The sequence below is a fragment of the Pseudomonas sp. DWP3-1-3b3 genome, from assembly GCF_049896305.1.
In the GTDB taxonomy this organism is placed as follows: Bacteria; Pseudomonadota; Gammaproteobacteria; order Pseudomonadales; family Pseudomonadaceae; genus Aquipseudomonas; species Aquipseudomonas azotoformans_A.
Genome location: NZ_JAFCUA010000014.1, coordinates 56537 through 111481, shown reverse-complemented (window position 1 = coordinate 111481; position 54945 = coordinate 56537). Strand labels below are relative to the sequence as shown.

The 54945-nt window shown below is 60.3% G+C and carries 57 protein-coding genes and 1 pseudogene (2 of these 58 only partly in view); 29 read left to right on the top strand and 29 right to left on the bottom strand.

Annotation, left to right across the window (positions count from 1 at the left end; genetic code table 11):
* Together ACP7BX_RS28550 and ACP7BX_RS28545 are read right to left on the bottom strand one after the other, a co-directional pair.
* Positions 1-376: the 5' portion of an SIR2 family NAD-dependent protein deacylase gene (locus ACP7BX_RS28550; protein WP_426130994.1), read on the bottom strand. The gene continues 335 nt to the left of window position 1, outside the view; the window shows 376 of its 711 coding nt (coding positions 1-376); it begins with the start codon at positions 374-376; its stop codon lies beyond the left edge, outside the window.
* 123 nt (positions 377-499) lie between these two features.
* On the bottom strand, positions 500-844 hold the full coding sequence (locus ACP7BX_RS28545; protein WP_010206533.1) for a cupin domain-containing protein: 345 nt from the start codon (positions 842-844) through the stop codon (positions 500-502).
* Positions 845-1084: 240 nt separating this feature from the next.
* Between ACP7BX_RS28545 and kynB the strand changes: the two genes are divergently transcribed.
* Both kynB and kynA read left to right on the top strand, forming a co-directional pair.
* Positions 1085-1735 (top strand): arylformamidase, encoded by a 651-nt coding sequence (gene kynB, locus ACP7BX_RS28540; RefSeq protein ID WP_426130996.1) that lies wholly within the window; start codon positions 1085-1087, stop codon positions 1733-1735.
* The gene (gene kynA, locus ACP7BX_RS28535) at positions 1732-2589 is read left to right on the top strand and encodes a tryptophan 2,3-dioxygenase (RefSeq protein WP_016974893.1); all 858 of its coding nucleotides are present in this window, start codon (positions 1732-1734) and stop codon (positions 2587-2589) included. Before kynB ends, kynA begins: the two co-directional genes overlap by 4 nt.
* 141 nt (positions 2590-2730) lie before the next feature.
* Here kynA and ACP7BX_RS28530 read toward each other — a convergent pair whose 3' ends face one another.
* The 4 genes from ACP7BX_RS28530 to antA form a co-directional block, all read right to left on the bottom strand.
* Positions 2731-4134, bottom strand: coding sequence for an amino acid permease (locus ACP7BX_RS28530; protein ID WP_426130999.1), 1404 nt, complete (start codon positions 4132-4134; stop codon positions 2731-2733).
* Between the two features lie 71 nt (positions 4135-4205).
* Positions 4206-5213, bottom strand: a complete 1008-nt coding sequence (gene antC, locus ACP7BX_RS28525) for an anthranilate 1,2-dioxygenase electron transfer component AntC (protein WP_426131001.1) — start codon at positions 5211-5213, stop codon at positions 4206-4208.
* Positions 5214-5350: 137 nt separating this feature from the next.
* On the bottom strand, positions 5351-5842 hold the full coding sequence (gene antB, locus ACP7BX_RS28520) for an anthranilate 1,2-dioxygenase small subunit (RefSeq protein WP_426131003.1): 492 nt from the start codon (positions 5840-5842) through the stop codon (positions 5351-5353).
* Complete coding sequence (gene antA / locus ACP7BX_RS28515; RefSeq protein ID WP_126571425.1) at positions 5842-7233, bottom strand: anthranilate 1,2-dioxygenase large subunit; 1392 nt, start codon at positions 7231-7233, stop codon at positions 5842-5844. The genes antB and antA overlap by 1 nt, the downstream gene beginning before the upstream one ends.
* Before the next feature lie 312 nt (positions 7234-7545).
* On the opposite strand from antA, the gene ACP7BX_RS28510 reads away from it, so the two are divergent.
* Positions 7546-8532, top strand: a complete 987-nt coding sequence (locus ACP7BX_RS28510) for an AraC family transcriptional regulator (protein ID WP_314533941.1) — start codon at positions 7546-7548, stop codon at positions 8530-8532.
* On the opposite strand, the gene ACP7BX_RS28505 is transcribed toward ACP7BX_RS28510, so the two are convergent.
* On the bottom strand, positions 8529-9404 hold the full coding sequence (locus tag ACP7BX_RS28505; protein WP_177075116.1) for a LysR family transcriptional regulator: 876 nt from the start codon (positions 9402-9404) through the stop codon (positions 8529-8531). The genes ACP7BX_RS28510 and ACP7BX_RS28505 overlap by 4 nt on opposite strands.
* A 114-nt stretch (positions 9405-9518) precedes the next feature.
* On the opposite strand from ACP7BX_RS28505, the gene ACP7BX_RS28500 reads away from it, so the two are divergent.
* Genes ACP7BX_RS28500 through catA form a run of 3 tightly spaced genes read left to right on the top strand, consistent with a single transcriptional unit; the run spans position 9519 to position 11920 of the window.
* The gene (locus tag ACP7BX_RS28500) at positions 9519-10646 is read left to right on the top strand and encodes a muconate cycloisomerase family protein (protein ID WP_426131006.1); all 1128 of its coding nucleotides are present in this window, start codon (positions 9519-9521) and stop codon (positions 10644-10646) included.
* Positions 10647-10658: 12 nt separating this feature from the next.
* The gene (catC, locus tag ACP7BX_RS28495) at positions 10659-10949 is read left to right on the top strand and encodes a muconolactone Delta-isomerase (protein WP_038845065.1); all 291 of its coding nucleotides are present in this window, start codon (positions 10659-10661) and stop codon (positions 10947-10949) included.
* 41 nt (positions 10950-10990) lie between these two features.
* Entirely contained in the window at positions 10991-11920 is a 930-nt protein-coding gene (gene catA, locus ACP7BX_RS28490) for a catechol 1,2-dioxygenase (RefSeq protein WP_426131008.1), read from the top strand.
* Positions 11921-12024: 104 nt separating this feature from the next.
* Here catA and ACP7BX_RS28485 read toward each other — a convergent pair whose 3' ends face one another.
* Positions 12025-12498: an Lrp/AsnC family transcriptional regulator gene (locus ACP7BX_RS28485; protein WP_016974903.1), complete on the bottom strand. Its 474-nt coding sequence runs from the start codon at positions 12496-12498 to the stop codon at positions 12025-12027.
* 144 nt (positions 12499-12642) lie between these two features.
* Between ACP7BX_RS28485 and kynU the strand changes: the two genes are divergently transcribed.
* Together kynU and ACP7BX_RS28475 are read left to right on the top strand one after the other, a co-directional pair.
* Positions 12643-13893 (top strand): kynureninase, encoded by a 1251-nt coding sequence (gene kynU / locus ACP7BX_RS28480; RefSeq protein WP_177075119.1) that lies wholly within the window; start codon positions 12643-12645, stop codon positions 13891-13893.
* Between the two features lie 49 nt (positions 13894-13942).
* Positions 13943-15349 (top strand): amino acid permease, encoded by a 1407-nt coding sequence (locus tag ACP7BX_RS28475; RefSeq protein WP_016974905.1) that lies wholly within the window; start codon positions 13943-13945, stop codon positions 15347-15349.
* On the opposite strand, the gene ACP7BX_RS28470 is transcribed toward ACP7BX_RS28475, so the two are convergent.
* The gene (locus ACP7BX_RS28470; RefSeq protein ID WP_426131011.1) at positions 15295-16185 is read right to left on the bottom strand and encodes a LysR substrate-binding domain-containing protein; all 891 of its coding nucleotides are present in this window, start codon (positions 16183-16185) and stop codon (positions 15295-15297) included. The genes ACP7BX_RS28475 and ACP7BX_RS28470 overlap by 55 nt on opposite strands.
* An 82-nt stretch (positions 16186-16267) precedes the next feature.
* On the opposite strand from ACP7BX_RS28470, the gene ACP7BX_RS28465 reads away from it, so the two are divergent.
* From ACP7BX_RS28465 to ACP7BX_RS28440, 6 genes are all read left to right on the top strand, one after another.
* Entirely contained in the window at positions 16268-17032 is a 765-nt protein-coding gene (locus tag ACP7BX_RS28465) for a sulfite exporter TauE/SafE family protein (protein ID WP_426131013.1), read from the top strand.
* Positions 17033-17152: 120 nt separating this feature from the next.
* The gene (locus tag ACP7BX_RS28460; RefSeq protein ID WP_406598429.1) at positions 17153-17743 is read left to right on the top strand and encodes an NAD(P)H-dependent oxidoreductase; all 591 of its coding nucleotides are present in this window, start codon (positions 17153-17155) and stop codon (positions 17741-17743) included.
* A 30-nt stretch (positions 17744-17773) separates the two neighbouring features.
* Positions 17774-18670 carry a LysR substrate-binding domain-containing protein gene (locus ACP7BX_RS28455; RefSeq protein ID WP_426131015.1) on the top strand — a complete coding sequence of 299 codons (897 nt, stop codon included), beginning with the start codon at positions 17774-17776 and terminating at the stop codon, positions 18668-18670.
* Between the two features lie 103 nt (positions 18671-18773).
* On the top strand, positions 18774-19667 hold the full coding sequence (locus ACP7BX_RS28450; RefSeq protein WP_426131017.1) for an NAD-dependent epimerase/dehydratase family protein: 894 nt from the start codon (positions 18774-18776) through the stop codon (positions 19665-19667).
* A gap of 146 nt (positions 19668-19813) precedes the next feature.
* Positions 19814-21259, top strand: a complete 1446-nt coding sequence (locus tag ACP7BX_RS28445) for a SulP family inorganic anion transporter (RefSeq protein ID WP_426131019.1) — start codon at positions 19814-19816, stop codon at positions 21257-21259.
* An 85-nt stretch (positions 21260-21344) separates the two neighbouring features.
* A complete protein-coding gene (locus ACP7BX_RS28440) occupies positions 21345-21902 on the top strand; it encodes a TetR/AcrR family transcriptional regulator (protein WP_426131021.1) in 558 nt (185 codons plus the stop codon).
* Positions 21903-21937: 35 nt separating this feature from the next.
* Here the strand turns inward: ACP7BX_RS28440 and ACP7BX_RS28435 are convergent, their stop codons facing one another.
* Positions 21938-23347 (bottom strand): aldehyde dehydrogenase family protein, encoded by a 1410-nt coding sequence (locus ACP7BX_RS28435; protein ID WP_426131023.1) that lies wholly within the window; start codon positions 23345-23347, stop codon positions 21938-21940.
* A 109-nt stretch (positions 23348-23456) separates the two neighbouring features.
* Positions 23457-23837, bottom strand: a complete 381-nt coding sequence (locus ACP7BX_RS28430) for a lysozyme inhibitor LprI family protein (RefSeq protein ID WP_426131025.1) — start codon at positions 23835-23837, stop codon at positions 23457-23459.
* A gap of 248 nt (positions 23838-24085) precedes the next feature.
* Here ACP7BX_RS28430 and ACP7BX_RS28425 point away from each other — a divergent pair, with 248 nt between their 5' ends.
* Genes ACP7BX_RS28425 through ACP7BX_RS28410 form a run of 4 tightly spaced genes read left to right on the top strand, consistent with a single transcriptional unit; the run spans position 24086 to position 28171 of the window.
* Positions 24086-25435 (top strand): gluconate:H+ symporter, encoded by a 1350-nt coding sequence (locus ACP7BX_RS28425; protein ID WP_156717459.1) that lies wholly within the window; start codon positions 24086-24088, stop codon positions 25433-25435.
* Between the two features lie 12 nt (positions 25436-25447).
* Positions 25448-26308: a MurR/RpiR family transcriptional regulator gene (locus ACP7BX_RS28420; RefSeq protein WP_426131027.1), complete on the top strand. Its 861-nt coding sequence runs from the start codon at positions 25448-25450 to the stop codon at positions 26306-26308.
* A gap of 1 nt (position 26309) precedes the next feature.
* Positions 26310-27773, top strand: coding sequence for an N-acyl-D-amino-acid deacylase family protein (locus tag ACP7BX_RS28415; RefSeq protein WP_426131029.1), 1464 nt, complete (start codon positions 26310-26312; stop codon positions 27771-27773).
* Positions 27774-27802: 29 nt separating this feature from the next.
* Positions 27803-28171, top strand: coding sequence for a glyoxalase superfamily protein (locus tag ACP7BX_RS28410; protein WP_426131031.1), 369 nt, complete (start codon positions 27803-27805; stop codon positions 28169-28171).
* A gap of 628 nt (positions 28172-28799) precedes the next feature.
* Here ACP7BX_RS28410 and ACP7BX_RS28405 read toward each other — a convergent pair.
* The 3 genes and pseudogenes from ACP7BX_RS28405 to ACP7BX_RS28395 all read right to left on the bottom strand — a co-directional run bounded on the left by ACP7BX_RS28405 (position 28800) and on the right by ACP7BX_RS28395 (position 36567).
* Positions 28800-29663 (bottom strand): methyl-accepting chemotaxis protein, encoded by an 864-nt coding sequence (locus ACP7BX_RS28405; protein ID WP_370636473.1) that lies wholly within the window; start codon positions 29661-29663, stop codon positions 28800-28802.
* Positions 29655-30584: pseudogene (locus ACP7BX_RS28400) on the bottom strand (methyl-accepting chemotaxis protein); the annotation flags it as partial. The pseudogene ACP7BX_RS28400 and the gene ACP7BX_RS28405, both read right to left, overlap by 9 nt.
* Before the next feature lie 304 nt (positions 30585-30888).
* The gene (locus ACP7BX_RS28395) at positions 30889-36567 is read right to left on the bottom strand and encodes a membrane-targeted effector domain-containing toxin (RefSeq protein WP_426131032.1); all 5679 of its coding nucleotides are present in this window, start codon (positions 36565-36567) and stop codon (positions 30889-30891) included.
* A 178-nt stretch (positions 36568-36745) separates the two neighbouring features.
* On the opposite strand from ACP7BX_RS28395, the gene ACP7BX_RS28390 reads away from it, so the two are divergent.
* Positions 36746-37363 carry an FKBP-type peptidyl-prolyl cis-trans isomerase gene (locus ACP7BX_RS28390; protein WP_016976188.1) on the top strand — a complete coding sequence of 206 codons (618 nt, stop codon included), beginning with the start codon at positions 36746-36748 and terminating at the stop codon, positions 37361-37363.
* A 132-nt stretch (positions 37364-37495) separates the two neighbouring features.
* On the opposite strand, the gene ACP7BX_RS28385 is transcribed toward ACP7BX_RS28390, so the two are convergent.
* From ACP7BX_RS28385 to ACP7BX_RS28375, 3 genes are all read right to left on the bottom strand, one after another.
* A complete protein-coding gene (locus ACP7BX_RS28385) occupies positions 37496-37753 on the bottom strand; it encodes a hypothetical protein (RefSeq protein ID WP_003194088.1) in 258 nt (85 codons plus the stop codon).
* A 161-nt stretch (positions 37754-37914) separates the two neighbouring features.
* Positions 37915-38256 (bottom strand): zinc ribbon domain-containing protein YjdM, encoded by a 342-nt coding sequence (locus ACP7BX_RS28380; RefSeq protein WP_008022504.1) that lies wholly within the window; start codon positions 38254-38256, stop codon positions 37915-37917.
* A 116-nt stretch (positions 38257-38372) separates the two neighbouring features.
* Entirely contained in the window at positions 38373-39341 is a 969-nt protein-coding gene (locus tag ACP7BX_RS28375) for a polyprenyl synthetase family protein (RefSeq protein ID WP_426131035.1), read from the bottom strand.
* A 377-nt stretch (positions 39342-39718) separates the two neighbouring features.
* Between ACP7BX_RS28375 and rplU the strand changes: the two genes are divergently transcribed.
* The 7 genes from rplU (at position 39719) to ACP7BX_RS28340 (ending at position 45272) form a co-directional block, all read left to right on the top strand.
* Positions 39719-40033, top strand: coding sequence for a 50S ribosomal protein L21 (gene rplU / locus ACP7BX_RS28370; RefSeq protein ID WP_007950961.1), 315 nt, complete (start codon positions 39719-39721; stop codon positions 40031-40033).
* A gap of 34 nt (positions 40034-40067) precedes the next feature.
* Complete coding sequence (gene rpmA / locus ACP7BX_RS28365) at positions 40068-40325, top strand: 50S ribosomal protein L27 (RefSeq protein WP_003176049.1); 258 nt, start codon at positions 40068-40070, stop codon at positions 40323-40325.
* Between the two features lie 193 nt (positions 40326-40518).
* Positions 40519-41742 carry an Obg family GTPase CgtA gene (gene cgtA / locus ACP7BX_RS28360; RefSeq protein ID WP_016976186.1) on the top strand — a complete coding sequence of 408 codons (1224 nt, stop codon included), beginning with the start codon at positions 40519-40521 and terminating at the stop codon, positions 41740-41742.
* A 111-nt stretch (positions 41743-41853) separates the two neighbouring features.
* Positions 41854-42972 (top strand): glutamate 5-kinase, encoded by a 1119-nt coding sequence (gene proB / locus ACP7BX_RS28355; protein ID WP_038842176.1) that lies wholly within the window; start codon positions 41854-41856, stop codon positions 42970-42972.
* A gap of 15 nt (positions 42973-42987) precedes the next feature.
* A complete protein-coding gene (locus ACP7BX_RS28350) occupies positions 42988-43452 on the top strand; it encodes a CreA family protein (protein ID WP_015885841.1) in 465 nt (154 codons plus the stop codon).
* A 101-nt stretch (positions 43453-43553) separates the two neighbouring features.
* The gene (locus ACP7BX_RS28345) at positions 43554-44036 is read left to right on the top strand and encodes a glutathione peroxidase (RefSeq protein WP_071489177.1); all 483 of its coding nucleotides are present in this window, start codon (positions 43554-43556) and stop codon (positions 44034-44036) included.
* 132 nt (positions 44037-44168) lie between these two features.
* Positions 44169-45272, top strand: coding sequence for an NADH:flavin oxidoreductase (locus ACP7BX_RS28340; protein ID WP_426131037.1), 1104 nt, complete (start codon positions 44169-44171; stop codon positions 45270-45272).
* Positions 45273-45320: 48 nt separating this feature from the next.
* On the opposite strand, the gene ACP7BX_RS28335 is transcribed toward ACP7BX_RS28340, so the two are convergent.
* The 3 genes from ACP7BX_RS28335 to cysZ form a co-directional block, all read right to left on the bottom strand.
* The gene (locus tag ACP7BX_RS28335; protein WP_207041576.1) at positions 45321-45500 is read right to left on the bottom strand and encodes a hypothetical protein; all 180 of its coding nucleotides are present in this window, start codon (positions 45498-45500) and stop codon (positions 45321-45323) included.
* Between the two features lie 106 nt (positions 45501-45606).
* Positions 45607-46785, bottom strand: coding sequence for a glycosyltransferase family 4 protein (locus ACP7BX_RS28330; RefSeq protein ID WP_426131040.1), 1179 nt, complete (start codon positions 46783-46785; stop codon positions 45607-45609).
* 54 nt (positions 46786-46839) lie between these two features.
* Complete coding sequence (gene cysZ, locus ACP7BX_RS28325) at positions 46840-47607, bottom strand: sulfate transporter CysZ (RefSeq protein ID WP_033896192.1); 768 nt, start codon at positions 47605-47607, stop codon at positions 46840-46842.
* A gap of 283 nt (positions 47608-47890) precedes the next feature.
* On the opposite strand from cysZ, the gene trxB reads away from it, so the two are divergent.
* Positions 47891-48853 carry a thioredoxin-disulfide reductase gene (gene trxB, locus ACP7BX_RS28320; protein ID WP_010206474.1) on the top strand — a complete coding sequence of 321 codons (963 nt, stop codon included), beginning with the start codon at positions 47891-47893 and terminating at the stop codon, positions 48851-48853.
* A gap of 55 nt (positions 48854-48908) precedes the next feature.
* On the opposite strand, the gene ACP7BX_RS28315 is transcribed toward trxB, so the two are convergent.
* Genes ACP7BX_RS28315 through ACP7BX_RS28290 form a run of 6 tightly spaced genes read right to left on the bottom strand, consistent with a single transcriptional unit; the run spans position 48909 to position 51837 of the window.
* Positions 48909-49247, bottom strand: coding sequence for a HopJ type III effector protein (locus ACP7BX_RS28315; protein WP_269131998.1), 339 nt, complete (start codon positions 49245-49247; stop codon positions 48909-48911).
* The gene (locus ACP7BX_RS28310) at positions 49240-49536 is read right to left on the bottom strand and encodes a DUF1244 domain-containing protein (protein WP_010206472.1); all 297 of its coding nucleotides are present in this window, start codon (positions 49534-49536) and stop codon (positions 49240-49242) included. Before ACP7BX_RS28310 ends, ACP7BX_RS28315 begins: the two co-directional genes overlap by 8 nt.
* A gap of 23 nt (positions 49537-49559) precedes the next feature.
* Positions 49560-49931, bottom strand: a complete 372-nt coding sequence (gene folX, locus ACP7BX_RS28305) for a dihydroneopterin triphosphate 2'-epimerase (protein ID WP_003176029.1) — start codon at positions 49929-49931, stop codon at positions 49560-49562.
* A 2-nt stretch (positions 49932-49933) separates the two neighbouring features.
* A complete protein-coding gene (gene folE, locus ACP7BX_RS28300; RefSeq protein ID WP_033896195.1) occupies positions 49934-50488 on the bottom strand; it encodes a GTP cyclohydrolase I FolE in 555 nt (184 codons plus the stop codon).
* 20 nt (positions 50489-50508) lie between these two features.
* Positions 50509-51219: a dihydromonapterin reductase gene (gene folM / locus ACP7BX_RS28295; protein WP_314534018.1), complete on the bottom strand. Its 711-nt coding sequence runs from the start codon at positions 51217-51219 to the stop codon at positions 50509-50511.
* A 57-nt stretch (positions 51220-51276) separates the two neighbouring features.
* Positions 51277-51837, bottom strand: coding sequence for an antibiotic biosynthesis monooxygenase (locus ACP7BX_RS28290; protein ID WP_426131044.1), 561 nt, complete (start codon positions 51835-51837; stop codon positions 51277-51279).
* Positions 51838-52052: 215 nt separating this feature from the next.
* On the opposite strand from ACP7BX_RS28290, the gene ACP7BX_RS28285 reads away from it, so the two are divergent.
* Positions 52053-53003, top strand: coding sequence for a MerR family transcriptional regulator (locus ACP7BX_RS28285; RefSeq protein WP_426131046.1), 951 nt, complete (start codon positions 52053-52055; stop codon positions 53001-53003).
* A gap of 2 nt (positions 53004-53005) precedes the next feature.
* Here the strand turns inward: ACP7BX_RS28285 and ACP7BX_RS28280 are convergent, their stop codons facing one another.
* Both ACP7BX_RS28280 and ACP7BX_RS28275 read right to left on the bottom strand, forming a co-directional pair.
* Positions 53006-53611, bottom strand: a complete 606-nt coding sequence (locus tag ACP7BX_RS28280) for a hypothetical protein (protein ID WP_314534024.1) — start codon at positions 53609-53611, stop codon at positions 53006-53008.
* A 58-nt stretch (positions 53612-53669) separates the two neighbouring features.
* Positions 53670-54137 carry a PAS domain-containing protein gene (locus ACP7BX_RS28275; protein ID WP_426131048.1) on the bottom strand — a complete coding sequence of 156 codons (468 nt, stop codon included), beginning with the start codon at positions 54135-54137 and terminating at the stop codon, positions 53670-53672.
* 128 nt (positions 54138-54265) lie between these two features.
* On the opposite strand from ACP7BX_RS28275, the gene ACP7BX_RS28270 reads away from it, so the two are divergent.
* Positions 54266-54721, top strand: a complete 456-nt coding sequence (locus ACP7BX_RS28270) for a flavodoxin (protein ID WP_033896201.1) — start codon at positions 54266-54268, stop codon at positions 54719-54721.
* Here the strand turns inward: ACP7BX_RS28270 and ACP7BX_RS28265 are convergent.
* On the bottom strand, positions 54702-54945 hold the final stretch of the coding sequence (locus ACP7BX_RS28265; protein ID WP_426131050.1) for a LysR family transcriptional regulator. The gene runs 653 nt beyond the window's last position; only the last 244 of its 897 coding nucleotides appear in the window; its start codon lies off the right edge, out of view — the gene reads right to left on this strand; it ends in the stop codon at positions 54702-54704. The two genes, ACP7BX_RS28270 and ACP7BX_RS28265, sit on opposite strands and share 20 nt — an antisense overlap.

Below are 54945 nucleotides of genomic sequence, written 5' to 3'. Positions count from 1 at the left end.
AAATCAGTTGCTCGTCGACCGTGCTTTGCGCCAGGTTGATTTGGCCATGCAGATGCACAACGCATGTGGACCCAGCGCGCTCGTGCAGGTCGTCGACGTTTTGCGTGATCACCACGACATCAAACTGCTGTTCTAACTCCGCTATGGCGCGGTGCGCCGCATTGGGCTGTGCAGTCCACGCCTTGTACCGTAACGCGTTATAGAACGCCAGCACGTCTGTGGGGTGCCTACGCCATGCCTCTGGCGTAGCGACGTCTTCGACGCGATGGTCCATCCACAGTCCGGTTTCGTCGTTGAACGTGTCCAGGCCACTTTCGGCACTGATGCCGGAGCCGGTGAAGATGACGATTTTTCGTTTGCATTTGTCAGTGGTCATGGACGTTGCCTCGCGCATTCCGCTCGAACTTCTGTGAGCGCAGGGCATAAATACTGACCCAAAAAAACCGTCGCTAGCGACGGTTTTTTTGTAGGAGTGTTCCTCGTTTCGGGCTCTACTTAATCACGCAAACACAAAATACTTACGCACCGTCTCGACCACTTCCCACGTCCCCTTCATCCCCGGCTCCACCACAAAGATATCCCCAGCCCGCAAATGAATCGGCTCCAGGCCTTCTGGGGTGATGATGCAGTAGCCTTCCTGGAAGTGGCAGTATTCCCACTTCACGTAGTCCACGTACCACTTGCCCGGGGTGCAGATCCAGGTGCCCATGATCTTGCTGCCGTCTTCGCTGGTGTAGGCGTTGAGGTTGACGGTGTGCGGGTCACCTTCGAGTTTTTCCCATTTGCAGGCGTCCAGGACCGGCAGGGGATGGGTGTCGCGCAGTACGGTGATGGGCTTGGACATGATGTCTCCAGGGCAGGGAATGGAAAGGTCCACCCTAAGGCCTTGGGCGTTGGGTCAGTGGTCTGAACTCGACATCGGGATGCCCAGAAGCGCAGCGGTGTTTATTTGATATAACCCATCACCAATCCGCCATTTCCTCGCAGTAAGTGCGAAAGATTTCCTGCTTCACGCCAGAATTCGCAAGAAAATTCGCAGCAGGCCCTCGTATCATTCACCCCAGTAACCGCCGAGAGCCTTGAAATGAACCCAATAAAAACGTGGTGGGATATCAGCCCGCCCTTGAGTACGGCGACCCCGACCTGGCCGGGGGATACGCCGTTCCAGGAAGAGCGTGTGTGGCAGTTTGGCCCGGAGTGTCCGGTGAATGTCGGGCGTATCACGCTATCCCCACATACCGGCGCCCACGTGGATGCGCCGCTGCATTACAGCGCGGACGGCGCGCCGATTGGCGAGGTGTCGTTGGATGTGTACCTGGGGCCATGCCGTGTGCTGCATTGCCTGGACAGCGGCGCGCTGGTGCAGCCGCATCAGTTGGAAGGCCGTGTGGATAACTTGCCCGAGCGCGTACTGCTGCGCACTTATCCACAAGCGCCGCTGACTGAATGGGATTCGAATTTCACCGCCATCGCTCCGCAAACCATCGAGCTGCTCGCCAGCCTGGGTGTGCGCTTGATCGGCATCGATACGCCATCCCTGGACCCGCAGCAGTCCAAGACCATGGATTCCCACAACGCTGTGGCGCGCCATGGCATGGCGATTCTCGAAGGCATCGTGCTCGATGACGTACCCGAGGGCGACTATGAGTTGATCGCACTGCCGCTGCGGTTTGCCAACCTGGACGCGAGCCCGGTCCGCGCCATTCTCCGTCCGCTCAAGGAGCTTACGCGATGAGCCAATGTCCCTTCTCTGCCGATTACCAACCTCCGGAAGAATGGCATAACGCCGAACTGAATTTTTCCGAGTCCATGAGCTACGGCGATTACCTGGACCTGGGCAAAGTCCTCAGCGCCCAGCACCCGCTGTCGCCGGACCACAACGAAATGCTCTTCATCATCCAGCACCAGACGTCCGAGCTGTGGATGAAACTCATGCTCCACGAACTCAAGGCCGCCCGTGAACACGTGCGCCTGGGCGAGCTGCCGCCGGCGTTCAAGATGCTGGCGCGGGTGTCGCGGATCTTCGATCAACTGGTGCATGCCTGGGCGGTGCTGGCGACGATGACGCCGTCGGAGTACAAATCGATCCGCCCGTTCCTGGGGCAGTCGTCGGGGTTTCAGTCGTTCCAGTACCGTGAGATCGAATTTATCCTCGGCAATAAAAGCGCGGCGCTGTTGCGGCCCCACGCCCATCGGCCGGAGTTGTTGAACGAGTTGAAAGTGGCGATTGCCACGCCGTCGCTGTATGACGAGGCGATCAACCTGATGGTCAAGGCGGGCCTGGCGATTGATCCGAAACGCGCCGAGCGCGACCCTACGGCCGCGACGGTCCACGATGAATCGGTAGAGGCGGCGTGGCGTGAGGTGTATCGCGATCCGAGCCGGTATTGGGATTTGTATCAGTTGGCCGAAAAGTTTATCGACCTGGAGGACTCGTTCCGTCAGTGGCGCTTCCGCCATGTGACCACGGTCGAGCGGATTATCGGCTTTCAGCCGGGAACCGGTGGCACGGAAGGGGTGGGGTATTTGCGCAAGATGCTAGATACCGTGCTGTTCCCAGAGCTGTGGCGAGTACGCTCAACGCTCTAAACAAAAAGCCCCGGATCACCGGGGCTTTTCATTTGGAACACATTCAAAACTGTGGGAGCTGGCTTGCCTGCGATGGCATCACCTCGGTCTCACGGTAAACCGAGTCGCCTGCATCGCGGGCAAGCCCGGCTCCCACAGGGATCACTGTGCGTTCACTACCGCGTTACTCCTGCGAACCCGCAACCGGTAGGCAATGTAGATAATCCCCACCCACACCGGCATCGCATACACCGACTCGCTGATGCCCGGAATCGCCAGCATCACGCTGATGATCATCACCATGAACGCCAGGCACAGGTAGTTGCTGAACGGGAACCAGAAGGTCTTGAACGATGGCGTCAGGCCTTGTTCGCCCATGGCTTTGCGGAACTTGATGTGGGTGATGCTGATCAGTGCCCAGTTGATCATCAGCGAGGCAACCACCAGCGCGAACAGCAGTTCCAGCGCGCTCTGCGGTGCCACGTAGTTGACCACCACGCACAGCATCGTCACCAGCGCCGAAATCGCCAGGGCGCGGATCGGCACGCCTTGCTTGTTCAGCTTCATCAGCGATTTCGGTGCATCGCCTTGCTCGGCCAGGCCGAACAGCATGCGGCTGTTGCAGTACACGCCGCTGTTGTACACCGACAACGCCGCGGTCAGCACCACGAAGTTGAGGATGTGCGCGGCGGTGTCGTTGCCGATCAGCGAGAAGATCTGCACGAACGGGCTACCACTGTAGGCATCGCCCGAGGCGCCGAGGGTTTGCAGCAACTGGTCCCACGGGTACAGCGACAGCAGTACGGTCAGGGCGCCGACGTAGAAAATCAGGATCCGGTAGACCACCTGGTTGATCGCTTTCGGGATCACCTTGCGCGGCTCGCTGGCTTCGGCGGCAGTGATGCCCACCAGCTCCAGGCCACCGAACGAGAACATGATGAACGCCATGGACATCAACAGCCCCATGCCGCCATTCGGGAAGAACCCGCCGTGGCTCCACAGGTTGCTGACCGAGGCTTGTGGGCCGCCGGTGCCGCTGAACAGCAGGTAGCAGCCGAGTACGATCATGCCGACAATCGCCACCACCTTGATGATCGCGAACCAGAACTCGGCCTCACCGAAGAACTTCACGTTCAGGGTATTGATCAGGTTCACCGCGACAAAGAACACCAGTGCACTGACCCAGGTCGGGATCTCCGGCCACCAGAACTGGATGTACTTGCCCACCGCCGTCAGTTCGGCCATGCCCACCAGCACGTAGAGTACCCAGTAGTTCCAGCCCGCCAGGAAGCCCGCGTAGCCGCCCCAGTATTTGTGCGCGAAGTGGCTGAAGGAACCGGCCACCGGCTCTTCAACGATCATCTCGCCGAGCTGGCGCATGATCAGGAACGCGATGAAACCGGCAATCGCGTAGCCCAGGATCATCGACGGCCCCGCCGACTTGAGCACCCCGGCCGAGCCGAGGAACAACCCCGTGCCGATCGCCCCTCCCAAGGCGATCAGCTGAATGTGCCGGTTCTTCAAGCCACGCTTGAGGCCTACCGGGTTAACCATGTCATCCGCCATTAACATTCCCTTCTACTTGTTGTTCTCAGGGTTGAGTGCACGCCGCATCTGCCCCTCAGAAGTACTGAGGGTCAGATATTACTCTGCGTAAACTTTTCGTAATACAGCTGAACGCCATCAAGTGCCTGATCCGCCAGCCATTGCTGTATGGATTCGACCATTGGAGGGGGGCCGCACAGGTACATATCTGCCGAACTGTCCCGCAATTCGGCCAGGTCAAAATGCTCGGTGAGGTAGCCGCGCTTGCCGGGCCAATCCTCTGACGGTGCGCTGAGGACTTCGGTGTAGCGAAAGTTCGGGATTTTTGCAGCATAACCCTGGATGCGCGCCGCTTCGCACAAGTCTTCGGCACCGCGCACGCCGTAATACAGGTGCACCGGTTGGTCGCAACCGTTGGCCGCCAGTTCATCGAGCATGCCCAGCAAGGCCGACAGCCCGGTGCCACCCGCCACCAGTACCAATGGTTGGGTGACGTGGCGCAGGTAGAAGGCGCCGAGGGGCGCTTCCATCAACAGCTCATCGCCCACTTGGCAGCGCTCGCGCAGGTAGTTGCTCATCACCCCATCGGGCAACAGGCGCACCAAAAATTGCAGGCGGTTGCCCGGCAGGTTGGCGAAAGAATATGAGCGCCAACTGTGCGTGCCAGGCACCGCTAGGCGGGCATATTGGCCCGGCAGAAAATCCAGCGACTGATCCAACTGCACCCGCAGGATCGCTGTGCTGGCCGACACCTGCTCCACCGCGTTCACGCTGCCCTTGACCTGAACCGGCCCCGGCGCGTTGCACAGGCTCGAATCAAAGTCGAAATAGAACGTCGCGTCAGACTTCACCCGCGTCTGGCAACTGAGCACCTTGCGCTGTTGCAGGTCGAGGCTGGACAGCGCCTCTTCGTCGACATAGTCCTGGCTGTAATCGCCGGATTCGCAACGGCCCTGGCAGGTGCCGCAGACACCCTCACGGCAATCCAGTGGGATCTTGATGCCGTTGCGCAGCGCCGCATCCAGCAGGATTTCATGGGCGCCCACCGGGAAAAACAGGGTTTTGCCGTCGGCAAAACTGAAGGCTACTTTGTGATTCATCCACCGTTCTCCATGGATTGGATAACTGTAGTGAGCGGGCTTGCCCCGCGCTGGAGTGCGCAGCGCTCCCAAGCTTTTGGGGCCGCTGCGCAGCCCAGCGCGGGGCAAGCCCGCTCACTACAAGTCACAGTCGGCTGTCAAAGGTGATAGAAATCCAGCACCGAGTTGATGGTGTCGTTGAGCAGCAACGCGTGCTTGCGTGTGATCAACCAACTGTCGCCATTCGGCTTGAGGTTGTACGTCGCATGCCCGTAAAACTGCTCCGACATGGCCAATCGATAGAACAACGTGTGCCAGTTCAATTTCACCTCCAGCGTTCCATCCGCCTGCTCCGCCACGCGCACGTTATTGATCAGGTGCAAGGTGCGCGGCATCGGTGTCGCCGACGCGGCTTTGCCGGTGCGCAAACGGAACACACGGTCTTCCAGGCCCGAGCGGTTGGCGTAGTAGATCAACGACATCTCGCGCTTGGGATCACGGGTGTAGACGTGTTCCGAGTCCCATTGCGGCAGGTGGAACTCGCTCTGCGGGTCGAACAACTGCACATAGGCGTCCCAGTCCTGGGCGTCGCACAGCTCGGATTTGCGGTAGAAGAACTGCTCGATCTGATACTGCAGTTGCGCATTCATCACTTCACCTCCCGCAATGTCAGCGCTTGGTTGTCGAGGCCCTTGAGCAGGAACTGCTGCCAGTTGCGATGCTGGTTCACATAGAGGCCTTCATGGGTGAATTCGGTGCCGGTCATGGCCGGTTGGATGCCGATGGCTTCGCTGTTCGGCGTGGGGCCGGTTTCCCAGCGATGGCTGCCGCGTGAGATGTCGCTCCAGCGCTCAAGCCGGCCCTGGAAACCGCGCTGGGCCTCGCGGAATTCCACCAGGTCGTCCGGCGTGCCCATGCCGGACACGTTGAAGAAGTCCTCGAACTGGCGAATACGGTTTTCGCGGTCCGCGTCGGACTCGCCCTTCACCCCCAGGCACTGGCTGATGATCTCGGTCTTGTTCCACGCCACCGGGCGGATGATGCGCAGCTGCGAGCTGATCTGGTCGAGGAAGAACAGGCTCGGGTAGATATTCAGGTTGCGCAGGCGGTGCATCATCCACTCGGCCTTTGGCTGGCCGTGTTCTTCCACCAGGCGCGGCATGATGGTGGCGTAGCCGGAGCGCACGCTGGGGTTGGGCATGTCGCTGAACAACACACTGTGACCATTGTTGAAGGCGAACCAGCCGTCATCGGTGTTGGCGTCACCCGCGCCGAGCTTGCTGTAATCGAGGGTGCTCCCTGCGCCGGTGCCGTTCTCGGTGTTCACTTGCTGGCGATGCTGCACCGTGGCCACGTAGTTGTAGTGCACGGTGCTGACGTGATAACCGTCCAGGCCGTTCTCGTTTTGCAGCTTCCAGTTGCCGTCGTAGGTGTAGGCGGATTTGCCCGGCAATACCTCCAACTCACCGGTAGCGGACTGGGCGACCATCATGTCGAAGAACACTTTGGCGTCGCCCAGGAAGTCTTCCAGGCTGTCGGTGCCCGCCACATCCAGGCTGATGAACACGAAGCCTTTGTAGCTTTCGATGCGGGCCTTTTTCAGCCCGCGCGTCGCCTTGTCGAAACCCTCCGGGTATTCCCCCGGCGCCTTGACCTTCACCAGCCGGCCATCGCTCTTGTAGCACCAGGCGTGGAACGGGCAGGTGAAAGTGGACTGGTTGCCCTTGCCGACCCGCGTCAAAGTGGTGCCGCGATGCTGGCAGGCGTTGATCAGCGCGTTGAGTTGGCCTTCGCCGTCGCGGGTGATGATCATTGGCTGGCGCCCGGCGCGCATCGTCACGAAGTCGTGGTTATTGGCTAGTTCGCTTTCGTGGCAGGCGTAGATCCAGTTCTTTTCGAAGATCAGTTCCATCTCCAGATCGAACAGTTCCGGCTCGGTGAACATGTCACGGGCGATGCGGAACACCTCATCCGCCGGGCGAAAATCCAGACAACCTTCGATAAATGTTTTCCACTGCTCGACGCTTCTTGCACCACTCATGGGAGGCACCTTTTGATAGGGCTAATCGGTGGTTTATTAGAGGCAGCGGGGCAGGGCGCGGGCTATCCGCTTAGTGGGGGAACCTGCGCCGGATAATTGGGCAGCAAATACCCAACCCGGTGCGCAGCGGTGACGGGATGCGCTACTGTCTGGCAAGGCAATGGCCGCAAAAGTCGGCGGCTTATCCACTTAGTCGACCTTTGCTATCCACCCGCTGGCCATTGCGCCGGCGTGGCGCATTATTTGCTGTCAAACAACAAAACGACGCGCCGCCAGAGCGCGCAACAGCCTAACCGCCGTGGGTGCACCCTGATGAGCAGCCAAACGATTCAACGCTTCGACCTGGAAGGCGCACGCAGCTGGATGTCCGGCATCTGCGGGCCCCATCGCCTGGCCACCGCCACGCCCGAGCGCCTGCGTTTCCACCACAGTGCCAACATGTTCAAGTCCCGCGCCACCACCTTGGGCGTCATCGAATACGGCACCGACGTGACCATCGACATCGAAGACGCCGAGCACTTCAGCAGCTACAGCCTGAGCCTGCCGTTGGTGGGCGAGCAGGAGTTGAGCAAGAACGGTGAGCGCCTGAGCTCCAACCGCGACCAGGGCGTGATCATCTCGCCCAACGAGCATCAGGTGCTGGCGATTTCCGGCGACTGCCGCAAGTTGCAGGTGGTGATCACGCGGGCGGCGATGAGTGAGTCGCTGGAAGGTTTGCTGCAACGGCCGATTGAGGCGCCGCTGCGCTTTGAGTCGGTGATGGACGCGGTGGACGGCGCTTCGGCGGCGTGGTGGCGCATGGCACGCTACTTCATCGCGGAGTTGGAACACGGCAGTGAATTGTATGAGCAACCAGCGTTTACCCGTGACCTGGAAAGCTCGCTGATCAAGGGCCTGATCCTGGCCCAGCCGAACAATTACTCCGAAGAGCTGCGCGATGTCCTCGGTGTGAAACTGCCGCATTACCTGATCCGTGCGCGCCAGTACATCCACGACAATGCTCGGGACGCCGTGCATCTGGAAGACTTGGAGGCCGCGGCTGGCGTATCGCGGTTCAAGTTGTTTGATGCCTTTCGCAAATACTTTGCGCTGTCACCGATGGCCTATTTGAAAAAGCATCGGCTGTCTGCGGTGCGCCAGGCCATCCTTGAACAGGGCTCCACCAGCACCATCTCCGAGATTGCCCTGGGCTGGGGCTTTACCCACCTTGGGCGGTTTTCGGCGGAGTATCGCAAGCTGTTCGATGAGTCGCCGAGCCAGACGCTGCAGCGCAATGATGCCCGGCGCCTGCGTGGCTAGATCAACTCTTCCACCAGTTGCAGGCAATGACTGAGCCCCGGCGACTGGTCATTCACCCGTCGGCTGAGGATGATCGGCGAGGTCGCCGTGGCCTCCACCACCGGCGTGTAGCCGATGTCCGCGCGGTGCAGCACCTGCACGGAGGCGGGCACCAGCGTCACGCCCATGCCGGCGCCGACCAGACCAATGGCGGTCTGCAATTCGTTGGTCCACTGCGCCACCTTGAGGCTCAGGCCATGGGCGTCGAACAGCGCGATCACATGGTCGGCGTAGCTGGGGCGCGGGTTGCCGGGGTAGAGCACAAAGGGTTCGGCGGCCAGTTGGGCGAGGGTGGCGGGCGCATCGAGCAACGGGTGGCCGGCAGGCAGCACGGCGACCAGCCGATCCTCCACCAGCACGCGCTGGACAATGGCCGGGTCGTCGATGCGAATCCGCCCGAACCCCACATCGATGCGCCCGGCCTTGAGCGCTTCGACCTGCTGCAAGGTGGTCATTTCCGACAGCCCCAACTCCAGCTCCAGCGCCTCATGGGTGCGCAGCCGGCGGATCAGTTCCGGCAGCACGCCATACAAGGTCGAGGGCGCAAAGCCGATGCCCAGCCAAGTCTTCTCGCCTTGGCCGATGCGTCGGGTGTTGTCGCAGACCTTGCTCAGCTGTTCCAGCAGCACGTTGGCATGCTCATAGAAAAACCGCCCGGCTTCGGTCAGCCGCAACGGTCGGCCACGCTCCAGCAGGATCACCCCCAACTCATCTTCCAGTTGCTGGATCTGCCGGCTCAACGGCGGCTGGGCGATGTGCAAACGTTCGGCGGCGCGGGTGAAGTTCAGGGTTTCCCCCAGCACCTGGAAATAGCGCAGATGACGCAATTCCATAACCACTCCTTTCATACCTTGAGGGTATTGCTTCAGACCCATTCTATATTGGAAGCCTTTAAAAATACGGCACAGAATCGGCTCAAACCTAAAAAGAACCCAACGGGTATAGCCATGCCGATTTGCGCCATCGAGTCGATCGACACGATCATCGTCGACCTCCCCACCATTCGCCCGCACAAGCTGGCGATGCACACCATGCAAAACCAGACCTTGGTGATCATCCGCCTGCGCTGCGCCGACGGCATCGAGGGCATCGGCGAAGCCACTACCATTGGCGGCCTGAGCTACGGCAACGAAAGCCCCGACAGCATCAAGATCAACATCGACCGCCACTTCGCGCCGCTGCTGATCGGCCAGGACGCGAGCAATATCAACGCGGCCATGTTGCGCCTGGAACGCAGCATTCGCGGCAACACCTTTGCCAAGTCCGGGATCGAAAGCGCCTTGCTCGATGCACTGGGCAAACGCTTGAACCTGCCGGTCAGCGAACTGCTCGGCGGCCGTGTGCGCGATGCCTTGCCGGTGGCCTGGACCCTGGCCAGCGGCAACACGGAAAAGGACATTGCCGAAGCGGAAAAGATGCTCGACCTGCGCCGCCACCGCATTTTCAAATTGAAGATCGGCGCCGGTGAAGTCAGCCAAGACCTGGCCCATGTGATTGCCATCAAAAAAGCCCTGGGCGACCGCGCCAGTGTGCGCGTCGACGTCAACCAGGCTTGGGATGAAGCGGTGGCACTGCGTGCCTGCAAGGTGCTCGGCGACAACGGAATCGACCTGATCGAACAACCCATCTCCCGCAACAACCGGGGCGGCATGGCGCGGCTCAACCTGTCGAGCCCGGCGCCGATCATGGCCGATGAATCCATCGAGTGCGTCGAGGATGCCTTCAATCTGGCCCGCGAAGGTGCGGCCTCGGTCTTTGCGTTGAAGATCGCCAAGAACGGCGGCCCGCGCGCCGTATTGCGTACGGCCGCCATTGCCGAAGCGGCGGGCATCGGCCTGTACGGCGGCACCATGCTCGAAGGCGGCATCGGCACCCTGGCCTCGGCCCATGCCTTTCTCACGCTGAACAAACTGGCGTGGGACACCGAGTTGTTCGGCCCGTTGTTGCTCACCGAAGACATCCTCACCGAACCGCCGGTGTACCGCGATTTCCAACTGCATGTTTCCACCGCACCGGGCCTGGGCCTGGCCATCGATGAAGAGCGCCTGGCGTTCTTCCGTCGTGACAAACACTAAGAGGCGCCTGCCATGTTGTTCCACGTAAAAATGACCGTGAACCTGCCCCTCGATATGAATCCCGAGCGCGCCGCTGCGCTCAAGGCCGAAGAAAAAGCCTTGGCGCAGCGCCTGCAACAGCAAGGTAAATGGCGCCACCTGTGGCGCATCGCCGGGCATTACGCCAACTACAGCGTGTTCGATGTCGACAGCGTGCAGGACCTGCACGACCTGCTGATGCAACTGCCGCTTTTCCCCTACATGGCCATCGAAGTGAATGCCCTGTGCCGTCACCCGTCGTCGATCCATGAGGATGACCGCTAAGCCGGTTTTCACCCTAATAACTACAAGATGAGGAATGCACCATGTCCATCCGACTGTCCCAGACTGCCCATGCCCAACAGTTTCTCGAAGAAGCCAGCGGCAACCTCAATGACGGCGGTAACCCGCGTACCAAGGCGTTGATCTACCGGATCCTGCGCGACACCGTGAACATCATCGAAGACCTGGAAGTGACCCCGGAAGAGTTCTGGAAGGCGGTCAACTATCTGAACGACTTGGGCAAGCACCAGGAAACCGGCTTGCTCGCCGCCGGGCTGGGCCTGGAGCATTACCTCGACCTGTTGATGGACGCCGCCGACGAGGAAGCCGGCAAATCCGGTGGTACGCCGCGCACCATCGAAGGCCCCTTGTATGTGGCCGGTGCGCCGCTGTCGAAGTATGAGGCGCGACTGGATGATGGCAAGGACGACGCGGTGCCGCTGTTCATGCGCGGGCAAGTGCGTGACACCGAGGGCAAGCCGCTGGCGGGGGCGATTGTGGACGTGTGGCAGGCCAATACCGGTGGCACCTATTCATGGTTTGACCCGACGCAATCGGAGTTCAACCTGCGCCGACGCATCGAGACCGATGCCCAGGGCAACTACCGGTTTCGCAGTATCGTGCCGTCGGGCTACGGCTGCCCGCCGACCGGGCCGACCCAGCAACTGCTCGATCAACTGGGGCGCCACGGGCAGCGGCCGGCGCATATTCACTTCTTCATTTCGGCGCCGGGGCATCGACACCTGACCACGCAGATCAACCTGTCGGATGACCCGTACCTGCATGATGATTTTGCCTATGCGACGCGGGATGAGTTGATCGCCGAGATTCGCTTCAGTGAAGATCCGCAGCTGGCCCGCGAGTTTGGTGTGGAAGGGCGGTTTGCGCAGATTGATTTTGACTTTGAATTGCAGGTCGCTGATGCGCCGGTAGAGCAAAAGCGCATGCAGCGCGTGCGCGCCCTCGAAGACTAAACGCGGTTAAAAATGTGGGAGCTGGCTTGCCTGCGATAGCAATGGTGCATTCACCACCGTCATCGCAGGCAAGCCAGCTCCCACAGAGTGCGGTGGTGTTGGGGCTATTTGCGGATAACCAGGTCCAACACCTCATCCCGATCCTTGATCTTCTGCAACACAATCTCCGAGCGTATATCCATCACCCCCGCCGTGCGGTTCAGGTGGTTCACGATAAAGTCCGAGAAGTGCTTGAGATTGCGCGCCTGCACCCGCAGCACATAGTTGCTGGCGCCGGTGATCACGTAGGCGCTGGCCACCTCCGGCCAGCCCTGCACTTTCTTGATGAACGTCTCATGCCAATCCTCCACATCCTGGCGCAAGGACAGGTGGACGATGGCCTCCAGCTCGATCCCCAATTGCTCCGCATTCAGCACTGCGCGGTAGCCGCTGATGATTCCCTCGCTCTCCAGCAAGCGCAAACGGCGCAGGCAGGCGGACGGCGACAGCGCGACTTTTTCCGCCAGTTCCTGGTTGCTGATGCGGCCATCCTGTTGCAGGAAATGCAGGAGGCGCAGGTCGGTGGCGTCGAGAATCATGGTTAGAATAAATCCGCGTGTTTGGGGGTTAAATTCGAATTTCCTACAGCTTAATTAGCCTGTTGCTACTCACTTTGCACGAAAATTCTCTAAAACTTCGTTCATTATTTGGTCCATTCTTACTTATAAAAACCAGGACCGCCCATGACCCCTCGAAGCCATTGCCAAGCCCTCGACGCCCAGGACCCGCTGGCACCGTTGCGCAGCCAGTTCGCCTTGCCGGAGGGCGTGATCTACCTCGACGGCAACTCCCTCGGCGCCCGCCCGGTGGCGGCGTTGGCGCGGGCGCAGGCGGTGATTGCCGAAGAGTGGGGCAACGGGCTCATCCGCAGCTGGAACGCCGCCGGCTGGGCGGATTTATCCCAGCGCCTGGGCAATCGCCTGGCGCCGTTGATTGGCGCGCGTGACAACGAAGTGGTGATCACCGATACCACCTCGATCAACCTGTTCAAGGTGCTGAGCGCCGCATTGACCGTGCAGCGTCAACGCCAGCCGCATCGCAAGGTGATCGTCAGCGAGGCGAGCAACTTCCCAACCGACCTGTACATCGCAGAAGGCTTGGCTGAACTGCTGCAACAGGGCTATTCCCTGCGCCTGGTGAACAGCCCGGACGAACTGCCCCAGGCGATCGATCAGGACGTGGCGGTGGTGATGCTCACCCACGTCAATTACAAGACCGGCTACATGTACGACATGCAGGCGCTGACCGCCTTGAGCCATGAGTGTGGCGCGTTGAGTATCTGGGACCTGGCGCATTCGGCCGGCGCGGTGCCTATCGACCTGCATCAGGCCGGCGCCGATTATGCGATCGGCTGCACCTACAAGTACCTCAACGGCGGCCCGGGTTCCCAGGCGTTTGTGTGGGTCAACCCGGCGTTGGTGGATGTGGTACGTCAGCCGTTGTCAGGCTGGTTCGGGCATACCCGGCAGTTCGCCATGGAATCGACTTATGCACCGAGTGCCGGTATCGCTCGCTACCTGTGTGGCACGCAGCCGATCACTTCGCTGGCGATGGTTGAATGTGGCCTGGAGATTTTTGCCCAAACCGATATGGCGAGTTTACGCAGCAAGTCCCTGGCGTTGACCGACCTGTTTATCGCGTTGGTCGAAGCCCGTTGCGCTGCCCATGACTTGAAGTTGATCACCCCACGCGAGCACGCCAGGCGTGGTAGCCATGTGAGCTTCGAACACCCTGAAGGCTACGCGGTGATCCAGGCCTTGATCGCCCGTGGGGTGATCGGTGATTACCGTGAGCCGCGCATCATGCGGTTTGGTTTTACGCCGTTGTACACGAGCTTTACCGAGGTGTTTGACGCTGTGGAAATCCTTGGCGACATCCTCGACAACCACACCTGGGACCAGCCGCAATTCAAAGTCCGCAACAGCGTCACCTGACACACCTACCGACCACCTGTGCAATCACAATAATAAAGGGGCACACCACGTGACCACGCCAGACAACGGCTTTGCAGAGATCACCCACCGCGAACTGGGCCTGCGGCGCCAGCTCACTTCCGGCCAGATGAGCATGATCGCCATCGGCGGCGCCATTGGCACCGGGCTGTTCATGGGCAGCGCCTACGCCATCGGCTATGCCGGGCCCAGCGTCTTGGTGAGCTACGCCATCGGCGCATTGATCACCTTGCTGTTGATGGGCTGCCTGGCGGAGATGACGGTGGCCCATTCCACCTCGGGCTCCTTCGGTGCCTATGCCGAGTTCTACATCAGTCCGCTCGCCGGGTTCCTGGTGCGTTATGCCTACTGGGCGGCGATTGTGTTGGCGGTGGGCGCCGAGGTCACGGCGGTGGCGATGTACATGAAGTACTGGTTCGCCAACGTGCCGGAATGGGTGTGGATCGTGTCGTTTTCCAGCGTGTTGATCCTGCTCAATGCGATCAGCGTGAAGACGTTTGGCAACTTCGAATACTGGTTTTCCACGATCAAGATCAGTGCGATTGTCGGCTTCATCATCCTTGCCGTGTACGTGGTGTTCGGCTCCGGCAATCCGGAGTACGGCGTGCAGAACTACACGGCCCACGACGGCTTTTTTCCCCATGGCCTGAGCGGCATGTGGATGGCGGTGATCGTGTCGATCTTCAGCTATTTGAGTGTGGAGATGATCGCCGTGGCCGCCGGTGAAGCCGCCGACCCGGAACAGGCGGTGAAGAAAGCCTTCCGCGCGACCATCGTGCGGCTGGTGGTGTTTTACCTGCTGACCCTGGCGCTGATGCTGGCCATCGTGCCGTGGAACCAGGCCGGGCAGACCCAGAGCCCGTTCGTCACGGTGATGCAGACCATCGGCATTCCCGGTGCGACCGGCGTGATGAACTTCGTGATCCTGATCGCCGCGCTCTCGGCGATGAACAGCCAGCTCTACATCACCACCCGCATGATGTTCAGCCTGTCCCGCGCCGGCTTTGCGCCCAAGTCCATGGGCGCGTTGAGCAAGAGCGGCATCCCGTTGAACGCGTTGCTGCTGTCCAGTTCGGGCATTGCGCTGGCGACGTTGCTCAACGTGGTGTACCCGGAAAGCTCGTTCACGCTGATGATGGCGATCTCGATGTTTGGCGCGATCTTCACCTGGTTCATGATCTTCCTCACCCACCTGTTCTTCCGGCGCTACCGCAAGCGTCACGGTGGGCCGAAATTGTCGTTCCAACTGCGGCTGTTTCCCTACAGCACGTTGCTGGGGCTGGTGCTGATGGGCGCGGTGATGATCACGACCTATTTCACCGACGCGTTCAAGATGACCCTGGTGTTTGGCGTGCCGTTCCTGCTGATTCTGTCGGCGGTGTATTACGGGTTCTTCCGCAAGGGCAGGGCCAAGGCGTCGAACAAGGCCTTGGCATAACCGGGCAGCTGTTCGAACGAACGCGCACATAACAGCAGTTTCCGACAGGCCCACGCTTCTTGCAGAGGGTGGGCCTTGACGCTGGGTTCCAGCGGCCAACGTTCCAGCGCGGCCTGGGGCACGATACCCAGGCCAGCGCCGCGGGCGACCATGCGAATAACCCCATCAAACCCTTCGGCACGGATGCGCGTCTGCATACGAAAGCCGGCGTGCAGTGCCTGTTCTTCAAGATAAACCGTCAACGCGCTGTGAGTGGCGAGGCCGACAAAGTCGTGTTGCAGGCTATCGACAAAACTCCCAGCGGTGAACGGATGATCCAGCGGCGCGATCAGCACCAGCGGGTCGTCGCGAAAGGGCAGGGTTTGCAGGCCGTGGGTGTCCACCGCGTCGGAAATGATCCCAATATCCGCCGTGCCCTGGCGCAAGGCCTGGGTGATGCGCAGGCTCGGCAGCTCCTGCAGGTCGATATCGAGGTTGGGGTGCTCGCACAGAAAGTCCGCCAGCAATTCCGGCAGGTATTCGCTGAGGGCGGTGGTGTTGCACAGCAAGCGCACCTGGCCTTTGATGCCGTTGGCGTATTCCGCGAGGTCTTGCTGCAGGTGTTCGGCTTGTTGCAGCAACAAGCGTGCGTGGCGGGCCAGGGCCTTGCCGGCGGGCGTTGGTGTGACGCCTCGACGGTTACGCGCCAGGAACTCGATACCCAACGAAGCCTCCATCGCCCGGATACGCGCACTCGCGGCGGCCAGGGACAAATGGCTGCGCCCGGCACCGGCGGTGATGTTGCCGGTGTCGAGGATGTGCAGATAGAGGCGCAGGTCGATCAAGTCAAAGTGCATGGCACCAGCCTAAGGGAAAACAAGAGTCTGCCTCAGTATATGGCGTATTTTCGGCGTCACCGAAAAACCGCACAATCCCCCCATGAATACCTTCCTCGCGTTCTACCAAGAAATTGGCCCCGCCCTGACGCTGCTGGTGATCGGCACGTTCGTGCTGGCCGGCACCGTCAAGGGTGTGATCGGCCTGGGCCTGCCGACAGTCTCCATGGGCTTGCTCGGCCTGGCTATGTTACCGGCGCAGGCTGCGGCCTTGCTGATTATCCCGTCGACGATCACCAACCTGTGGCAACTGGCGTTCGGCGGGCATTTGAGCGCATTGGTCAAACGCCTGTGGCCGATGTTGCTGCTGATCTTCCTCGGTACCGGGTTGGGCACCTTGTGGCTGGGCATGAGCGGGGGAAGCTGGGTGGGCCATGCGTTGGGCGGTGCGTTGCTGGTGTATGCACTCAGCGGATTGTTCCTGCCGACGTTCAAGGTAAAACCTGAGACTGAACGTTGGCTGGGTCCTATGTGCGGCATCGTCACGGGAGTCATCACTTCAGCGACCGGCGTGTTCGTGATTCCCGCCGTGCCCTATCTGCAGGCCTTGGGCTTGAACCGTGATCAGTTGGTGCAGGCGCTGGGCCTGTCGTTCACGGTTTCCACCCTGGCGTTGGCCGCCGGGCTGGCCTGGCGTGGCACCCTCGGTGGTGGTGAAATCAACGCCTCGCTGCTGGCGCTGGTGCCGGCACTGCTGGGCATGTGGCTCGGCCAGGCGGTGCGGCAGCGAATCAGCGCCGTGTTGTTCAAGCGTGTGTTTTTCGTGGGTATGGCCTTGCTGGGGGCGCATCTGCTGATCAGCGGTTAACAATGGGTGGTGCATTTGTGCTTTCTGGTCAAATGTATTTTGCCGTGCCGCCGCTTATTCCGAGGGGCCAATGTCGATAGCCTGCCGGCAGACATTTTTAACCCTTCTGGATGCCCTCCCATGAAAAAAATCCTCCTGCTCAACGGCGGCAAAAAATTCGCTCATTCCGATGGCCGCTACAACACCACCCTGCATGACGCCGCCGTGGCCGTGCTGGACCGCGCCGGCCTCGACGTCAAAGTCACCCACATCGACGAAGGCTACGACGTGGCCGAAGAAGTCGCAAAATTCCTCTGGGCCGACGTGATCATCTACCAGATGCCCGGTTGGTGGATGGGCGCGCCGTGGATCGTCAAGAAATACATCGATGAAGTCTTCACCGAAGGCCACGGCAGCCTGTACGCCAGCGACGGTCGCACGCGCTCCGACTCGTCGCAGAAGTACGGCAGCGGCGGCCTGATCCAGGGCAAGCAGTACATGCTCTCGCTGACCTGGAACGCGCCGCAGCAAGCCTTCGACGACCCGACCGACTTCTTCGAAGCCAAAGGCGTGGACGCGGTGTACTTCCCGTTCCACAAGGCCAACGAGTTTCTTGGCATGACCGGCCTGCCGACCTTCTTGTGCGTGGACGTGATGAAGCGCCCGGCGATCGAGGCTGACGTGGCGCGCTACGAGCAGCATCTGGCGCAGGTGTTCAATTTCTCGGTGTAAGCTGCTGTGAACCGATAACGAGGAGCGCCTGTGAAAGCCCGATCCGATGAGCTACAGATCTTCGTCAGCGTGATTGAATGCGGTTCGATTTCCGCTGCCGCAGAACAGGTTGGACAGACGCCTTCGGCGGTGAGCCGCACCTTGTCGCGCCTGGAAGCCAAGCTCGACACCACGCTGATCAACCGCACCACGCGGCGCATGGACCTGACCGAGGAGGGCAAGTACTTCTTCGAACAGGCCAAGGTGATCCTGGCGCAGATGGATGAGCTGGAAGAACGCCTGTCCTCACGCCAGAAGAAACCAGCGGGGCGCCTGCGCATCAATGCGGCGGTGCCCTTTATGCTGCATGGGATCGTGCCGTACATCGCGGAGTTTCGCAGTCTTTACCCGGATATCCAGCTGGAGCTGAACAGCGATGACCTGATCATCGACCTGTTGGAGCAGAGTACCGATATCGCCATCCGCATCGGTGTGTTGGCCGACTCCACTCTGCATGCGCGCGCGCTCGGTTGTACGCCGCTGCATATCCTCGCCAGTCCTGATTACCTCAAACAACACGGTACGCCGACCACGGTCGCGGAACTGGCAGACCACACCTTGCTGGGGTTCACCCAGACCGAAACCCTCAACCACTGGCCGCTGCGCCATGTGGAGGGCGACCGTTGGCTGATCCAGCCCGGCGTGGCCGCGTCCAGTGGTGAAACCGTGCGTCATTTGGCGCTGGAAGGGCAGGGCATTTGCTGCCTGTCGAACTTCATGACCATCGACGACATCGAAGCCGGACGCCTGGTGCCGGTGCTGGAGGCGTTCAACAGTGGTTATCGCCAGCCGATCCACGCGGTGTTCTACCGTAACTCGCAGCTGGCCTTGCGCATCCAGTGTTTCCTCGACTTCATGCAAGCCAAGCTGGCGCGGTATGCCTGCTGATTCGTGACCTTCGCGCAAGAGTGAATTGGGCAATAGGGGCTTATTCGTCAGGGATCGGCCCTTGATACTGGTCCCATCACTTACCCACTCAGGAGCACTCTCCATGAACGTATTCGTTACCGGCGCAGCAGGTTTTATCGGGGGTTCCATCGCAACCGGCCTGGTCAAGGCTGGCTATAGCGTGACCGGCCTGGTGCGCAGCGCCGAGCAAGCCGCCGAGATGACCGCATTGGGTATCACCCCAGTGATCGGCACCCTGGATGACGCCGCTGTATTGACCGAGCAAGCGCAAAAGGCCGATGCGGTGATCAATGCCGCGAGCAGCGACCATCGCGCTGCCGTGGAAACCCTGCTGGCAGCCTTGAAGGGCTCGAACAAGCCATTCCTGCACACCAGCGGTTCAAGCATTGTCGGTGATGCGTCGGGCGGCAAGTCCAGTGATGTCATCTACTTCGAAGACAACTTGCCGGAGCCGACCGTCGACAAGGCGGCACGCGTTGCCATCGACAACCTGATCCTGGCGGCTGCCAACAACGGCGTGAACTCGGCGGTGATCTGCAACACGCTGATCTACGGCCACAGCCTGGGCGTGAAGCGCGACAGCGTGCAATTGCCGCGCCTGCTCAAGCAGGCGCGCAAGAGTGGGGTGGTGCGCCATGTGGGCAGTGGGCAGAACATCTGGTCCAACGTGCATATTGAAGACGTGGTGGCGCTGTACCTGCTGGCACTGACCCAGAACGTACCGGGCACCTTCTACTTCGTGGAAAGCAGCGAAGCGGCGTTTAACGACATGACCACCGCCATTGCCGAAGCACTGAACCTGGGCAAACCGCAGGATTGGCCATTGGCCGACGCCGAAGCCGAGTGGGGCTATGAAATGGCCAACTATGGCCTGGGTTCCAACAGCCGGGTGCGGGGCAAGCATGCCCGTGAACTGCTGGGCTGGGCGCCTAAGCGGACTTCGGTGGTGGAGTGGATTCGCAACGAGATGGTGTAAGTCTCCCTGTGGCGAGCGGGCTTGTTGTGGCAAGCCCGCTCGCCACAACCACAACCACAGGGTGTAGCTCGCCTTAAAAATCTGGTTCTGCCCCGCTCAATTCCGTACCATTCCCCGCCTTATCCCCCGCATTACCCTGGTACTTCATGAACCTCACCCGTCTGCGCGCCGATGCCCTGGCCGGCCTCACCACGTCTTTTGCGTTGCTGCCCGAATGCATCGCCTTTGCCCTGGTGGCCCACCTCAACCCGCTGATGGGGCTCTATGGCGCCTTTATCATCTGCACACTGACCGCATTGTTTGGCGGCCGCCCCGGCATGGTGTCCGGTGCGGCGGGCTCGATGGCGGTGGTGATCGTGGCGTTGGTGGTGCAACACGGCGTGGAATACCTGCTGGCGACGGTGTTGCTGGGCGGGTTAATCATGGTCGCCTTCGGCCTGCTGCGCCTGGGCAAGCTGGTGCGCATGGTGCCGCATCCGGTAATGCTGGGGTTCGTCAACGGCCTGGCGATCATCATTGCCCTGGCGCAGTTGGAGCATTTCAAGAGCGGTGAACACTGGCTCAGCGGCACGCCGCTGTACGTGATGATCGGCCTGGTGCTGGTGACCATGGCCATCGTCTACCTGTTGCCACGCATCACCCGCGCGGTGCCGCCCGCGTTGGTGGCGATCCTCGGCGTGGGCTTGGCGGTGTACCTGCTGGGCCTGCCGACCCGCACCCTGGGCGACATGGCCCACATTGCTGGTGGCCTACCCAGCTTTGCCCTGCCGCAGATCCCCTGGACCTTGGACACCCTCGGCATCATCGCGCCGTACGCCTTTCTGATGGCCATGGTCGGCCTGCTGGAAACTCTGCTCACCCTCAACCTCACCGACGAAATCACCGAAACCCGTGGCTACCCGGACCGCGAAAGCGTGGCCCTGGGCGCGGCGAATATGGTCTCGGGCCTGTTTGGTGGCATGGGCGGCTGCGCGATGATCGGGCAAACCGTGATCAACCTCAGCTCCGGCGGGCGCGGACGTTTTTCCGGGGTGTTTGCCGGGGTGATGATCCTGTTGTTCATCCTGTTCCTGTCGCCGTTTATCGAGCGGATCCCGCTGGCGGCACTGGTGGGTGTGATGTTCGTGGTGTCCCAGCAGACCTTCGCCTGGGCGTCCTTGCGGGTGATCAACAAGGTGCCGCTCAATGACGTACTGGTGATTATCGCGGTGACGGTGATCACTGTGTTCACCGACCTGGCCACGGCCGTGCTGTGCGGGATCGTGATTGCGGCGCTGAACTTCGCCTGGCAACAGGCGCGCGAGCTGTATGCCGATGAGCATCTGGAAGCCGATGGCAGCAAGCTCTATCGCCTGCATGGCACCTTGTTCTTTGCCTCGACCACGCCGTTCCTCAACCAGTTCGACCCGGCCAACGACCCGGCCCAGGTGACGCTGGATTGCCGTCACCTGAGCTTTGTCGACTATTCAGCCATTGCTGCGTTGATGACCCTGCGTGAGCGCTATGCCAAAGCCGGTAAGCATCTGCGGGTGCTGCATCTGTCGGAGCGCTGCAAGAAATTGCTCAAGCGCGCGAAGGTTCACCACGACTGATGCTTTATTAAACCATTCGGTTTTAAATCGTCCGGAGGCTGCCTATACTGGGCGACTCCCTTAATTGACGGTTCAAGGTCGGATCATGGGCAGAATCAAGCTATTTACCCGCGAAGATGTTCTGGAAAAAGCGATTCCTGTGTTTTGGCGTCGAGGTTTTTCAGACACAGGCGTGGCTGATCTGGAAAAGGCCACCGGCGTCAACAAGTCGGGCCTGTATGGCGAATTCAAAAGCAAAGACGCGCTGTTCGTGGCCTGTCTCGAACATTATTTCGAATGCAGGGAATGGCGTGCGCTGCTGAGTGCCGAGCCATTGGGCTGGTCGAACATCGAACAATTCCTGCGCTCAGCATTTGCCACCCCCGAGGGGCAGAGCGGCTGTTTTGCAATCAACTCCTTGCGCGATTTGTCATTGTTGCCGACTGAGGCTACCGTGGTCTTTGCGAAAAACTCAGTAATTCTCAAGAAGCTGATCGGCAATAACATCACCGGCGAGAACACGGTGCTCGCGCCTGAAGCCATTACGGATCTGATACTGACGTTTTTCTACGGGCTGGGCATCGAGCAGAACATCAAAAACCCAAGGCGGGCCTTTGATCATAAAGTGAGCGATTTTTTGGCACTGCTGGTGCCCGCCAAGTAATTGGCTGCCGGGACTGACAGCCAATTCGCCCTTGTTTACGCCAACGCGGCGTTGACGATTCTGACTTGGGTGTAATCCTGCATGCCTTCAATGCCACCTTGTTGACCAATACCCGATTGCTTGGCGCCGCCAAAGGGTACGTCGAATGGCAGCGATACATGGGTATTGATCCACACCGTACCGGCTTCGATGCGCGAGGCGACTTCTATTCCTCGATCGGTGTCTGACGTCCACACCGACGCGCCCAGGCCAAAGTTTGAATCGTTGGCGCGCAGGATCAACTCATCCAGATTGTCATAGCCCAGAATCGGCAGCACCGGGCCGAATTGTTCCTCGGTCACTAGCCGCGCCGTATCGGCCAGGCCTGTGACGATGGTCGGCGCGATGAAATAACCGTCTTCTGGCACCTGTTGCCCACTGACGACAACGGCGCCTTGGTCTTTCGCTTCGTCAATAAATGCCCGCACCTTGTCGTACTGCGCTTTATTCTGCACGGGCCCGAGGGTGGTCGTTGCGTCGAAGCCGTCGCCAGGTCTGGCCTGTTGCGCCAGGTTGACCAATTCGGCAACGAAAGCCTTCATCATCAGATTGGGGACGTACACGCGTTTTGCGGCGAAGCAAATTTGTCCGGCATTCAGGAACCCGGCCCGGAAGACTTTAGGGGCAACCGTCTTGATGTCAGCATCATCCAGGACAATCGCCACATCATTGCCACCCAGCTCCAATGTCGAACGTTTCAAGGTCGCCACGGTGCTGTTGAGCACTTTTTTGCCGGTTTCGGTTGAGCCAGTGAAGCTGACGTAAGCCACATCCGGGTGGCTGGTCAACAGAGGCCCCAACTCATTTTCATCCACCAGGGTCTGGAATACACCCGCCGGGAAAATGCTGGCGGCGAGCTCACCGAGCATCAGGGTAGTGATGGGGGTGGTAGGGGCCGGTTTGCCGATGGCGGTGTTGCCGGTCATCAAGGCTGCACCGATCTTTGACATCAGGATCCACACGGGGAAGTTCCATGGCGCAATAGCGACGACGACGCCCAGTGGCGAACGCTGCTCGATGATTTTCTCGGCAGCGGTTTCTCGAATGACCTTGGTTTTCAGCTCTTGCGCTGCGTGGTACTTGAGGTTGGCGGCAGCCCAGAGCACTTCGAAGCGGGCATCCTCCAGCGGCTTGCCTTGTTCGTGTGTGAGCATGCGGATGAGATCTTCTGCGTTGGCCTCGATGGCCTCTGCAAAACGGATCACGTAGGCGGCGCGTTCGGTGTAGGTCAAGGCGGCCCAGGCGGAGAAGGCTTTTTTCGCCGCGGCGATCGAGCTCAAGGCTTGGGCTTCGTCCGCTTTGGGAACGTGCTGGAAAACCTTGCCGGTGGCGGGGTTGAAGACGTCAAGACGGGATGCGCCATCGACCAATTGGCCATCGATTAACAGCTTGAAAACTCGGCTCATGAGAGGCTCCTGATGGGTTGGATGCTATAAAGAACTGATCGGTTCTTTATGCAATATCAAGGAGCCTCAGCGTCAAGTCAAGCGCTATCAATCGGTAGGAGCTGCTTGGTTACGGCCCGACCAGGTCTTCCAACTCCTGGGCGCGGGTCTGGGTCATGTCCAGCAGGCAGGCGGAGCCGTTGACCTGATCAATGGTGCCGCCGGTCGCGGAGCCGGCGAAGCTGCAATTGGCATCACGGTATTTTATCCACAGGCGCTGCACGTCTTGCAGTTGCTGCTTGCGCGCACCTTCCTGGGCGGCGAGGGCGGTTTTGTAGGCTTTGTTCAGGCGCGTGTCCTGCACCTTGGCTTCCTTGGCGTTGCAATTGACCATGTCGGCGGTCGTGTTGGCGCTGTCCATGCATTTTTTCAACGCCGCGTTATCGGCGGCCGACGCAGTGCCGCACAGGGCGAGAAACAAAGCGCTGACGGCGAGGGAGGTGCGAATCATGGTCGATTTTCCTGGGCATGAGGGGAGGCGCATTCTATGACTCGATGGCGGCGTTTGAGTTTCCAGCATCTTCTGATCTTCATGTAAGAACACCCCTCGAATTTTCATGGGCGACCGTTGGGCATATCCCAACGCGACAGCGCTTGCCTGTGAGCGAAAATTACTTTCATAAAAATTGAAAATACTCCTCGGTAATGATTTATGAGTTTCACAACCAATTCGACGTGACCCTTTCCGAGGAGTACCGCATGGCCGCATCACCGGGCTTCGGGCTATTGGCATACGCTGCCATCGCCATCATTGCTTTGATCGTGCTGATTGCACGTTACCGGCTCAACCCGTTTATCGTCATCACCTTGGTGTCCATTGGCCTGGCGCTGATGGCCGGGATGCCGGCGGACACCATCATGGGCTCGTATGAAGCGGGCGTCGGCAAGACCTTGGGGCATATCGCCCTGGTGGTAGCGCTGGGCACCATGCTCGGCAAGATGATGGCCGAGTCCGGCGGTGCCGAGCAGGTGGCGCGCACGTTGATCAACCGTTTTGGCGAGCGTAACGCGCACTGGGCCATGGTGTGCATCGCCTTCCTGGTGGGGCTGCCGCTGTTTTTCGAGGTCGGTTTTGTGTTGCTGGTGCCGATTGCCTTTACCGTGGCGCGGCGTGTGGGCGTGTCGATCCTGATGGTTGGCTTGCCGATGGTTGCCGGCCTGTCGGTGGTGCATGCGCTGGTGCCGCCGCACCCGGCGGCGATGATGGCGGTGCTGGCTTACAACGCGTCGGTGGGGCAGACCGTGCTCTACGCCATCCTGATCGGTATCCCCACGGCAATCATCGCAGGTCCCGTCTACGCCAAATTCATCGTGCCGCGTATTCATTTGCCGGCAGAAAACCCGCTGGAACGCCAATTCATCGAGCGCGAACCGCGTACCCGCTTGCCGAGCTTTGCGCTGACCATGGGCACCATCCTGTTGCCGGTGGTGCTGATGATGATCGGCGGTTGGGCCAACGTGATTTCCACGCCGGGCACCGGTTTCAATCAGTTCCTGTTGTTTATCGGTAACTCGGTGATCGCGCTGCTGGTGGCGACTTTGGTGAGCTTCTGGACCTTGGGGATCGCCCAGGGCTTCAACCGCGAATCGATCCTCAAGTTCACCAATGAGTGCCTGGCGCCGACCGCGAGCATCACCTTGCTGGTGGGCGCGGGCGGCGGTTTGAATCGCATCCTGGTGGATGCGGGGGTGACCAACGAAATTCTCGGTCTGGCCCATGCTTTCCATCTGTCGCCGCTGGTGATGGGCTGGCTGTTTGCAGCGCTGATGCGTATTGCCACGGGCTCGGCCACCGTCGCCATGACCACCGCGTCCGGCGTGGTGGCGCCGGTTGCGATGGGCCTGGGTTATCCACACCCCGAATTGCTGGTGCTGGCCACCGGCGCGGGTTCGGTGATCTTTTCCCACGTGAACGACGGCGGCTTCTGGCTGATCAAGGAATACTTCAATATGACGGTGATCCAGACCTTCAAGACCTGGACCGTGCTGGAGACTCTGATATCGGTGGTCGCCTTCGGTCTCACCTATGGTCTGTCCTGTATCTTGTAACCCGGAGCCCCCATGGACATCCTCTACCAGATCCGCGCCCGCCAGGACTCCTTCAGCGCCGGCGAAGGGCGTATCGCCAAGCTGATGCTCGATGACGTGGGTTTTGCCGCGTCGGCCAGCCTGGAGGCGTTGTCCCAACGGGCCGAGGTCAGCACGGCCACCTTGTCACGCTTTGCGCGCAGTGTGGGTTGCCGGGATCTGCGGGATTTGCGCCTGCAATTGGCCCAGGCCAGTGGCGTCGGCAGCCGCTTCCTCGACCCTGCGGGGTTGCCGGAGCAGTCGGCGTTTCATCGGCAGATCCTGGGGGATATCGAGGCGACCTTGCGTCAGCACTTGTCGGGGTTCAATCAGGCGGGTTTCGTTGATGCAGTGAGCCTGCTGGGCAAGGCGCGGATGATCCATGCGTTCGGCATGGGCGGCCCGTCGAGCCTGTGCAGCGATGAGTTGCAGGTGCGTCTGGTGCGCCTGGGTTATCCAATTGCCGCTTGCCATGACCCGGTAATGATGCGCGTCACAGCGGCTACGCTGGGGCCCGAGCATGCGCTGATTGTGTGCTCCCTGACCGGCCTCACCCCTGAGCTGCTCGACGTGGTGACGCTGGCGCGCAACTACGACGCGCGCATCGTCGCCATCACCCTGGCGGATTCGCCCTTGGCGCAGTTGGCGGACGTGGTGTTGCCGCTGCAACCGGCCGAAACCAGTTTTATCTACAAGCCCACCGCGGCGCGCTACGGAATGCTGCTGGCCATCGACTTGCTCGCCACCGAGCTGGCGTTGGCCCTGCCGGACGACAACCAGGAACGCCTGCGCCGGATCAAGCTGGCCCTGGACGATTATCGCGGCGGCCCCGACAGCCTGCCGCTTGGAGACTGATATGAAGTACGACACATTGATCCGCCAGGCGCTGATCATTGATGGCAGCAACACCCCAGGTTATGTGGCCGATGTGGGGCTGCGCGACGGGCGCATCGAGACGATCGGTGATTTGTCAGCGGCGGTGGCCGAGCATGAAATCGATGCGAGCGGACGTGTGTTGGCGCCGGGTTTTATCGACGTGCACACCCACGATGACACCGTGGTGATCCGCCAGCCGCAGATGCTGCCCAAGCTCAGCCAGGGTGTGACCACGGTGATTGTCGGCAACTGTGGCATCAGCGCGTCGCCGGTGACGTTGCGCCGTGATCCGCCGGACCCGATGAACCTGTTGGGCAGCGCTTCGGCGTTTGTTTATCCGCGTTTCAGCGACTATCGAGCGGCGGTCGAAGAGGCTCATCCGGCGGTCAACGTCGCCGCGTTGATCGGCCATACAGCGTTGCGCAGCAACCATATGGACGACCTGCATCGCACTGCCTCAGCGGATGAAATTGCCGCCATGCGCGTGCAGCTGCAAGAGAGCCTCGAAGCCGGTGCCCTCGGCTTATCCACAGGCCTGGCCTACGCCAGTGCGTTCAACGCCGAGACTGATGAGGTGTTGCAACTGAGTGAAGAACTCACCGCGTTCGGTGCGGTGTACACCACCCATTTGCGCAGCGAGTTCGAACCGGTGCTGGAGGCGATGGACGAGGCGTTCCTGATCGGTCGGCATGCCAAGGCGCCGGTGATCATTTCCCACCTCAAATGTGCCGGCGCCGGTAACTGGGGGCGTAGTCCGCAGCTGCTGGCGTCGTTGGAGCTGGCGGCTAAAACCCATCCCGTGGGGTGTGATTGCTACCCCTATGCGGCGAGTTCTTCGACCCTGGACCTCAAGCAGGTGACCGACGCGTTTCGGATCACCATTACCTGGTCGACGCCGCATCCCGAAGTGGGCGGGCGTGATTTGCAGGATATTGCCGCTGAGTGGGATGTTGCGTTGATCGACGCAGCCCGTCGGCTACAACCGGCAGGGGCGGTGTACTACGGGATGGATGAAGAGGATGTACGACGAATCCTGGCGCATCCATTGTCGATGGTCGGGTCGGACGGGTTGCCGGAGGATCCGTTCCCGCATCCGCGTTTGTGGGGGGCATTTCCACGGGTGTTGGGGCACTTCAGCCGGGATGTGGGGTTGTTCCCACTGCACACAGCCGTGCACAAGATGACCGGCTTGTCGGCGGCGCGGTTTGGTTTGGCTGAGCGCGGTGAAATTCGTGAAGGGCATTGGGCCGACCTGGTGCTGTTCGACCCGTTGCGCGTACGCGATGTGGCGGACTTCAAGGAACCGCAGCGCGCGGCGGAAGGCATTGATGGGGTGTGGGTCAACGGCGTGTTGAGCTACAGCGACGGGCAGGCAAATGGCCAAAGGCCGGGTCGGTTCCTGGCACGCAGCGGGGATTTGCGTCGGGGGTTTTCGTCTCTATAGTGGACGCTCATTTAAACGGAGCGGTTGCCATGCACTTAGGAAAAGTCATCCCCATCCTGCGGATTTTCGACGAGGCCAAGGCGTTGGAATTCTACGTCGATTTTTTGGGGTTCAAGGTAGATTGGCAGCATCGTTTCGAGGCGAATTTTCCGCTGTATTTGCAGGTTTCGCTGGGCGAGTGTGTGTTGCATCTGACCGAGCATCATGGCGACGCGTCGCCAGGCGCAGCAGTGCGGATTCAGGCGCAGGGTGTGGACGCCTACCAGCAGCAATTGGTGGGCAAGGATTACCGGTACGCCAAGCCTGGGGTTGAGGAAACGCCTTGGGGCTCGCGGGAGATGAGCATCAAGGATCCGTTTGGGAATCGGGTGGTGTTTGTTGACGAAGGCGAGGGCTGAGGGGTAAATTGCGGCAATAAAAAACCGCCTTAGTAGGGCGGTTTTTTTGCAAGCCCAGTTAGTGGCTGGGGTTGCGATTTCACAGGAAGCACTGACGTGTTGGAGATACTACTGCTGCGTTGGCGCTTTAAGCAAGACCTCACGGTAAATGGTTTTTCACCACGCTAATGCTCGGTTTCTTTTGGTTGAAGTCTGCAAAGAACAGCAACAACTATTAAGGCCGAGCAGACTGTGTCTGTCACACCTTGGCGTGGGGTACTGAGCTAGTATCGCCCTCGTTCTACGTTCATCGTGAGGTAGGTTGGCTGGGTTCGCGCGCAAATTTTGGACCGACTGCCACGGGCTAGTAATCCGTGCCGGATTCATGCAGAAGGACCATAAACCCAGCCGCCTCACAGGAGCACTGACGTGCATCCAAAGGCTCACATGTTCCGGTAAGTGCGTTGGAGGTAAGGCCCAACCTAGGGAGGGCCGAGTATGTCTAAGTTTGCACGACGTACGTGGAACCTCGTAGTGAACTGCCTGCGTGCTTATCACGTCTGGAAGTTCCTGCGGGACAGCTTCGATGACCGCTAAGGTCTGAGAAGTGGAGCCGCCTCGGTGTATACCAAGGCGGCTTTTTGGTTTATTACACCCGGAAGTGGCTGACCATCTGCTGCAACTGGCTACCCAAGCGCGCCAATTCAACACTCGACTTCGCCGTCTCGTCACTCGCCGTAGCGGTCTGCTCCGATACATCCCGCACATTCACAATGCTGCGGCTGATTTCTTCAGCCACGGCGCTCTGCTGCTCGGCGGCGGCAGCGATCTGCTGGTTCATCGACTGGATATTCGACACCGTACGGGTGATGTTCTCCAGTGACACACCGGCCTTGCGCGTCAGCTCGACACTGCTGTCAGTGAGGCTGCGGCTGTTGTTCATCACGTTGGCCACTTGCTGGGTGCCGTTCTGCAAGCCGGCGACCAGGCCTTCGATTTCCTCGGTGGATTTCTGCGTGCGCTGGGCCAGGCCGCGCACTTCGTCGGCGACCACGGCAAACCCTCGGCCGGCTTCACCCGCCCGTGCGGCTTCGATCGCCGCGTTAAGGGCCAGCAGGTTGGTCTGTTCCGCGACGGCCTTGATCACGTCCATCACGCTGCCGATCTTGTTGCTCTCTTGTTGCAGGTGGGTCATGGCGTCGGTGGAGCGCGCCACTTCAGCAGCCAGGCGTTCGATCTGGGCGATGGCCTCGGCCACCACTTTGTCGCCTGCGCGGGCTTGGCCGTCGGCATCGGCGGCGGCCAGGGAGGCCTGCTCGGCGTTGCGCGCCACTTCCTGCACAGTGGCAGTCATTTCGTGCATCGCCGTGGCGACCTGGTCGGTCTCGATCTTCTGGCTGTTCACGCCGGCGCTGGTCTGCTCGGTCACGGCCGACAGTTCTTCAGCGGCACTGGCGATCTGGGTCACGCCGTCGCGAATACCGCTGATCAATTCACGCAAGGTCGTGCCCATGCGCTGGATGCCTTGTTGCAGCACGCCCAGCTCATCCCGGCGAGTGACCTGGATGTTGTGGCTCAGATCGCCGGAGGCAATGCGCTCCACCACGGCCAGGGTTTCCTGGATTGGGCGGGTGATCTGGCGGGTGATGACCCATGCTGCGATCACGCCCACCAGCAGCGCCAGCAAGGTGCTGATCAATTGCAGGCTGCGGGCCTGCGCGCTCTCGGCGTCGCGGCGAGTCAGCTGGATGTCGTACAGTTTGTCGCTGATGGTGACGATATCAGCGCCTTGGGTGGTCATTTCGGCACGGGCAGTGACGATGTTGGCGTTGGCCGCCTTGTAGTTCTGCACGGCGCTGCGATAGGCACCCAAGGCGGTTTCCAATGCGGTCAGCGCACTTTGCTGGCTGGCGCCGAAGGCGGCGCTGAGGTCTTTCAAACCGGCGATGGCTTTTTCAATCTGTGCGGCTGCGCGGGCTTCAGTTTCCGGGCTGACGTTGCCGGTGTAGCCACGCACTTCGTAGCGAGCCAACTGAAATTGCATCTTGGCGTCGGCCACCGCCTGGAACTGAGCCAGGTGCTCCGAACTGTCGGGCATCTGCTTAACACTGGTTTCCAGCGCGTTGATTTGTGCGTTGGCGATATCCGCCTTGTCGCCCATCACTTGGCGAGAGGCGTTGCCGTTGCGGTAGGCCTCGCGCATTTTATTCAGTGACTGCTGGTAAGCGGTGATGATGGATTTCTGCTCGTTGAGCAGCTTGAGGTTTTCCGGGCTCTTGAAGCTGTCGAGCAATTTCTGTTGCTGGGCAGCGAAGGCATCCAGGTTGGTTTGTACGTTCTGGGCCACGGCTTCGTCGCCATTGGCGAGCATATATTGCAGGCGCACGATGCGCAGTTTGGTCAACGAAGCATTGAGCTGAGTGATATCGCTCATCCAGTTGCTGCGGTCGATCAGGCCGCCCAGGCTGGTCCAGCCGGTCAGTGCCAGGATCGAGGTAAGGACCAGCACCAGGCCGAAGCCCAGGCCCAGTTTGAGATTGACGCTGATGTTGCCGAACCAGCTATTCATCGAATGCTCCGCAAAGTTGATGTCTGTCTGCTGGACGGTGTTGTTGTTTGAGCCAGCCAAAGTATGTAGGTGGGTATCGGCGGCGAGACGTGAATCTGAAATGGCTTTTTCAACGGACAACATAAACGCAGACCCCGCCCGATGAACGGGCAGGGTGCCTGAGGGGGTGTCAGGTCAAATGTGTCATACCCATTCCGGCGGGTGGGCGGGCTTTGAGTACCTCAATGAGTTGGGACAAGTAATAGAACCGCAGCGGTTTCAGGGGCTCCCAACGCTCGACGAAAAACTGGCCTTTTTCGTCAATATGAATCGGCGTGGCGAGCACTTCATTGCTGCGCGAAAAATGCGCCAGGTTGATCTCGCTGTCGGTCGGCCGTTCGATGATGAACTGCCCTGGCTCGGTGAGTCGGGACCGGTTCGGCGGCGGTGCGGTGAGCTGTACGCGTATTCCGGCAGTACCCACTTCGATCTTGAAGTCGCTACGCAGCGCTGGGCCATAGCCTTCTTCAATGGCCTGCCAAACGCCAGTGTGCAAGTGCCTGGCCAGCTCAGGCGCGACATCGCGCACGTGCAGGCTGACGGCATCCTGCAATTGTGCAATGCCTGGCACACCTATGTGCATATCGGTGTGGCTGCTACCCATGAAGGCCACCCACTTGTGCGGCCCACGGGCGAGTTGGTCAGCCTTGATCACTTCGTTGGCGAAGTAGCTGAACAGTTCGCTGCGCGCGGCATGGCCACCGAGTCCTTTGACGTGATAGCTGGACGTGCAGTCCAGTGCACGCACACGAATCCCGTATTTATTGGCGGCCTTGACCACACTGGAAAAGGTGTTCGGGCCCGTATAACGCGGCATGTGGCCGGCGTCCAGGCTGGCCAGGTAGTGCTTCAGGCTGTCCGGCATGACCAGGGTGCGATGATACGTATCGAGGGCTTCCTGATGCAGGTCAGTGAGCAGGTGTTCGATGTACAAGGTTTTGACGCCCTGCTTTTTTAGCACCTTCATGGAGTCGATCAGCAGCCGCTTGCTCGATTGCGCGATATGGGCTTCGCCGATGACCAGGCCGAGTTTATGCAGGTACAGCCGTTCAAAGAACATTGAATCGCTGGTCGCCGTAGCCAGGTGAGCCAGTGAGCCGCGTTGGGGCACGGTGTAATCGGTGAAAGCCGCTTTTGCGGCATTCTGCAGGCGTTTGCGGGTTTGGCTGAAGGTGTTCAGCGCAGCAGCGTGTTTTGGGTTTTGTTGGTAGTAGTGGGTGTCCAGGCCTCGGTGGCTTTGTCTCATCACATTGATGTCTGTCCGCATGGCCTGGGGCAGGTCGTATTCAGCGTAGTGCGTTATGGTTGCCGGCGCCGTGACAGGTGCTCCGGGACTTTGCAGGGCGACATGGGTGGTTGGCATCGACAGCACGTAGTCGCCACGGGACTGGGTGCTGGTGGCGTTGTCGGGCTTGATACCGATGGGCTGGCCGGGTGCTGTGTCTTCTACGCGCAAGGCCAGGGTGTTTTGCAAGTCCGCCAAGCCGGCAACCCGTTCATAAGTGCCTAGGCGGTTCGCATCCACCAATGCCAGCCAGCCTTCGTCGGGGCTATTTTTCAGGTGGTGCTCTATCGCTGAGTGCGAGTAGAAGTTGCGTAGTTTGCTGCTGCGCGGGATAAGACGCGGGCTGTCGCTCAGTGCCAATACGTGGTCCATATGGTAGGAGGCGGCGGCATCCAGGCCGTCGATTGTGATATTCAGGCGCTGGGTTTCGAGCAACAGCTTGCGGTAGGTGAACGGTGCCTCGGGCGCAAACCCGAGGGCTTGGTCCACTTGTGTCAGATGGCGTTCGATCTGGCGCAACGCGTGGGCCTTGTTGCCGCTGAGTTGGTTGTTGAGGACTTTGAGTTTGCGATGGAACAGGTCGCGGGGCAGGTTCTCGATATACACACGCTTGAGCCCCTGCTCGGCAAGGCCGGGCAGTTGTTCAATCAACAGCTGTTTACTGGCGATGGAGTTATTGGCAGCGCCGATGATCAAGCGTTTATCGCGACTGAACAGGGCCTTGAGGATTTCGCTGTGCGTCGTATCGGTCGCCAATGTGGGCGGTGGGGCTTTGGGGGCTGGGGTAGGTAGTGCCTGAAAGAAGGCGTCGGCGCGCTGGCCCAGTAGTTCCACTTTGTTGCCATACGCTGTACGCAAGGGCGCAGACTCGGTAAAAGCGTTGCTTTGAGCGGCTGCACCCAGTTCAAGGTCCATCTCCTCCAGTCTCTGCTTGAAGTCAGCGTCGAGCAGGCTGCGGAACGTCTTGGCCTGGTCCGGCGCTACGTCGAAGGCTTCCAGCGGGCTGCTCTCGTCGGCGAGCAGCTTTTCATATTTCTTGCGTCCGCCACCGGCCAAGCCGCTACGTACCCACAGCCCGTCCGCGCTCTGGTTGACCAACCGGGCAGTGGAGTGCAACTGGCCAGTGAGCGGGTCGTGGCGGTACAACAAATTGCGGCCCAGTGCATCCGGGGCTTGTGGCGCCCACAGGGATCGTCCCTCGAACAGCACGGGATGCATGCCTTCTGGCGTGAGCGTGTCCAACTGGCGGATCACGGCGCTTTGTGTGGCATGCGGGCCGCTATGGATCAGCGGGCGCAAGGGCTTGAAGGCACCTTTTAACGCTGGGCGTACATCGAATAGCAGTGCACCGCCGACATTGGCCAGGTAGCCGAGGTAATGCTGCAAGGCGTTGTCTTTATCGTTCTGGTGATAGGCATTCAGGGCGAGCATCGCGTCCTTGAAGGCTAGCAATCCGCCCAATGTCAGGCTCAGCAGGGGGAACGGCATGGTGGCCACGGCGGTTACCCATTCGATACAGGACCAGAGAATACCGGTGATCATTTGGGTGCGATTGACCGTGGTGGCATGCACGTCGTCGATCTTGCGTTGCAGGTTCATGTTGTAGAACTCGTGGTGCAGATCGGTGAGCGGTGAGATGTGCTGGGTGCTGTCGTGTCGGGCGGGGCTCGGAGTGGTGCGGTTGATGTCGTCCGGCAACCCCTGGGCAGCATTTCTCAGGAACAACCCGACTCGCGCTACGGATTGCAGCGGCACGCGCGCGCACCAGTAGGCGAGCATGCCCTCGATTTTTTTCAACAGGTAGTTGAACAGCCTCGCTTCGCGAAAGCTGATGCCGTCGGGTGCGTCAGGGGTGTAGAGCAGCACCGGATTGTTGCCATGGCTGAACAAGTAGTTGCCTAGCACCCAATCGCCATCGATGAACAGGCGGTGGACTTTATAGGTGTTGCGCGCGGTGGTGCCGCTGTCCGCCAGGCTGTCGATAGCGCGTTCAAGCCAGGCCAGGTCGACACTGGCGATGTGGCCTTTAAGGCGTGACTCCAGTGCGGCACTTTTCATCTGTAATTGCCCAATCGCCAGTACTGCATCACGGCGTTCGCCATAGCCCGGGCTGTCACTGTTTTGTAAACGTCGGCGAACCTCATCGGTATACCGTTGACCGATCCAGACGCCGGTGACAGAGCGCGCAACCTTTTGTGCGGTGAGCGCGCTCAAATCGACGCCGGGCGGGCCACGGAAGGTGGCGGACGCGGAAAACTTTTCATCGAGAAAACCCACACCGTCTGCGTACCCGTCACGGTACAGCGTGGTGTAGGACACGGACGGTGGTGCGCCGAGCAAAGGCTTGGGCGAGTAGACAATGACACTGTCCGGGTCGACGTCGTTTTGTCGGCGGCCCAGGAGCGTATTGAGGCTGAGTTTGGCCTTCTCATGCAGAAAACGTTCGAACGGCGGAAAATTGGCTTCGGCGTCGGGCCTGGCGTTGTAAGTTCGCAGGGCGCCGGACGCGCCGTCCGCCAGGCTCGCCAGGCGCATGCGGTCCGCTGCCGAGGCCGCGCGATACCAGGCCGGTGAGCTGAACTGATAGTCGTCCAACTGCACGGCCAGCCGATGTGCCGCCATTGCATCCAGGCAGTCTGTGTGGCTGCAGGGTTGGCCGAACGTTACCTCCAGATACTCTTGCGCGTCGGGGCGCAAACGGATGCCCCGCAGGAAATCGCGCATTTTTGCCTGAAAGCGCAGGGGCACTTGTTCAAACAGGTAATCCCCGAGGGTTCGCCCATTGACGCGGGCCTTGTGGTCGGTCCAGCCGATGATATGGCTTTGGCATTCACGCAGGGTGTTGAATGCGAAGAACTGTTGGTTTCTCGGCGCGTCCGGGGTGCACAGCAACAAACGCTTGACCTGGCCGTCGGCATCATCTTCGCGCAGCAGCCACAGATCGTTGAGTTGTGCACCGTGGAGCAGGACCGTCTGTGCACACAGCTGTGGGCGCGGGTGTTCGCGCAAGTCTTCGAACCGTTGTAGATCGTCCTGGCTCAGATGGCCTTGAAGTGCGGCGACGGTGGCCATGGCCACAAGGCGCTGGTCGAAAAAGTTGCGTGCGGCCAGTTTGATTTCTGGCGTACCCAGCATGGCTTTCTGGATGTTGGCGAAGTCCAGGCGCGGTTGCAGGTCTTGCAGCAGCTGAACCAGGTTTTGCACGCTGAGTTCGGCGTGCGCTTCGTCGAGCGGTGCGCCGGCATAGCTCAGTGTGCTGTCTTCCAGAAAGGCCGATCCCGGCGTGTTATCGCCGGGGTGCAGGCCGCGCAGGGTCAGTTCCACCAGTGAACGCTGCTGGTCATAGGCGCCGACCTTGGCAACGGTACGCCGGGTGGTGATCTGCAGCAGTTCCGGGTCCAGGTCATAGATGTCCAGCTCGTCGGCCAGGTGTTCGGCCCATTGATGCCGGGCCAGGGCGTGGGGTGTCGCTGCAGGGCCGAACAGGTCGAGGAACGCCTGACGCGCCTGGTTGTAATCGTGCAAGTGTTGGTCAAGCGCGTCGCGTCGGGCCTTGGTCGCGCTGCGATACCAGTCGGGCAGGGCGTTGAACAGGTCGCGCTCCAGCAAGCGTTGGGTACGAAAGTCCAAGCGCAGGCTCAGGTCCGGCAAGGCGGCCTGGATGGCCTGGTCGAGGTGTTGCTTGAGTTGTACGGGATCGAGTTGGTTGCTTTGCGCCAGGTTCAAGGCGTGGGTGATGTCGAGTGCGCGTTTGTCGAGCAGGGCTTGGTAGACGTGTTCGAACAGCGGCTGGTCCTCGATCGGCTGTAACTCCAACGGGAAAATGCCCATCGGGTCCAGGTGCTGGTAGCGCACCGGCAAATGGCGGTTGAACTCGGCCCGACCGGCGCTCGTCGCCAGTGTCGCCTTCAGGCCTTGGTCAAGGTCGCTGAGTGAGTCGAAGGGCTCCAGCCCGCGTGAAGGCGTGAATAACAACACTGGGCCAACTGGCACAGTGGCGGTCAGGCTGTCGAGCGTGGGGCTGGCCAGGCGTGTCAGCACGAAGGCACCCGCGAATGCCACCCTGTGGTCCTGGTAGCTGAAGGTCAAGGCGTACATGCCGGGACGGAGCGTCGGCACGCGAGAGCAATCTTCAAGCATCAGCAAGTCGTGAGGCCGCAACAGGGCGTCGTTGACGTTGAGGCGAGTCTCCTGCTCCAGCGCCTTGATACCGGCGGTCGATGTCATGTAGGTCTTGCGGCTTTGGCCATTGACGGTGCTGGTCTCGTCCAGGCTTTGCAAATCGTTGTTCAGGCGGGTGCTGAGGGCGGCTGTGTCCAGCCCTTCATAAAGGGCGCGGGCCTGGATCATGTAGGCGTTGTTGATGCGCTTGAGTGCAGCGTTCAGGGTGTCCAGTGCCAGCCGCTCGGTTGGCAAGGGGACGGGGCGCCGACTATGCGCGCGCAGCGTCGGGTCGATCTCCAGCAGATGACGATGGATCTGTTGCAGGGTGGGTAAGGCGTGAGGGGGATTCGGCGTACTCATCGGCACGGCACCAGGGTGATGAATGGAATCATCAGCATGGCGAGCGGCGCAGCGCGCCCGGCTGTAGATACGTATGCGCCGGCATGCTCATCAAGGCCCTGTGTTGTGTGCTAGTCTGCGGGCCCTTTTAGATCTGGAGGGCACGGGGAATCGTGCCGTCCTACAGCGGAGCACCTTCATGTCCGAAGTTAATCTGTCCACCGACGAAACCCGCGTCAGCTACGGCATTGGCCGTCAACTGGGCGACCAACTGCGCGACAACCCACCACCGGGCGTGAGCCTGGACGCAATCCTGGCCGGTCTGACCGACGCCTTCGCCGGCCAGCCAAGCCGTGTGGACCAAGAGCAAATGGCCGCCAGCTTCAAAGTGATCCGTGAAGTCATGCAAGCCGAAGCGGCTGCCAAGGCTGAAGCGGCTGCTGGCGCTGGCCTGGCCTTCCTGGCTGAAAACGCCAAGCGCGATGGCATCACCACTCTGGCTTCCGGCCTGCAATTCGAAGTGTTGACCGCAGGTGACGGCGCCAAGCCGACCCGTGAAGACCAGGTACGCACTCACTACCACGGCACCCTGATCGACGGCACTGTGTTCGACAGCTCCTACGAGCGCGGCCAGCCTGCAGAATTCCCGGTTGGCGGCGTGATCGCCGGCTGGACCGAAGCCCTGCAACTGATGAATGCCGGCAGCAAATGGCGCCTGTACGTGCCGAGCGAACTGGCTTACGGCGCTCAAGGCGTTGGCAGCATCCCGCCGCACAGCGTTCTGGTGTTTGACGTCGAGCTGCTCGACGTTCTGTAAGACCTGCATCCCCGCTGTATGTGGGAGCTGGCTTGCCTGCGATAGCATCACCTCGGTAGCAGGGTTAACCGAGTCGTCTACATCGCGGGCAAGCCCGGCTCCCACATAAAGCTGGTGCATTTAGGCTTTGCTTCATGGATGGAACTTGCCATTCAGTTCCGTCGCCGGGCGCAACGCTCGGGCATAGCAGAACAGAAACAGATTGCGCACCACTTCCTTCAACACGCCGGGTTCGCTTGAACTCAGTCCGTTGACGTCCAGGTCGCCCTGGTCTTGCAGTTCATTCAGCGCTTCTTCTTCCAGTACCGCACAGACTTCACCGGTTTCCCGATGCAGGATCCGCAGGTAAGGGTGTGGGCGGTCCAGCCAGGCGTCTATCAAATAAGTCATGGGTCTCATCTCCTTGATGGGTTTCAATGAGAATAATTCTTATTCGTGAAATAGCAAGTGCCTATTGGCGGTTTCTGGGTTTTTCTGTGTGGATATTGCGCGGGATCAAACAAGAGGGCGAAACGCCATCCCGCGGCGGGCGCGGGATGGAGGCAGCCTATTCAGACTTTGCGCACGAACTCGGACTTGAGCTTCATCGGGCCGATACCGTCGATCTTGCAGTCGATATCGTGGTCGCCGTCGCACAGGCGGATGTTCTTGACCTTGGTGCCGACCTTCACCACCAGGGAAGTGCCCTTGACCTTGAGGTCCTTGATCACGGTGATGGTGTCGCCGTCCTGCAGCACATTGCCGACGGAGTCTTTTTTCACGGCGTCATCGCTGGCTGCTTCGGCCTCGCCATTGGCGGACCACTCATGGGCGCATTCCGGGCAGATCAGCTGGGCGCCGTCTTCGTAGGTGTATTCGGAATTGCATTTCGGGCAGGGTGGCAACGTGCTCACTAAGGCTCCTTGAGAGTCAGGATGGCTAAAGGGCGCACATTATATAGGGTTTTGTAGTCTTACAGGTTGTATGAAATCTAAATGTGGGAGGGGGCCCTCCCACATAGGCCCACGTTTTAGTGCGTACGCGCAACCGCGAACTCACTCAGCTCGACCAGGGCGTCGCGGTATTCGCTGGCGGGAAGGGCTCCCAGGCACTGGATGGCACGGGCCACGTAGTCACGCGCCAGTTGCGCGGTGTACTCCAGCGAACCCGAGGCTTCCACGGCGGCGCGGATGGCCTCCAGGTCTTCGATCCCGCCTTTCTGAATCGCCTTGCGCACCAGGGCGGCCTGTTCCGGCGTGCCTTCGCGCATGGTGTAGATCAGCGGCAGGGTTGGCTTGCCTTCAGCCAGGTCATCACCGACGTTCTTGCCCAAGGTTTCAGCGTCGCCCTTGTAGTCGAGCAGGTCGTCGACCAGTTGGAACGCCACGCCCAGGTGATCACCAAAGGTGCGCAGGGCTTCGGCCTGTTCGGCCGTTGCACCGCACAACGCAGCGGCGCTGTGGGTGGAGGCTTCGAAGAGCATTGCGGTTTTGCCGCGGATCACTTCCATGTAGGTTTCTTCGGTGGTGCTGGCGTCGCGGACCTTCGACAGCTGCAACACTTCGCCTTCGGCGATGATGCGGGTGGCCTGTGAAAGAATCTTCATCACCGGCATCGAGCCGAGTTCAACCATCATTTCGAACGAGCGCGAGTACAGGAAGTCGCCCACCAGCACGCTTGGGGCATTGCCCCACATGGCATTGGCGGTCTCGCGGCCACGGCGCATGCCGGACATGTCGACCACGTCGTCATGCAGCAGGGTGGCGGTGTGCAGGAATTCGATCGTGGCTGCCAGCAGGCGCAGGTCATCGCCTTCGCGACCCAGGGCCTTGCCGCACAGCAGCACTAATAAAGGACGCAGGCGCTTACCGCCCGCCGACGTAATATAGTCGCCAATTTTGGAGACCAGCGGCACTTTAGAAGTCAGCTGCTTCTTGATGATGCCGTCGACGGCGCTAAAATCGTCCGCGACCGCGCGGTAGAAAGCTTGGGGTTGCATCAGCGACAGTCGCTCCAGAAGGGTTGCGCGGCATGCTAGGACCCAGGCCCCCCAGTGTCAAGGCGCTCCCAATCACCGTGAAAGCTACTGCGCTCGGTAATCCTGCGTCAAAAACAGGCTCGGAATGCTCATTTACAGCCAGTAAACTCCGCTTCCTCGCCTGTTTTTTCCTTGTCTTCCCTTCGCTCGCTACGCTTTCACGGCGATTGGCGGCCACTTGCAACGCGTCAAAGCCTTGCGTACAATCGCGCACCCTGAACTTCCTGGGCAGCACCTGCCTTACGCAATTGCATTAGGGACGTCCATCCCATGCAGCCATGCCAGCCAATACCTCTTCTTATAAAGCGCTGGGTGAGCAGGATTATCGGAGAAATACCATGTCGTACGCAGTAATTGTTACTGGTGGCAAGCAATACAAAGTCGCCCCAGGTGAATACCTGAAGATCGAAAAACTGGAAGTCGCTACCGGCGAATCCGTTACTTTTGATCGCGTTCTGTTGGTCGCCAATGGCGATGACGTGAACATCGGCGCTCCAGTTGTTGCTGGCGCTACCGTTGTGGCTGAAGTGATCTCCCAAGGTCGTCACGATAAAGTCCGCATCATCAAGTTCCGTCGTCGTAAGCACCACATGAAGCGTATGGGCCACCGCCAGTGGTACACCGAGATCAAAATCACCGGTATTCAGGCTTAATTTCAGCCTAATTCCTCACTAGGAGAATTGACTCATGGCACACAAAAAAGCTGGTGGTAGTACCCGTAACGGTCGCGACTCAGAAGCCAAACGCCTTGGCGTGAAGATGTATGGCGGCCAGAAAATCATTCCGGGCAACATCATCGTGCGTCAGCGCGGCACCCAATTCCACGCCGGTTACGGTGTAGGCATGGGTAAAGATCACACCCTCTTCGCGAAAATCGAAGGCGTGATCAAGTTTGAAGTAAAAGGCGCGTTCAACCGCCGTTACGTGAGCGTTGTCGCAGCTTAATTGCGAGATCGCTGGAAAAGCCCTGTCTTGCGACGGGGCTTTTTCGTTTGTGGGGTGAGTCTCTTGCAAAGCTGTTTGTAATGGGCTCAGGCGCTGGTTTTGCGGTCGCTGATTGAGGTCGCTGCGCTCATTTTTGCAAGAGTCTTATGTCTTGGTTTCTTAAGCTCGTCCGTGCGGCGAGAGGCGTTTTGTTATGAAGTTCGTTGATGAAGTTTCCATCCGAGTAAAAGCAGGCGACGGCGGTAACGGTTGCATGAGTTTCCGTCGCGAAAAATTCATCGAAAACGGTGGCCCCAACGGCGGTGACGGCGGTGACGGCGGTTCCATCTACATGATGGCCGACGAAAACCTCAACACCCTGGTTGACTACCGTTACACCCGGCACTTCGATGCCGAGCGTGGCTCCAACGGCGGCAGCACCGACTGCACCGGTAAAAAAGGTGAAGACCTGGTACTGCGCGTACCGGTTGGCACCACGATCATCGACTCCGCGACCCAGGAAGTGATCGGCGACCTGACCAAGGCCGGCCAGAAGCTGATGGTTGTACAGGGCGGCTGGCACGGTCTGGGTAACACCCGATTCAAGTCCAGTACCAACCGTGCGCCACGCCAGACCACGCCAGGCAAGCCGGGCGAGCAGCGTGACCTCAAGCTGGAAATGAAAGTACTCGCTGACGTGGGCCTGCTGGGTCTGCCGAACGCTGGCAAAAGTACCTTCATCCGCTCGGTTTCGGCCGCCAAGCCGAAAGTCGCCGACTACCCGTTCACCACCCTGGTGCCAAACCTCGGTGTGGTCAGCGTCGACCGTTGGAAAAGCTTCGTGATCGCCGACATTCCCGGCCTGATCGAAGGGGCTTCCGATGGCGCAGGCCTGGGGATTCGCTTCCTCAAGCACTTGTCGCGTACCCGTTTGCTGCTGCACCTCGTCGACATGGCGCCGTTGGATGACACCAGCGCACCGGACGCCGCCGAAGTGATCGTCAGCGAACTGACCAAGTTCAGCCCGGCCCTGGCCGAGCGTGATCGCTGGTTGGTGCTGAACAAGTGCGACCAGATCCTGGAAGAAGAGCATGAAGAGCGCGTCAAGGAAATCGTTGACCGCCTGGAGTGGGAAGGCCCGGTCTACGTGATCTCGGCCATCGCCAAAGAAGGCACCGAGCGCCTGACCCGCGACATCATGCGCTACCTCGAAGACCGCGCCGACCGCCTGGCGGCCGACCCGGTGTTCAAGGCCGAACTGGCTGAGCTTGATCAACAGATCGAAGACGAAGCCCGTGCCCAGCTGCAAGCGCTGGACGACCAGCGTGCCCTGCGCCGCAGCGGCGTGAAGTCGGTCCACGACATCGGTGACGATGATTGGGACGAAGAAGACGTGGATGATGAAGACGGTCCTGAAATCATTTACGTGCGCGACTGATTCGTTGCGATAAACTTGAACGCCGCTCCTGTTAGAGCGGCGTTTTAGTATCCGGGTTTAACGTTATGGGCCGCGCTGGGTCGCGCAGCCCTCAATCTAAGGTTGAAGATGATGCGGAGCAAAGTGACAGGTGCGCAGCGCTGGGTCGTGAAGATCGGCAGTGCGTTGCTGACGGCGGATGGCAAGGGGCTCGATCGCGCAGCCATGAGCGTCTGGGTCGAGCAGATGGTGGCCTTGCATGAGGCCGGTGTGGAGTTGGTGCTGGTGTCGTCCGGGGCGGTTGCCGCCGGGATGAGCCGCCTCGGCTGGACCGCGCGACCCAGCGCGATGCACGAACTGCAAGCCGCCGCCGCCATTGGTCAGATGGGCCTGGTGCAAGCCTGGGAGTCCAGCTTTGCCGAGCACGGCCGCCACACGGCGCAGATCCTGCTGACCCACGACGATCTGTCCGACCGCAAGCGCTACCTCAACGCCCGCAGCACCTTGCGCGCGCTGGTGGAGCTGAAAGTCATCCCGGTGATCAACGAAAACGACACTGTGGTCACCGACGAAATCCGCTTTGGCGACAACGACACCTTGGCCGCCCTGGTGGCCAACCTGGTGGAAGCCGACCTGTTGGTGATCCTCACCGACCGCGACGGCATGTTCGACGCCGACCCGCGCAACAACCCCGAAGCCCAGCTGATCTACGAAGCCCGCGCCGATGACCCGGCGTTGGACGCCGTGGCCGGCAGTGTCGGCGGCGCCCTGGGCCGTGGTGGCATGCAGACCAAATTGCGTGCGGCGCGTCTGGCGGCGCGTTCCGGTGCCCACACCATCATCGTCGGCGGGCGCATCGAGCGCGTGCTGGACCGTCTCAAGGCCGGCGAGCGCATCGGTACGCTGTTGTCGCCGGAGCGCGGCATGCTGGCGGCGCGCAAACAATGGCTGGCCGGTCATCTGCAAACCCGTGGCACCCTGGTGCTGGACGATGGCGCGGTGTCGGCGCTGTCTCAAGGCAACAAGAGCCTGCTGCCGGTCGGCGTCAAGCTGGTGCAGGGCAGTTTCCGCCGGGGCGAGATGGTGGTGTGCGTGGCGCCGGACGGTCGTGAGATCGCTCGCGGCCTGGCCAACTACAGCGCGCTCGAAGCGCAGAAAATCATTGGACAATCCTCCGATGCGATTGTCGGACTATTGGGTTACATGGCCGAACCGGAACTGGTTCACCGCGATAACCTGATCCTGGTCTAACCAAAGGAATACACCATGCGTGTCATGAAGGGATTGCTCGGCCTGCTGTTGGCCATGCCACTGTTGGCCTCGGCTGAAGAAATCGGCCAGGTGTCGACGGTGTTCAAGTTTGTCGGCCCCAACGACCGGATCGTGGTTGAAGCCTTCGATGACCCCAAGGTCGACGGCGTGACCTGCTACCTGTCGCGTGCCAAGACCGGCGGCGTCAAAGGCGGCCTGGGCCTGGCCGAAGACCGCGCCGAAGCCTCGATTGCCTGCCGCCAGGTTGGCCCGATCCGCTTCAAGGGCGAGCTCAAGGACGGCGACGAAGTGTTCAAGGAACGCACCTCCCTGGTGTTCAAGACCATGCAGGTGGTGCGCTTCCTCGACAAGAAGCGCAACACCCTGGTTTACCTGGTGTACAGCGACCGCCTGATCGAAGGCAGCCCGCAAAACGCCGTGACCGCCATTCCGATTTTGCCCTGGCCGACCGCTCAGTAACCTGCAGGCGGGTTTTGCAATCGGCGTCTATGATTGCAGGCTTGCGGGTTGTAATCTCGACGTGCCGCAATGCGAAGAACATGGGATATCTGGAGTTCGTCATGAGTGCTTTCCACGACCTGAAACTCAAAGCTTTGGACGGACAAGAACTGCCGCTGGCGCCCTTCAAGGGGCAAGTTGTGCTGGTGGTGAATGTGGCCTCCAAATGTGGTTTGACCCCGCAATACGCGGCGCTGGAAAACCTTTACCAGCAGTACAAGGACCAAGGGTTTACCGTGCTTGGCCTGCCGTGCAATCAGTTTGCCGGCCAGGAGCCGGGTACCGAAGAAGAGATCCAGGAATTCTGCAGCCTGAATTACGGGGTGACCTTCCCGCTGGGCAGTAAGCTTGAGGTCAATGGGCCTGATCGTCATCAGTTGTACCGCTTGCTGGCGGGCGAGGGTGCCGAGTTTCCTGGGGACATCACCTGGAATTTCGAGAAGTTCCTGCTGGGCAAGGATGGGCGAGTGCTTGCACGCTTCTCCCCGCGCACGGCGCCGGATGATCCGACAATCGTCCAGGCCATCGAAAAAGCCCTGAGCTGACCCCCCTTCTGTAGGAGCCAGGCCGGCTCCTGCACTTTTACCCCTTAATCACCCAGATCAATAGTGCTACCCAGCACGCTGCACTCCCCATATTATCCACATCATAAACCCCGACTTCCGTGGAGTGCCCCCATGCCCGTCCAAGCCTTGTTCAAACCCTTCCAGCTCGGTGCGTTGCAGCTGTCGACCCGTGTCGTCATGGCGCCGATGACCCGCTCGTTTTCGCCTGGCGGTGTCCCCAACTCCAAAGTCATCGAGTACTACCGTCGCCGCGCCGCTGCCGGCGTGGGCCTGATCATCACCGAAGGCACCGTGGTCGGCCACCAGGCCTCGAACGGTTACCCCAACGTCCCGCACTTCTACGGTGAAGCCGCCCTGGCTGGCTGGAAGAAAGTCGTCGACGCGGTACACGCCGAAGGCGGCAAGATCGTCCCGCAGCTGTGGCATGTGGGCAGCGTGCGCCGCATCGGCACCGAGCCGGATGCCAGCGTGCCAGCCTACGGCCCGATGGAAAAGCTCAAGGATGGCAACGTGGTCGTGCACGGCATGACCCATCAAGACATCAAGGAGGTGATCAACGCCTTCTCCCAAGCCGCCAAGGATGCCCAGAGCATCGGTATGGATGGCGTTGAAATCCACGGCGCCCACGGCTATTTGGTCGACCAGTTCTTCTGGGAAGGCAGTAACCAGCGCACTGATGAATACGGCGGCAGCCTGGCCAACCGCTCGCGTTTTGCCATCGAGTTGATCCAGGCCACCCGCGCCGCCGTCGGCCCGGACTTCCCGATCATCTTCCGTTTCTCCCAGTGGAAGCAGCAGGATTACACCGCGCGGCTGGTACAAACCCCCGAGGCGCTGGGCGAATTCCTCAAACCGTTATCTGACGCGGGTGTGGACATTTTCCACTGCTCCACGCGCCGTTTTTGGGAGCCTGAATTCGAAGGGTCCGACCTCAACCTCGCCGGCTGGACCCGTCAGCTCACCGGCAAGCCGACCATTACCGTGGGCAGCGTCGGCCTGGATGGCGAGTTCCTGCAATTCATGGTCAACACCGACAAGGTCGCGCAACCGGCCAGCCTCGAGAAGCTGCTGGAGCGCCTGAATAACGATGAGTTCGACTTGGTGGCGGTAGGTCGTGCACTGCTGGTCGACCCAGATTGGGCGTTGAAGGTGCGCGAAGGCCGCGAGGGCGACATCCTGCCTTTCAGTCGTGAGGCGTTGACGACTCTGGTGTGAGTGGCTGGACTCCCTGTGATGACACAGGGAGTTTTATGGCGTTAGGCGTCAGTACTGCGGGCCTTTGTACAGTTCTTTTGTGTGATCGGTTTTGTTCGGGTCTTTATGCCCCGGTTGACCGTAGACAGGCGGTTCTGCTCGAGATTTATCCAACCATTGTTGCTGACGCGTCCATTCGGCGTTTGGCATGTTGACGCCATTGCGTACACCCATTCCGTAAGCTGACATATACCGTATCTCCATTATTGAAAGCCCTGCTCAGATAACAGGTATCAATAATTGGTATTTCGCTTTAAGCAGTTCCTGACTTAAATATAAGGAAAGACTTAGGGTTTCATCGTACGTAAGGCTGTGTAGGAAGCGCAAAGTTTTCGCCGCATACACCCCGTAATTGACGTTCGAACTGTTCGATAATCGCTGGCCAACCCTGGCGGCTTGCATGCTGACGTGCATTCAGGCGCATGCGACGCAGGCTTTCGGCGTCCTCCAGCAGCCAGTTGGCCGCCTCGCAAAACGCGTTCTCATCCCCCGGCATCGCCAGCACGCCGTTGTAGCCATGGCGAATATGCTGGCTCGCCGCTGCCTGATCGTAGGCCACCACACCCAACCCCGACGCCATCGCTTCCAGCACCACATTGCCGAAGGTTTCAGTCAGGCTGGGGAACAGGAACACATCACCTGACGCGTAGTGCCGCGCCAGTTCCTCACCGCGCAAGGTGCCGCAGAAAATCGCCTCCGGCAGCTCCTTTTCCATCGTCGCGCGTTGCGGGCCATCACCGACGATGATCAGCTTCATCTGACGCAGAGGGTAGGTGTCCTGCAAGGTCTCGAAGCAGCGCTTGAGCAACCCCAGGTTTTTCTCCTGGGCCAGCCGTCCCACATAGAGCACGGCGGTTTGCTCACTGTTCAGCGCCCAACTTTCCCGCAATGCATTGTCGCGTTTGGCCGGGTGGAACAACTGGCTGTCCACTCCGCGCGACAACATGCCCAGACGCTCGAAATGCTTGCGTTCCAACTCCAGGCGCTGGCTGGCGCTGGGCACCAGGGTCAGGGTCGAGCGGTTATGGAACCAGCGCAGATAGTGAGTGACCATCCGGCTCAGCAGGCTCAGGCCGTATTGGTTCGAGTACTGCTGAAAGTTGGTGTGAAAGCCGCTGACCACGCTGATCCCCAAACGACGCGCGGCGCGCAGCGCGGACAAACCTAGCGGTCCTTCCGTGGCGATGTACAGCACATCCGGGCGCTGACGGGTCCAGCGCCGCAGCAATTTGTGCATCGACGACTGCCCCCATTGCAGGCCCGGATAACCCGGCAGCGGCCAGCCACGGCACAGCAGCAGGGCGTCGTCGCTGGGGCGGCTCTGGTCGACACCCTGGCGTGGGCGCACCAGCTCGACTTGATGGCCGCGAGCGCGCAAACCCTCGCACAGGCGACCAAGGGTATTGGCCACCCCGTTGATCTCTGGCGGGAAGGTTTCGGTAATGAGGGTGATGTGAAGCGAGGCTGTCGTCATGACCCACAGTGTCGCCGTGGGCCATGTCGTCATTGTGTCATCGAGATGATGGATTTATGACTGGGTCACTTTTTGCTGCTGTGCCATTGCCTCGGCACCTTGTTCACGCACCCAGAACAACGTGGCGCCGGCCACCGCTGCCGGCATCATCAACAGGTTGACCACCGGCACCAGCAGCACCAGATAGACAATCCCACCGAAGCTCATGCTCTGCCAGCGTTTCTGGCGCAGCCAGGCGAGCATCTCGTTCCAGCCCAGCTTGTGGTTATCCGCCGGGTAGTCGATGTACTGGATCGCCATCATCCACACGCCGAACAGCAGCCACAGCGGGGCGGCGATCAGGTTGACCACGGGTATGAACGACAGGATAAACAGGCCGATGGCCCGTGGCAGGAAGTAGCCCAGCTTGCGCATCTCGCGGGCCAGGGTGCGCGGGACCATGGCGATCAACTCGCCCCAGCTGAAGGCCGGGAAATCATCGGTGCCGCGTACCACCACTTCCACTTTCTCCGAGAGAAAACCGTTGAAGGGCGCCGCGATGATGTTGGCCAGCATGGTGAAAGTGAAAAACACCATCAACACCACCAACACGACAAACAGGGGCCAGAGCAGGTAGTTCAGAAAGCTCAGCCAAGTCGGCAGCGTCGGCATCAGATGATCGACCCATAAGCTGAACTGATGACCGGCGAAATAGATCAAGCCGACGAACAGCACCAGGTTGATCACCAGCGGCAGCAGCACAAACAGGCGCAGGCCGGGGCTCAGCACCAGTTTGAGGCCTTCACGCAGGTATTGCGGGCCGGAAAGAGCAGGGGCGGGCATGGAGAACTCCGAACAAAGTGACGAACGCGCCGACCTTACCGGCTTTGTTTAACAGGCGAAAGCGGCGACATCAGTGGTAACAAAGGTGTTGATCAACAGCGGTGACTGCATAGAGACCACCTATGAGCTGGATTGTTATTCCGTATTTCCTTAATCTTGCCCCCCTCGATACGCTGCACCCATTATTTTTCAGGGTCTGCGAGTTGAAGCCTTCCCCAAGTGCTTCGTGGTCCCTTTTTTATTCCAGCCGCCTTGTAGTCTGGGTGGTCGATAGGAGTGAGTCATGTCTGATACCCGTCATTCGCGAGTGATTATCCTGGGTTCCGGCCCTGCCGGTTACAGCGCTGCGGTCTATGCTGCCCGGGCCAACCTCAAGCCGCTGCTGATCACTGGCATGCAGGCGGGTGGTCAACTGACCACCACCACCGAAGTCGACAACTGGCCGGGCGACGTCCACGGCCTGACTGGCCCGGTGCTGATGGAGCGCATGAAAGAACACGCTGAACGTTTCGAAACCGAGATCGTGTTTGACCACATCAACCAGGTCGACTTCTCCAAGAAGCCTTACAGCCTGACCGGCGACAGCGGCGTGTACACCTGTGACGCGCTGATCATCGCCACCGGCGCCAGCGCCCGCTACCTGGGCCTGCCATCGGAAGAAGCGTTCATGGGCAAGGGCGTTTCCGCCTGCGCGACCTGCGATGGTTTCTTCTACCGCAACAAGCCAGTCGCCGTAGTCGGTGGCGGCAATACCGCTGTGGAAGAAGCACTGTACCTGGCCAACATCGCCAGCACCGTGACCCTGGTTCACCGCCGCGAGACCTTCCGCGCCGAGAAGATCCTGATCGACAAGCTGCACGCCCGTGTGGCTGAAGGCAAGATCATCCTCAAGCTCAACGCCACCCTGGACGAAGTCCTGGGCGACAACATGGGCGTGACCGGTGCCCGCCTGAAGAACAACGACGGGAGCTTCGACGAGCTGAAAGTCGACGGCGTGTTCATCGCTATCGGCCACACCCCGAACACTTCGCTGTTCGAAGGCGTGCTGGAAGCCAAAGACGGTTACTTGGTGGTGCAGGGCGGCCGCGAAGGCAACGCGACTGCCACCAACATCGAAGGCATCTTCGCTGCCGGTGACGTGGCCGACCACGTCTACCGCCAGGCCATTACCTCGGCCGGCGCCGGTTGCATGGCGGCACTGGATGCCGAGCGTTACCTCGATGGTTTGAAGGACGCTTCGTTCTAAATCGTTAAAACAAAAAACCGGCTGAGAGGCCGGTTTTTTTATGTCCGCGATTTGATCAGCGGCGGGTCAGCGGCAATGCGCTGAATTTCACACCGGCCAAGCCATTCGCAATCAACGCACGGATATTGCCGTGATCGCTGCCCTCAGGCGTCGCCACTACCGAGCGGTAATGCTCGCCAAACGCCAGCAGTGCTTCCTGATCGCTCAGACCTTCCAGCAGCGCCAGGCCCAGGGTCTTGCATGACCCTTCGTTCTGCCCGGCAGCGTTTTCCACGTCGCCGTTGGTAAAGGCTTGCGGCTGGTAGTCATAACCAGCAGCGACAAACGCCAGGGTATCGGCAAAAACATGTTCGCCACTGTTGAGGCTGGTGCGCAGGGTGTTCAGATCAGTCATGGGTTTTTCCTTTGGCGAACGCCGCCTGTTGGTCGGCGCTGGCTTCTTTCTGGTATTGGGCTTTCCACTCGGCGTACGGCATGCCGTACACCACTTCACGGGCGTCATCGAGGCTCAGCTCGATCTGGCGCTCGTCGGCCTCCGCCTTGTACCACTTGGATAAGCAGTTGCGGCAGAAGCCCGAGAGGTTCATCAGGTCGATGTTCTGCACATCCTTGCGGCTGTCCAGGTGCGCCACCAGCCGGCGGAAGGCGGCGGCTTCGAGTTCGAGGCGTTGTTGGTCGTTCATAGGGCTCACTGACAATTCAGGGGTTAACGGCTGGCCGCCAGGGTAATCGAAACCGACTCGGCAAAGCGCAAGGCATGGGGCTTGTCCACTTCGACTTCGGCGTATAGCACCGATTCATTGCTCATCACCAGGTCCAGCAGCTCCTGGGTCAGGCGCTCCAGCAGGGCAAAGCGGTTGCCCTCGACGTGGGCGATGATCGCCTTGGTGATGGTGCGGTAGTTCAGCGCATGGTCAATGTCATTGTCGCGCACGGCTTCCTGGGCGGCATACAGGATGGTCAGGTTGATCAGCACATCCTGCTTGTTGAGGATTTCGTCCTCGTTGATGCCGATGTACGTGCGCAGGCACAGGTCCTTGACCCGGATGCGCGCCATGCCTGGTTGAAGTTGTGGCATTGCTACTTGCTCCGTCCGATCAGTTGCAGGAACTCCATGCGCGTGGTGTTCGACTCGCGGAACGCGCCGAGCATCACCGAGGTGTTCATGGTTGAATTCTGTTTTTCCACGCCGCGCATCATCATGCACATGTGCTGGGCTTCGATCACCACGGCCACGCCGGCAGCCTGGGTCACGTCCTGGATCGCGTCGGCGATTTGGCGGGTGAGGTTTTCCTGGATCTGCAGGCGCCGGGCGAACATGTCGACGATGCGCGCCAGCTTGGACAGGCCCAGCACCTTGCCGGTGGGGATATAGGCCACATGGGCCTTGCCGATGAAGGGCAGCAGGTGGTGTTCGCACAGCGAGTACAACTCGATGTCCTTGAGGATCACCATCTCGTCATTGTCTGAAGTGAACAGTGCACCGTTGACGATCGTTTCCAGGCTCTGCTCATAGCCGTGACACAGGTACTGCATGGCCTTGGCGGCGCGCTTGGGGGTGTCGAGCAGGCCTTCGCGCTCCGGGTCTTCGCCCAGGCCTTTGAGGATCTCGCGGTAGTGATGGGGCAGGGTCATACAACATCCTCACAAACGGCTTACTTGATATGCCGCCCGCCGTTGACGGTCAGGGTGGTACCGGTGACATAGGGGTTATCCAGCAAATAGCGCACGCTCTGGTAGATCACCTCGGGGCCGGGTTCGATGCCCAGTGCCGACTTGGCAAGTACCTTGGCGCGGTAGGCGGCGTCGTCGCCGTCGTTGAACATCACCATGGCCGGAGCAATGCCATTCACCTTGATCTGCGGCGCGAACTGCGCGGCAAACGACAACGTGAGGCTGTCGAGGCCGGCCTTGGTGGCGCAATAGGCAATGTGCTGGCGGCTGCCCTTGCGCACCACGTCATCGCTGATGTGCACGATGTCGGCGGGTGTCGAGCGTTGCAGCAAAGGTGAACAATGCAGGTTGATCAGGTACGGCGCAAGCATGTGCACGCTGAACATGTCGGTAAAGGCGCGGCTTTCGTCGTCGGGCGTTTCCGCGATCCAGGCCGAGGCGTTGTGGATGATCGCGCGCAGGCTCTGGGTATGGTTGTTCAGTTCAGCGATAAACGCCAGGATGCCAGCCTCGCTGGAGAAATCGGCAAACACCCCGATCGCTCCGCGCTCGCGCAGGGCCTGTACGCCGGGCCGTTCGCTGCGGTAGCTGAAAATCACCGGGTGACCCTCGTCCAGCAGGCGCTGGGCGCAATGCAGGCCGACCCGCTGGCCGGCGCCGGTGATCAGGATCGGGGCGTTTGTTGCAGTCATGGGAGGCTCGAGTCGCTGGCAGATTGAAACTATACCAGCGACCGGACGCCCCTGTACTCAAGCAGCGGCTTCGCTGGCCTTGCGTGGGGTCGGGGCAGGGTGCAGCCAATTGGCCAACAGATGGGTCGACAGCGGGATGAACCAGTACACCATCAGTGGCGTAAGGGCCATGGTGCTGACCAGCACGCGTGGCGCCAGGTCGAGATCGCTGAGCAGGGGCCCCAGGACAAAATTGAACAGCAACGACACCGGGAAGAACGCCAGCCAGATCGCCACCGCCTGCTTCCAGCGGGGAGGGCGCGCGCCGACCGCACCGAACCAGCCATCGATACCGCGTACGCGGTGCTCGGACGGGTTGGCAAACAGCTCGCTGCCACGGCTCAACCAAGCACTGCGGGAGGCCGAAAATTCCCAGGCATGCAGGGTCTTTTCATCGGCGAAGCGGAAAATGATCTGGAATTCATCATCGTTGGGCGGCGGCGCGAGGACACCTGAACCCAGGTAGCCGGGAAAGTCCGTGGCCAATTGCTCGCCTTCGCGCAGCCAGGCCATCAGTTCTTCGTAGCGACCCTTGGCCACGCGGCGCGCAACCATCAGGGTGACGGGAGAGGTAGACATTGTGTATCTCCAAATAAGCGAGTGCGCTGGGCCGGGTAGGCGGCACACAAACGAGGCTGCGGGGTGTTGCAGCGACGTAGAAAAAACAGGCAAGGATTATTCCTGTTTTAGCGAAATACACCAGATACTTTGGTCGGTTCGTCGTTCAGCTTGTGTCGATCAGCCGAAAAAGCGTTAAATGGGATCCAAATCGACACGGATGTTTTTGACCTCTGATGCCCGAAACTATTGCTCCTCAACGCGAAACGACTTCCGACAACGGCACCGTTTGCGACGATCTTTTCCCTATCCGCGAAGTCGCTCGGCTGACCGGCGTCAACCCGGTGACCTTGCGTGCCTGGGAACGGCGCTACGGTCTTATCCAGCCTACCCGCACCGAAAGCGGGCATCGGTTGTACTCGCGCATCGATATCGACACCGTGCACCGGATTCTCGACTGGATTGAACGCGGCGTGGCGGTGAGCAAAGTGGGGCGGATCCTGGCGCGCGACGCGTTGCTCAGCGAACCGGATGCCGCCCTCGGCGCGGAAGTGGAATGGGAGCAGTGGCGCGTGCAATTGCGCCAGGCAATCAGCGCGTTCGATGACCGCCAATTGGACCGTTTGTACGGCCAGATCTTTTCCGCCTATCCCCTCGCCGTGGTGTTCCAGGACATTCTCATGCCGCTCTGGCAGGCATTGTTGCGTCACCAAGGCCGCTTCGGCCAGGCCAGCGAGTGGCTGTTCTTCGATAATTTCCTGCGCTCGCGTACGGCGCAACGTTTGCAGATGGCCGCCGCCGCGCCGGTGCCTCGGGTGTTGCTGGCCGCCGTTGCCGGGGAGTGCCGCGAGCTGGAGTTGCTGGTTGCGGGTTTGTTGATGTCTGGGGAAAAACAAGCGGTCAAGGTCTTGGGCGTGGGACAGCCATTCGATGAGTTGACGCTGATCTGTGAAAAGACCCAACCCCGAGCCTTGGTGCTGTTTTCCAATCGCGCCCCCAGCAGCGAGCTGCCATTGCGGCTCGAGCGTCTGGCGCTGACCCTGGATTGCCCGTTGTTGTTGGCTGGTGATGCAGCGGACTTGGCGCAGGAAAGCCTCGCCGGTTCATCCATCGGCTGCCTGGGCAATGAAGGCCGGTTGATGCAGCGCCGCTTACAGCAATTTCTGGGTGGTGGCCTGGATACCTGATCTCAGGCGTGGACTTCAGGGTGGACCAGGCGGTGCTGGTGCAGGATGAACTGGCGCAGGCGCTCGGTTTCATCGGCGTCGCTCTGGCTCAGACGGTAGGCGAACAGCCCGCGTGCGGTTTCTCGTTCGAAGGTTCCGCGCAACGCAATGCGCTCGTAACCTGAAGGACTGAACCACAGTGAAAAGGTTTTCGGCGGCTTGACCCGGCCCCGAATCTCCACCAGCACACCCTTGAACGACACCTCATGCACCCACAATGCACCCGGGGTGCCCTTGATATTTTCCAGTGCCACCGGGGTTTCCAGCGCCAGGCGCCAGGGGCGGATCATCGGCCCGTCCTCGAAAATACTCGGTACGCCCAGGCGCAGGTGAACCGCATGGAACTCATCTTCCACCAAGTGCAGCGGGAAGGTCAGTTGCTGGTTGTCGAATTGCGCCTGGAGGGTGACATGGTCATGGGCGGCGAGCCGGGTCAGCAAGTCGCGAATCTGCGCACCGCCGTTGACGGTCAGGCTCGACGAGGCATCCCGCAGGTTCAGTTGCGGGTTGTGTTGCATGTTCTGAATGAAGTCCAGTTCATCCTGGGTCAGAAGCGCGTCACGTTGCATCGCTCGTGCTCATTAGAGGGTACTAAAATGCCATTATCCCCCCTAATGACCTCCTTACCTAAATTTTGTTAGATCCGCTCGTCGCCTTGAGCACCGCCAGTTCAGCCTTGAGCTGCGCCAGTTCGGTCTCCAGGCGGGTGACGCGCTGCTGGGCTTTGACTTGCAGGGTGACGTCCTTTTGCACACCGACGAAGTACGTCTGCTTGTCCGCCTCGTTGTACACCGACGACAGCGACAGCTCGTTCCAGAAGTGGCTGCCGTCCTTGCGGTAATTGCGCAGGATTTCCCGGCAGGCCCCGCCATTTTCCATCGCTTCCCGAATCGCCATCAGCGCAGGCTGGTCACGGTCTCCCGATTGCAGGAAACGGCAATCCTGATAGAGGATTTCATCCGGGGTGTAGCCGGTCAGGCGTTCGAATGCCGGGTTGACGTAGATCAGCGGCTTGTCCTTGCCTTCGCGCTCGGCGACGACGATGCCGTCGTTGGAAGCGTTGACGACCAGTTGCATCAGCTTGGCGTTAATCATTGAGCGGTCCATGGCTTGTTTTCGAGCCTGGAGTTTATGGCAACTGTCGAATGTTGCACGGGCTGCGCCGAAATATTTGCCCCAGCTGTTAATATCCCAGGCTTTCACTCAACTACAGGATCAGATTGATGAAAGTCGCCATCCTTTCCGGCTCGGTCTACGGCACCGCTGAAGAAGTCGCCCGCCACGCTGCCGATATTCTCAAGGCCGCCGGCTTCGAGGCCTGGCACAACCCCCGCGCCACGTTGGCGGATGTGCAAGCTTTCGCGCCGCAAGCTTTCCTGGCGGTGACGTCCACCACCGGCATGGGCGAGTTGCCTGACAACCTGCAGCCCCTGTATTCGATGATTCGCGACCAACTGCCCGCCGCCTGGCGTGGCCTGCCCGGTGCGGTGATCGGCCTGGGCGACGCCAGCTATGGCGATACCTTCTGCGGCGGTGGCGAGCAAATGCGCGAGCTGTTTGGAGAGTTGGGTGTGCGCGAAGTGCTGCCGATGCTGCGCCTGGATGCCAGCGAAAGCGTCACTCCGGAAGCCGACGCTGAACCGTGGTTGGCCGAGTTGGTCACTGCACTGCGCGGCTGACTGGAAACTCCCGCAGCAACGCCAGCCAGGCCTGGGCGGCCTTCGACAGATAGGCGCCCGCACGCCAGGTAAACGCAATGTCCCAGCGCAGGTCGTCTGGCGCCTTGAGCGTCAGGCGCACCACGCCCGGTCGCACCAGCCCACGGGCAACCACACTGGGCAACAGCACCACGCCCTGGCCCGCCGCGACCAGAGCGGCGAGGAAATCCGCCTGGCCGCTACGG

Excerpts from the sequence above, each read along its gene's own strand:
- ACP7BX_RS28545 (WP_010206533.1), bottom strand. The coding sequence starts at position 844 with ATGTCCAAGCCCATCACCGTACTGCGCGACACCCATCCCCTGCCGGTC.
- kynB (WP_426130996.1), top strand. The coding sequence starts at position 1,085 with ATGAACCCAATAAAAACGTGGTGGGATATCAGCCCGCCCTTGAGTACG.
- kynA (WP_016974893.1), top strand. The coding sequence starts at position 1,732 with ATGAGCCAATGTCCCTTCTCTGCCGATTACCAACCTCCGGAAGAATGG.
- ACP7BX_RS28530 (WP_426130999.1), bottom strand. The coding sequence starts at position 4,134 with ATGGCGGATGACATGGTTAACCCGGTAGGCCTCAAGCGTGGCTTGAAG.
- antC (WP_426131001.1), bottom strand. The coding sequence starts at position 5,213 with ATGAATCACAAAGTAGCCTTCAGTTTTGCCGACGGCAAAACCCTGTTT.
- antB (WP_426131003.1), bottom strand. The coding sequence starts at position 5,842 with ATGAATGCGCAACTGCAGTATCAGATCGAGCAGTTCTTCTACCGCAAA.
- antA (WP_126571425.1), bottom strand. The coding sequence starts at position 7,233 with ATGAGTGGTGCAAGAAGCGTCGAGCAGTGGAAAACATTTATCGAAGGT.
- ACP7BX_RS28510 (WP_314533941.1), top strand. The coding sequence starts at position 7,546 with ATGAGCAGCCAAACGATTCAACGCTTCGACCTGGAAGGCGCACGCAGC.
- ACP7BX_RS28505 (WP_177075116.1), bottom strand. The coding sequence starts at position 9,404 with ATGGAATTGCGTCATCTGCGCTATTTCCAGGTGCTGGGGGAAACCCTG.
- ACP7BX_RS28500 (WP_426131006.1), top strand. The coding sequence starts at position 9,519 with ATGCCGATTTGCGCCATCGAGTCGATCGACACGATCATCGTCGACCTC.
- catC (WP_038845065.1), top strand. The coding sequence starts at position 10,659 with ATGTTGTTCCACGTAAAAATGACCGTGAACCTGCCCCTCGATATGAAT.
- catA (WP_426131008.1), top strand. The coding sequence starts at position 10,991 with ATGTCCATCCGACTGTCCCAGACTGCCCATGCCCAACAGTTTCTCGAA.
- ACP7BX_RS28485 (WP_016974903.1), bottom strand. The coding sequence starts at position 12,498 with ATGATTCTCGACGCCACCGACCTGCGCCTCCTGCATTTCCTGCAACAG.
- kynU (WP_177075119.1), top strand. The coding sequence starts at position 12,643 with ATGACCCCTCGAAGCCATTGCCAAGCCCTCGACGCCCAGGACCCGCTG.
- ACP7BX_RS28470 (WP_426131011.1), bottom strand. The coding sequence starts at position 16,185 with ATGCACTTTGACTTGATCGACCTGCGCCTCTATCTGCACATCCTCGAC.
- ACP7BX_RS28465 (WP_426131013.1), top strand. The coding sequence starts at position 16,268 with ATGAATACCTTCCTCGCGTTCTACCAAGAAATTGGCCCCGCCCTGACG.
- ACP7BX_RS28460 (WP_406598429.1), top strand. The coding sequence starts at position 17,153 with ATGAAAAAAATCCTCCTGCTCAACGGCGGCAAAAAATTCGCTCATTCC.
- ACP7BX_RS28450 (WP_426131017.1), top strand. The coding sequence starts at position 18,774 with ATGAACGTATTCGTTACCGGCGCAGCAGGTTTTATCGGGGGTTCCATC.
- ACP7BX_RS28445 (WP_426131019.1), top strand. The coding sequence starts at position 19,814 with ATGAACCTCACCCGTCTGCGCGCCGATGCCCTGGCCGGCCTCACCACG.
- ACP7BX_RS28440 (WP_426131021.1), top strand. The coding sequence starts at position 21,345 with ATGGGCAGAATCAAGCTATTTACCCGCGAAGATGTTCTGGAAAAAGCG.
- ACP7BX_RS28435 (WP_426131023.1), bottom strand. The coding sequence starts at position 23,347 with ATGAGCCGAGTTTTCAAGCTGTTAATCGATGGCCAATTGGTCGATGGC.
- ACP7BX_RS28430 (WP_426131025.1), bottom strand. The coding sequence starts at position 23,837 with ATGATTCGCACCTCCCTCGCCGTCAGCGCTTTGTTTCTCGCCCTGTGC.
- ACP7BX_RS28425 (WP_156717459.1), top strand. The coding sequence starts at position 24,086 with ATGGCCGCATCACCGGGCTTCGGGCTATTGGCATACGCTGCCATCGCC.
- ACP7BX_RS28420 (WP_426131027.1), top strand. The coding sequence starts at position 25,448 with ATGGACATCCTCTACCAGATCCGCGCCCGCCAGGACTCCTTCAGCGCC.
- ACP7BX_RS28415 (WP_426131029.1), top strand. The coding sequence starts at position 26,310 with ATGAAGTACGACACATTGATCCGCCAGGCGCTGATCATTGATGGCAGC.
- ACP7BX_RS28410 (WP_426131031.1), top strand. The coding sequence starts at position 27,803 with ATGCACTTAGGAAAAGTCATCCCCATCCTGCGGATTTTCGACGAGGCC.
- ACP7BX_RS28405 (WP_370636473.1), bottom strand. The coding sequence starts at position 29,663 with ATGGGCACGACCTTGCGTGAATTGATCAGCGGTATTCGCGACGGCGTG.
- ACP7BX_RS28395 (WP_426131032.1), bottom strand. The coding sequence starts at position 36,567 with ATGAGTACGCCGAATCCCCCTCACGCCTTACCCACCCTGCAACAGATC.
- ACP7BX_RS28390 (WP_016976188.1), top strand. The coding sequence starts at position 36,746 with ATGTCCGAAGTTAATCTGTCCACCGACGAAACCCGCGTCAGCTACGGC.
- ACP7BX_RS28385 (WP_003194088.1), bottom strand. The coding sequence starts at position 37,753 with ATGACTTATTTGATAGACGCCTGGCTGGACCGCCCACACCCTTACCTG.
- ACP7BX_RS28375 (WP_426131035.1), bottom strand. The coding sequence starts at position 39,341 with ATGCAACCCCAAGCTTTCTACCGCGCGGTCGCGGACGATTTTAGCGCC.
- rplU (WP_007950961.1), top strand. The coding sequence starts at position 39,719 with ATGTCGTACGCAGTAATTGTTACTGGTGGCAAGCAATACAAAGTCGCC.
- rpmA (WP_003176049.1), top strand. The coding sequence starts at position 40,068 with ATGGCACACAAAAAAGCTGGTGGTAGTACCCGTAACGGTCGCGACTCA.
- cgtA (WP_016976186.1), top strand. The coding sequence starts at position 40,519 with ATGAAGTTCGTTGATGAAGTTTCCATCCGAGTAAAAGCAGGCGACGGC.
- proB (WP_038842176.1), top strand. The coding sequence starts at position 41,854 with ATGCGGAGCAAAGTGACAGGTGCGCAGCGCTGGGTCGTGAAGATCGGC.
- ACP7BX_RS28350 (WP_015885841.1), top strand. The coding sequence starts at position 42,988 with ATGCGTGTCATGAAGGGATTGCTCGGCCTGCTGTTGGCCATGCCACTG.
- ACP7BX_RS28345 (WP_071489177.1), top strand. The coding sequence starts at position 43,554 with ATGAGTGCTTTCCACGACCTGAAACTCAAAGCTTTGGACGGACAAGAA.
- ACP7BX_RS28340 (WP_426131037.1), top strand. The coding sequence starts at position 44,169 with ATGCCCGTCCAAGCCTTGTTCAAACCCTTCCAGCTCGGTGCGTTGCAG.
- ACP7BX_RS28335 (WP_207041576.1), bottom strand. The coding sequence starts at position 45,500 with ATGTCAGCTTACGGAATGGGTGTACGCAATGGCGTCAACATGCCAAAC.
- ACP7BX_RS28330 (WP_426131040.1), bottom strand. The coding sequence starts at position 46,785 with ATGACGACAGCCTCGCTTCACATCACCCTCATTACCGAAACCTTCCCG.
- cysZ (WP_033896192.1), bottom strand. The coding sequence starts at position 47,607 with ATGCCCGCCCCTGCTCTTTCCGGCCCGCAATACCTGCGTGAAGGCCTC.
- trxB (WP_010206474.1), top strand. The coding sequence starts at position 47,891 with ATGTCTGATACCCGTCATTCGCGAGTGATTATCCTGGGTTCCGGCCCT.
- ACP7BX_RS28315 (WP_269131998.1), bottom strand. The coding sequence starts at position 49,247 with ATGACTGATCTGAACACCCTGCGCACCAGCCTCAACAGTGGCGAACAT.
- ACP7BX_RS28310 (WP_010206472.1), bottom strand. The coding sequence starts at position 49,536 with ATGAACGACCAACAACGCCTCGAACTCGAAGCCGCCGCCTTCCGCCGG.
- folX (WP_003176029.1), bottom strand. The coding sequence starts at position 49,931 with ATGCCACAACTTCAACCAGGCATGGCGCGCATCCGGGTCAAGGACCTG.
- folE (WP_033896195.1), bottom strand. The coding sequence starts at position 50,488 with ATGACCCTGCCCCATCACTACCGCGAGATCCTCAAAGGCCTGGGCGAA.
- folM (WP_314534018.1), bottom strand. The coding sequence starts at position 51,219 with ATGACTGCAACAAACGCCCCGATCCTGATCACCGGCGCCGGCCAGCGG.
- ACP7BX_RS28290 (WP_426131044.1), bottom strand. The coding sequence starts at position 51,837 with ATGTCTACCTCTCCCGTCACCCTGATGGTTGCGCGCCGCGTGGCCAAG.
- ACP7BX_RS28285 (WP_426131046.1), top strand. The coding sequence starts at position 52,053 with ATGCCCGAAACTATTGCTCCTCAACGCGAAACGACTTCCGACAACGGC.
- ACP7BX_RS28280 (WP_314534024.1), bottom strand. The coding sequence starts at position 53,611 with ATGCAACGTGACGCGCTTCTGACCCAGGATGAACTGGACTTCATTCAG.
- ACP7BX_RS28275 (WP_426131048.1), bottom strand. The coding sequence starts at position 54,137 with ATGATTAACGCCAAGCTGATGCAACTGGTCGTCAACGCTTCCAACGAC.
- ACP7BX_RS28270 (WP_033896201.1), top strand. The coding sequence starts at position 54,266 with ATGAAAGTCGCCATCCTTTCCGGCTCGGTCTACGGCACCGCTGAAGAA.